This window comes from Acidiphilium sp. 20-67-58, assembly GCF_002255515.1.
Classification (GTDB): domain Bacteria; phylum Pseudomonadota; class Alphaproteobacteria; order Acetobacterales; family Acetobacteraceae; genus Acidiphilium.
In genome coordinates this window covers 1-57671 of the sequence record NZ_NCAS01000019.1, presented here as the reverse complement: position 1 = coordinate 57671, position 57671 = coordinate 1, and the positions used below count along the sequence as shown (strand labels likewise).

Genomic DNA, 57671 nt, shown 5'->3' with positions numbered 1-57671 from the left:
CGCCTACGGGCTGACCGCCACTACCGTCTACAACGCCCTTGCCGGCAACGACTTCATCAGCGCGCTCGGCAGCACCAAGGGCGCGATGACGCAGGACACGCTGACCGCATCGACCTCGCTGCACAGCGCCGCCGCGTTTCGCCGCCTGATCGTCAAGCAGTCGGGGAGCGCAATCGTGCGGCTCGGCGATGTCGCGCGGGTGCAGCTCGGCTCGGACAGCTACGAATCCGAAGTCGCCTTCGACGGCAAGCCAGGTGTCTATATCGGCATCCAGGTCGCCCCCTCCGCCAACCTGCTGTCGGTGATCCGCGGCGTCGAGACGCGCTTTCCGGAAATCGCAAAGCAGTTGCCGGCGGGGCTGGACGGCGCGATCGTCTACAACTCGGCAGCCTTCGTGAACGCGTCGATCCACGAAGTGGTCGCCGCACTCATCGAGGCCCTGCTGATCGTGGTGCTGGTGGTGTTCGCCTTTCTCGGCACCCCGCGCTCGGTGTTCATCCCCGTGATCGCGATCCCGCTCTCGCTGATCGGCACCTTCGCGGCGATGCTGATGCTCGGCTTCTCGATCAACCTGCTCACCCTGCTCGCCCTCGTCCTTGCGATCGGGCTGGTGGTGGACGACGCGATCATCGTCGTCGAGAACGTCAACCGCCATCTCGACAATGGCGAAACGAGGCTGCACGCGGCGATCAACGCGGCGGCCGAACTGGGCAGCCCGATCATCGCGATGACGGTCGTCCTCGCCGCGGTTTACGTGCCGATCGGGTTTCAGTCCGGCCTGACCGGCGCGCTGTTCACCGAATTCGCCTTCACCCTCGTCTCGGCGGTGACGGTATCGGCGATCATCGCGCTCACCCTCTCGCCCATGCTCTCCTCACGGCTGCTGCACCACATCCCGCGCGACGGCACCGACTGGGAGGCAAGGCTGGTCCATTTCATCGACCGCCTCTTCAACGCCGTGCACCGGCGCTACATGCGGATGCTGCGCGGCAGCCTGCGGACCCTGCCGGTCACGCTCACCTTCGGCGCCATCGTTCTCGCCAGCATCTACTTCCTGGCGGCGGGGGCGAAGAGCGAGCTTGCCCCGCAGGAAGACCAGGGGGTGGTGATCCTGTCCTCCACCTCGGCGCCGAATGCCACGCTGCAGCAGAAGCTGCTCTGGGACCAGGAGCTGAACCGGCTGATGATGTCCCACAAATCGGTCGGGCATACGTTCCAGTTCGAGACGCCGACCTTCGCGATCTCCGGCATGGTGCTGAAGCCCTGGACGGAGCGGACGACGAACTCGACCGTGCTGCAGAACGACGCGTTCCAGCCGCCGCCGCTGCCTGGCTCGCAAGGCCTGCCGGTGCAGTTCGTCATCAAGACCACCGATCCGTTCGGCACGCTCAACGGGGTGGCGCAAAAAGTGCTGGGTGCCGCGCTGAAAACCGGCAAGTTCATCTTCCTGCAGAGCGACCTGAAGATCGACCAGCCGCAGGCGACGGTCGTCATCAACCGCGCCAAGGCGGCAACCCTCGGGCTCGACATGAGCCAGGTCGGCGCGGCGATGGCGCAGGCGCTCGGCGGGCTCTACGTCAATTATTTCAGCCTCGATGACCGCTCCTACAAGGTCATTCCGCAGGTGGGGCAGAAGAGCCGGCTGAACGTGTCGCAACTGCTTGACTATCCGGTGGCCAACATCAACGGCGTGCCGATCCCGCTCGGCGCGATCGCGACCATCCGCAACGATGTCATTCCCGAATCGGTCAACCACTTCCAGCAGCTCAACGCGGCAACCATCCAGGGCGTTGCGGCACCCGGCGTTTCCACCGGCGAGGCGGTGAAGGTGCTGCAGCAGATCGCAGCAAAAGACCTGCCGAGCGGCTACGATGTCGATTACGGCGGGCCGATGCGCCAGTTCATCCAGCAGCAGGGCGGGTTTCTGGCCACGTTCGGCTTCGCGGTCATCGTGATCTTCCTCGCCCTTGCCGCGCTGTTCAATTCGTTCACCGACCCGCTGATCATTCTCGTGTCGGTGCCGATGGCGATCGTCGGCGCGCTGATCTTCATCTATCTCGGCTTCGGGCTCAGCCTGAACATCTATACCGAGGTCGGGCTGGTGACGCTGATGGGCCTGATCAGCAAGCACGGCATCCTCATCGTCGAGGTCGCGAACGAGGCGCAGCTCGCCGGCATGACCAAGCGCGAGGCGATCGAGCACGCGGTCGGCATCCGGCTGCGGCCGATCCTGATGACGACCGCCGCGATGGTTCTGGGCGTCCTGCCGCTGATCATCGCCAGCGGTGCTGGTGCCGCGGCACGGTTCAACATGGGCATGGTGATCGCCGCGGGCCTGTCGATCGGCACGCTGTTCACGCTGTTCGTCCTGCCGGCGGTGTATATGGTGGTCGGTCAGAAGCATGTCACCGAAAACGAGGTCAGCCCGGGCTGACCGGGCGCGACGGGAGACAGGTTTCATGACCGGCAGGGAGATGACCATCGGCGAGGCCGCGGCGCTGAGCGGCGTTTCGGCCAAGATGATCCGCCATTACGAACGGATCGGCCTGATCGGCCCACCCCTGCGCGGCGAGACCAACAATTATCGGTTCTATGACGATGCGCTGGTGAACGAGCTTGGCTTCATTCACCGGGCCCGCGATCTCGGTTTCGCCATCGCCGATATCAGGGCCCTGCTCTCGCTCTGGCGCGATCGCAACCGCCCCTCGCGCGAGGTGCGCGCCATCGCGGTGGCGCACATCACCGCACTCGAAGCCAAGGTCGCCGCATTGCAGGCGATGAGCGCACAATTGCGCCACCTGGTGAACAGTTGCGAGGGGAGCGACCGACCGGATTGCCCGATCCTCGACGAACTGGCGAGCCCTGGATACTGACACCGGATACTGAATACTGACAAAAGCCGGCGCGACCTTTGCCTCCCCTCCTGACCTCGGCTTATGATCCTCACGGCAAAGCCGGCACGATACGGCCCAAGGGGGAACGACGCTTGATCCGACACGGCGCAGCAGGGTTTGACGGCGGATGAACCGCATCGCCGGCTGGATCGGCGGGCGGCTCGCGCGGTTTCTCTCCGCCCCCGCCCATCAGCACACCATCGCCCCGGCGACCGACATTGCGCTGCTCGCTTCCTGTCTCGAACCCGGAGATGTCGTCCTGGTCGAAGGACACAGCCGGTTCAGCATCGCGATCAAATATCTGACCCAGTCCACCTGGTCGCATGTAGCACTTTATGTCGGGTTGCGCCGCCGCACCGCGGCGGACCCGCCGGAGCCCTGCTTCGTCGAAGCCGATGTGGTGGAAGGCGTGCGGATGGTCGGGCTCGAAGCCTTCAGGGACTACCATCTGAGGATCTGCCGCCCTGTCGGCCTGTCGGAAAACGAGCGGCAAAGGGTTATGGATTTCGCGCTTTCGCGCCTCGGCGCGCAATACGACCTGCGGAACGTGTTCGATCTGCTGCGCTACACGATCCCCACACCGCCGGTGCCGGTGCATCTGCGCCGCCGGCTGATCGCCTTCGGCGCCGGCGACCCGACACGGGCGATCTGCTCGACGCTGGTGGCGCAGGCATTCCACGCGGTTCTCTACCCGATCCTGCCGATGACCGGGCCGCATGGCTCGCACGCGCATGATTGCGACATGTGCGTGGCCGAAATCCTGCGCGTGCGGGATCACCAGCTGTTCGTGCCGCGGGATTTCGATGTCTCACCGTATTTCGAGGTGGTGAAACCCTCGCTGGCCGGCGGGCCCGCCGCGCTCGAAGCCGCGCGGCAGGCGCTGCGGGGGACGGACGGCGCCGGTCGGCACCTCTGGCGTTAGAGCACGTTCCGATCTCTTTGGATCGGATGTAGTTCTCAATGCCCCCGAAGCCGCCCGGAACCGAACCCGGGCAGCTTCGGGACACGGTCAGTGATTGTCGCGCGGCACGCCGAAGCGTTCGGCGACGCGCTGGTATTGCGGCGCATTCTCCAGCACCGCGCCGGTTTCGAGCTGGCCGGTGAAGCGGCGATGGATGTCCTGCCACGGCGTCTGGTTGACCAGATCCGGCAGGGTCAGCGCCGCCCGCCGCGCGGCAAGCTCGGCCTCGTCGATCAGGATATTGGCGCTGCGATCCTTGAGATCGACACGGATGACATCACCGGTCCTGAGCAGCGCGAGCCCGCCGCCGACCGCCGATTCCGGCGAGGCGTTCAGGATCGACGGGCTGCCCGACGTGCCGGACTGCCGGCCATCGCCGATACAGGGCAGCTGGTTCACGCCCTGGCGCACCAGCGCATCCGGCGGCAGCATGTTCACCACTTCGGCCGAGCCGGGATAGCCGATCGGCCCGCTGTTGCGGATCACCAGGATGCAGTTTTCATCGATATTCAACGCGGGATCGTTGATCCGGTGATGATAGTCCTCCGGTCCCTCGAAGACGATCGCGCGGCCCTCGAACGCATTCTCATCGCCGGGGCGGCGCATATAGCGGGCGCGGAATTCCTCGGAAATCACCGAGGTCTTCATGATCGCGCTGGAAAACAAATTGCCGCTCAGCACGGCGAAGCCCGCATGCTCGGCGAGCGGATCGTCGAAGCCGCGGATCACGTCGGCATCGCTGCTGCGCTTGCCTTCATTCTCCTCACCCATGCTGCGGCCGCTGACGGTCAGCGCGTCGGCGTGGAACTTGCCCTGGCGGATCAGCTCGCCGATCACCGCCGGCAGCCCGCCCGCGCGATGGTAGGATTCACCGAGATACTTGCCGGCCGGCATCATGTTGACCAGCAGCGGGATCTCGTAGCCGATCCGGTCCCAATCCCTGATGTCGAGCTCGACGCCGATATGCCGCGCGATGGCGATGACGTGCGGCGGGCAGTTGGTCGAGGCGCCGATCGCCGAGGCGCAGACGATGGCGTTCTCGAATGCCTTGCGCGTCATGATCTTGGACGGCCGCAGATCCTCATGCACCATCGCGACGATGCGCTTGCCGGTTTCATAGGCAATCTGCGCGCGCTCGCGGTAAGGGCCGGGAATGGCGGCGCAGCCGGGGAGCGACATGCCGAGCGCCTCGGCCATCGCGTTCATCGAGGATGCGGTGCCCATCGTGTTGCAATGGCCGACACTCGGCGCGGAACCGGCCACCATGTCGATGAACTTGTCATAGTCGAGCTGGCCGGCGGCAAGCCGCCGCCGGGCTTCCCACACGACGGTGCCGGAGCCGACCAGTTCGCCCTCGAAATGCCCGTCCAGCATCGGCCCGCCGGAGAGGACGATGGCGGGCAGGTCGACCGTCGCCGCCCCCATCAGCATGGCCGGCGTGGTCTTGTCGCAGCCGGTGGTGAGCACCACGCCATCGAGCGGATAGCCGTACAGCACCTCGACAAGCCCGAGATAGGCCAGATTGCGATCGAGCGCGGCGGTCGGCCGCTTGCCGGTTTCCTGGATCGGATGCACCGGAAACTCGATCGGCACGCCCCCGGCGGCACGGATCCCGTCCGCGACGCGCTTGGCGAGTTCGAGATGATGCCGGTTGCACGGCGAAAGGTCGCTGCCGGTCTGCGCGATGCCGATGATCGGCTTGCCGGATTGCAGTTCCTCGCGCGTCAGCCCGTAATTGAGATAGCGCTCGAGATAGAGCGCCGTCATGCCCGGATTGCCGGGATTGTCGAACCACTCGGTGGAACGGAGACGTTTCGGGGTGCTGCTCATCGCGGTTTCCTTCAGTTCGACCAGCCGCCGTCGATCACATGGGCGACGCCTGTGGTGAATCGGGATTCGTCGGACGCCAGATACAGGGCAAGAGAGGCGATCTCCTCCGGCGTGCCGAGCCGTCCCATTGGCTGGCGGGCGACGAATTCGGCCTCGATGGCCGCCTCATCGACACCGCGGGACGCGGCGAGGGCGGCGATGCGCCCGCGCAGCGAGGGGCTTTCCACGGTGCCGGGGCAGATGGCATTGCACCGCACGCCCCGCGTCACGTAATCCGCCGCGACCGATTTGGTCAGCCCCACCACGGCCGCCTTCGAGGCGCCATAGGCGAAGCGGTTGGGCACCCCCTTGATGGACCCGGCAGCGGACGCGACATTGACGATCGACCCGCCGCCGCCCGCCAGCATTGCCGGCAGGAACGCGCGGATCATGTGGAACATCGCCGTCACGTTCAGATCGAAGGAAAACGCCCAGTCGGTGTCAGGACAGTCGAGCACCGAGCCGTGCGCGACATAGCCGGCGGCGTTCACCAGGATGTCCACCCGGCCGAGGGAAGCGGCCAGCGCGCGGATCGCGGCATCGTCCTGCACGTCGAGCCGCGCGATCTCGGCGCCGGCGAGCCCGGCGAGAAGGGAAGGCTCGCGATCGGTCGCGATCACGCGCGCGCCCTCGCGGACCAGCACCTCGGCAATGGCGCGGCCGATGCCCTGCCCCGCGGCGGTCACCAGCGCGGTCTTTCCCGCAACCCGCCCGAAATGTGCCATCTTGTCGTTGCCTCCCTGCGTTGCTGCCTGCCTTGCCGACAGCAGTTTGATTATTACCGATAACGGACATCGCGGGCAACTGTCACGCCCCCTATCTCGACAGCCAGATGCCGGCTATTCTCCGCCAATGGATCACCGCACGGCCCTTGTCGTCATCGATGTCCAGGTGGATTTCTGCGCCGGCGGCGCGCTGGCCGTGCCGGATGGCGATGCGGTGGTGTCGGTGATCAATGCCCTCGCGCGGCATTACCAGACCGTGGTGATCACCCAGGACTGGCATCCGGCCAATCATGTCTCCTTCGCCAGCCAGCATCCGGGGCAGACCCCGTTCGGCACGATCCCCCTCGCCTACGGGCCGCAGGTGCTCTGGCCGGACCATTGCGTGATGGACACGCCCGGCGCGGCACTGCACCGCGACCTGCACATCCCGCATGCCGCGATGATCCAGCGCAAGGGGTCGAACCGACTCATCGATTCCTACTCCGCCTTCCTCGAAGCCGACCGCACGACGCGGACCGGGCTCGACGGGTGGCTTGCCGCGCGCGGCATCGAGCGGGTCGATCTCTGCGGTCTGGCGACCGATTACTGCGTTGCCTGGTCGGCACAGGATGCGCGGCAATTCGGGCTGGAAGCGCGGGTGATCGAGCCGGCCTGCCGGGGGATCGACCTTGATGGATCGCTGGCGGCGTCATGGCAGGCGATGGCGGCCGCCGGCGTGGCGCGGGTCGCTTCGGTCTGATACCAGCGGAGACATGGACGAAGACGGCGATTACCGGCGCAAGAGGCAGCAGACCACGCGCCGGCGGGGCATTCTGGCTGCCGCCGCGATCGGCCTGATCGCGCTGCTCGGCCTCGCCGCGGTCTTCGGCCCGATCCTGGTCTCGGGGAATTACCATCGCGGCGCGATCGAACGCCTGGCCAGCCGGGTCGTCGGCAGGCCGGTGTTCATCGAGGGTGGGATCACGCTCTCGCTGCTGCCCGATCCGCAACTGGTGGCTGAGGATGTCATCATCGGCGGCCCGCACGGCGCGCAGGCAACCGCGGCGGTCCTCAAGCTCGAACTTGCTCCGGGGCCGCTGCTGTTCGGCCGGCTTCGCGCCCACCGGCTGATCCTGCGTCGGCCGGACATCGACCTGCCATGGCCGCTGCCGGGCGGCGCCGGTGCGATCGCGCCGCCGCCATGGCTCGGCTCGCTGCACGCGACCATCGATGACGGCACGTTCCATGTCGGGCCGCTGCGGCTCGACCACGCCAACCTGTCGATCTTCACCGGCGGCCCGCGCGCGGTGATCGCCGCCGGCGGGACGATGCGGATCGGCGGCTTCGACGCCGCCATGACGCTCGATATCGATGATACCGGCAGCGCCGGGCCCGCACCGGTGACCGCGACGCTCAAGCTGCACAGCGCAGGCCATGCCGAGCTGAAATTCCACGGCACGCTCGGCCATGACAGTTTCCTCTCTGGCGCGATGGCGGCGACAGCCGACAAGACCGCGATCGCCAGCCTGCTGCCGGCCCTCAAGGAAAGCGCCGCACCGTTCGACATGACGGCAAGCCTTGCCGCGACCGGGCAGCAGGTCCGGCTCGACGACGTCGCCATGCAGTCGGGAGGGATGCAGGCGGGAGGGGACGCCGTGTTGTCCCTCGCGCCGGCACCGTTGCTGCGGGTGACCGCGCAGGCGACGGGGCTCGACCTCGATCTGGCCGCAATCCTGGTCTCCGGCATGCGGCGCCAGCTCCCGGTCGCCGCCGCGCTCGACGTCTCCGGCACGCTGTCAGGACTGCCGGTCAACGGCGCGCACGGAACGGTACTGGCCGATGATGCCTCGCTGCGGGCGGAGCAGGTTTCCGTCCCCCTGCCGGGGCAAGCGATTCTCGGATTTTCCGGTCCGATATCGCCAGCCTTGAGCGGGCATTTCACCATCGAGGCACAGGATCCCGCAGCCACGCTCGCAATCTTGCGGCATCAGCTGCCCTATCTGCCCGCATGGCCGAAAGGTGCGGGCCGCCTCGATGCCGCCGGCATGGCGAGCGTTACACACGGCGGCACCCTGGCGCTCGACGATATCGCCGGGCACGTGGCGATGGGAACAGCCAGAACCGGCTTCACCGGCGCCTTGCACCTCACCCCCGCACCCGCCGGGCAACCGACACGCATCGCCGCCCGGATCGGTCTCGACCGGCTTACCCTCGACCAGCCGATGATCAAGGATCTGCTCGCGGCGCTGTCCGATCCGGCGCCACGCTATGCCGGACCGCTGCAGATCGCCGTGGGGGCGCTGGAAAAACCGGCCGGGCAACCCAACGCGCCTTCGCAGGTGATTGCGACCGATCTCAGGATCGACGCCAGCCTGCGCGACAAGGCGGCAGGTGGCGGGCTGCATATCCGCCTCGCGACCATGCACATGGGAGGCGGGCTGCTGATCGGCCGCTTCCTGCGCAAGGCGGATGGCGCTATCGTCAGGAGCCGTCTGTTCCTGGTCGGGCCGAATGCAAGCCATGAGGCGACGGCGCTGGCGGCGGCGTTCGGCGTGCCGGCGGCATGGGACGATCAGCCGGCATTCCGGCACGATTTCTCGCTCACCATGGCGGCGGATGGCCCCGCCACGGCGCTGGCGACGCATGTCAGGCTACGCGTCGGCCTGGTACGCGCGTCGGCGCACCCCACGATCGATCTTGCCGCCGGCAGTGCCGCCGGGTCGCTCACGTTTCGTGCCCCGAACGCCGCACGGCTGATCCTCAGCCTCGGCGGCGCCGGCCTGCTCGGCGAACGCCAGGGGCTGGGCTGGCCGGGGCCCGGCTCGGCCAGTCTCAGGGCGGCGGGATATGTCACGCCAGGCGGGTTCGGCTTTTCCGATTTTGTCGCCTCGCTGGGTGCGCTCACCGTCTCCGGGCGGGTCGATGTCGATACAGCGCATGGGCCGAAGCGGATCTTCGGCCGGATAACCGCCGACACGCTGCCGGTTCCCGACACAGTCAGCCTGATGGGGCTGGCGCAAGCCGCCCTCGGCGGCAATGTGCGGATCGACATGCCGCGTCTGACCGCCGCAAGGGTCGAGCGTTACGGCGAGACGGTCGCCCGGCAGGCGGATTTCGGGATCACGCTCGATCAGGGGAAGCTGGCGCCGCATCTGGCGATCGATATCGGCAGCGCCGGATTCGCCGGCGGCAAACTCTCTGGCCGGGCCGTTCTCACCGGCGCCTCAGGCAGCACGCCGGCCACGCTCAGCCTGCGGGCGCGGCTTGCGGGCGGGAATTCGGAAGCGATTGCAGCCCTCGCGGCGCCGCAGGGGCTCGACCTGCCGCTTGCCGGCGGAACCCTCGATATCGCGGCCGATCTGATGGCGCAGGGGGATGGCCGCGCCGCCTGGTTGCGCACGCTCAGTGGGAGCGTGACGGCAAGCAGCCACGATATTACGGTGAGCGGACTGAACCTCGCGTCTGCCGGCCAGACCCTGGCCGCGGCGACGCGCGCGCCACACCCGATCGGGCTGATCGCGGCATCTCGCATGCTGCGGACGGCGCTGAGTTCGGGGACGTCGGCCTTCACGCTTCTCAACCTGACCGCGACAGTCGGCAACCGCACGATCCGGCTCGACCATGCTGCCCTCAGCGGGCCATTGGGCGAGATGACCGCGCGCGGCCATCTCGATCTTGCCCAGGATCAGGTCGACCTCGCAATTGCCGTGCATCCGGCAATTCCCGATGCGAGGGCCGTCCCAGCTCTGACCGTCACTGTCAGCGGCCTCGCCTCCCGCCCCAGGCGGCGCATCGACGTCGCCAACGGCATCGGCTGGATCCGCCATTCGCTGACCGCGGCAAGGCGCGGCGCTGCCGCACCGACAGCGCGGTGAAGAATGTCAGCCGGAGAACGAGCAGACGAAACAGCCTCGCCGGATAACTTGCCGGTGCGAAAAACGATCGATCGTGTTGGGATGGTGGAGAGGGTTGGATTCGAACCAACGTAGGCGTGCGCCAGCGGATTTACAGTCCGCCCCCTTTAGCCACTCGGGCACCTCTCCGCCGCCCGTAATCTTCGATCAGGCCTGTGTTGTCAACAGCGCACCGCGCACGCTGGAGCCGGTTTCGATCCAGCCGGATCGGATGTCATGCGCTGTCTTGTTGTTCGTCTAAGCGTCTTTATCGGATCAGATGTTTCCATCTGATCGGATGATGCTCTAGAGAGCCGCCATGGACAGACGCGACAATCAGCCACACCCGCGCGGCGGGCGGACGCACAAGCACAATCGCACATCCCCACCCCAAGGGCGCGGCCATGGTGACGTGGGGCGCGAACGGCGCCCGCAGGCGGCCGGCGGCGGCTTCTGGCTCTACGGGCTGCACCCCGTCGAGGCAGCCTTGGCGAATCCCGCGCGCCGGCTGCGGCGGCTGCTGGTGACGGAAGAGGGCGAGGCGACGCTCGCCGCACGGCTGCCGCAACCCTGGGCCATCCAGCCCGAACGGGTTGAGCGCGACCGGCTGGAGCACATGCTGGGCCGCGGGATCGTCCATCAGGGAATCGCCTTGCAGACCGACCCGCTGGTCGCCCCCACCCTGGCCGATGCCCTGAAACGTCCCGGACCCGTGCTCGTGCTCGACCAGATCACCGATCCGCGCAATGTCGGCGCCATCCTGCGCTCGGCACAGGCATTCGGCGCGGCAATGGTCATCGCGCAGGAGCGCAACGCACCGGAGGAAGGCGGCGCGCTCGCCAAGGCGGCATCCGGCGCGCTGGAGCGGATGCCGTTGCTGCGGACCGTGAATATCGCGCGGGCGCTGATCGCGCTCAAAGCCGCGGGGCTCTGGGTGATGGGGCTGGATGCCGCCGGGACATCATTCCTGTCCCGCGACGCGCTGGGCGGCAGGCGCGCGGCACTTGTCCTCGGCGCCGAGGGCGAAGGCTTGCGTCGCCTTACCCGCGAAACCTGCGACGAGCTGGTTTCGCTGCCGATGCCGGGCGGGATGGAAAGCCTGAACGTGTCGGCCGCTGCCGCCGTAGCGCTCTACGAGATCATCCGGTAGACGAAAGCCTCGCTTCCGGCCGCACTTTCCTCGACCGCGAGGTTCAGCATCCTGTCGTGATGCGGCGACAGGCTGCAGGCTGGATCGGTTGCCCCCGCATCGCCGGCAATGGCCAGCGCCTGACAGCGGCACCCGCCCCAGTCGATCTCGGCGCGCTCGCATCCCTTGCAGGGGGCAGGCATCCAGTCAGTGCCGCGATAGGCGTTGAAGGCTTCCGAATTCAGCCAGATTTCGGCAAGCGACTTGTCCTTCACCGAATCAAAGCGCAGGTGGCCGATCGTCTCCGCGGCGTGGCAGGGCAGGACCTTGCCGGAGGGGGTGACATTGAAGAAGCGCCTGGCCCAGCCGCTCATGCAGGATTTGGGGCGCGACGCGTAATAATCGGGGACGACGTAATCGATGTTCAGGACGCCTTCGAGCCGCTTGCGCGCTTCGTCGACGATGCGGGTCGCCTCGTCGAGCTGGCCGCGCGTCGGGATCAGTGCGGCGCGGTTCTTGAGCGCCCAGCCGTAATATTGCACATGCGCCACCTCGATTCGCTGGGCGCCGGCCTCGACCGCGAGATCCAGCATGGCGGGCAGCTGATGCAGGTTCTGGCGGTGCATCACCGCGTTGACCGTGAGCGCGAGGCCGGCATCGCGCACGAGCCTGGCCGCGGCGAGTTTCTTGACATGCGCGTTGCGAAGCCCGGCGACGTGATCGGCAATACCGCTCTCGGCACCCTGAAAGCTGATCTGGACATGATCGAGCCCGGCCTCGGCCAGCATGTGCATCTTCTGCTGGTCGAGCAAAACAGCGGAGGTGATCAGGTTGGTGTAGAGCCCTTCGCGATGCGCGTGCTGGACGAGCTGTGCCAGATCGTCACGCGCCATCGGCTCGCCGCCGGAAAAATGCCCTTGCAACGCGCCGAGCGCCGCGGCCTCGGTGATCACGCGCATCCATGTCGCCGTATCCATCTCGTCGCGCGCGCGATCCATGGCGAGCGGATTGGAGCAGTACGGGCATTTCAGCGGACAGCGATGGGTAAGCTCCATCATGATCGCCATCGGCGGCGCAACGGCCGCACGCGTGACCGAAGCGGGTGCGAGATCGTTCATGCCGCGATCATCCCCTTTTTCGCCAGATCGTTGAGCATCTCGATGCAATCGGCCAGCACCGCGTCGCGCGGCGCTTCGTAGCGCGCCGCCAGCAGGTCGGCGATGCCGCCGACGCTGGCCGTTCCGTCAACTGCCTCAAGGATCGCGACGGCGATCTCATCCGGCATGATGACCAGTTCGGGCGCGAGCAGGACATGGCAATTCCGCGCCGCATCGAACCGGAAGCGGACATGCCGCGGCAGGCGGGGCACGCTGGACTCGGTGAGGGTCACGACCACACGCCTTCATGGCCGAACGCGCCGGGCGGGATCAGCCCTGGGCTGACATAGGCATGGTGCAGGGCGTCGAGCTGCGCCCAGAGCACGTTGCATTTGAAGGTGAGCGCCGCGATCGCCTGCTGCTGCTGTTCGGGCGTGCGGGCATGGCGCTTGACATAGTCCAGCGCGAAATCCGCATCGCGCGGCGCCTGATCGAGGCGCGCGTTGAAATAGGCCAGGGTTTCCCTGGTGATGAAATCGTAGTTCGCGAGCATGCCCGAGACGCGTTCGGAAATGATCGTCGGCGAGAACATTTCCGTAAGCGAAGAGGCCACCGCCTCCAGCAAGGAGCGGTCGCGCACGAAATCGACATAGGCGCGCACGGCGAAGCGGGTCGCCGGCAAGGCGCGGCGCTCGCTCACCACCATGTCGCGATCAAGACCGAGCCCCTCGGCCAGCGCCAGCCAGCGGACTATGCCGCCTTCGCCCGGCGCATTGCCGTCATGATCGACAAGCCGCTGACGCCAGGCCCTGCGCAAGTCGGCATCGTCGGTGCGGGCCATCAGCGTCGCATCCTTGATCGGGATCGCCGCCTGATAACAGTAGCGGTTGAGTGCCCAGGCCTGCACCTGGCGCTTGTCCAGCTTGCCACCATGCAGGAGTTGATGAAATGGATGGCGGTTGTGGTATCGCGCGGCACCGACGGCGCGCAACGCCGATTCCAGGTCGTCGGGGCTCAGCAGCACGGTCATAGCACGATCTCCATTCCGTCATGCGCCACGGTCCAGCCGGCGCGCTCGGCTTCGGCCCGTTCGGGCGAATCGTCGAGGATCATCGGATTGCTGTTGTTGACATGCACGAACACCTTCCGCGCGACGTCGAGCCCGGCAAAGGCCGCGATCGATCCGTCCGGCCCGCTGACGCTGACATGCCCCATCCGCGCGCCGGTCTTGGGCAGGAGCCCCGCCTCGATCATCTCGTTGTCGTGCCAGAGCGTGCCATCGAACAGCACGAGGCCGGCGCCGCGCACCCGCGCCGCAACATCCGCCGAAACGCGGGCGCAGCCGGGGATGTAGAAGAACGACTTGCCCTCATCATCGGCGATACGCAGGCCGATCGTGTCGCCCTCGGACGAGCCGAAATCCGTCCGGCTCGCATCCTCGGCATAGAGTGCGACCTTGCCCGGCACCACGAAGGCCTCGACCGTCATGCCCAGATCCCGCCCGGCACCGTCCGCAAGCCGCGTCGGCACGCCGACCGGCAGTTCCCTGCGGGGGACAAGGTTCGCATCGAGCACGCGAAAGATCTTGCTGTCCTCGATCAGGTCAAGAATCCGCCGCCCGGCATAGAGGCCGAAGCGGTGGCCTTCGCGCAGGTTGAGCAGGCCGGCGGTGAAATCGACATCGCCGCCGGTGAGAACGGCCGCGACGATCGGGCTGTCGCGCAGGCCGGAGCGCGGCTGGAGCGCAGGCGTTGCCAGGATCTGTTCGCGCAGGTCGGGCGATGCGTTGAAGATCACGTAATCGGAATTGTTGACGCTTACAGCAAGGGCCGCCTGGGTACGCGGCCGTGCCGCCGGATCACCATGTCGGGCGCGCGCGCAATTCGCGCAGGCGCAGTTCCACTGCGGGAACCCGCCTCCGGCAGCGGCACCGAGAACAATCAGTTTCATCGATTTGAGAGTTCACCGGAACCGGCGCAAAGCATCGGTTCCGGTGCCTTGGTTCAGATTAGCCGAGATCAGCGCAGGCGTAGCAGTTGATTTCGGTGCCAACAGCGATTTCGACGAGCTTCGGCTTGGTCCACATGGATTTGTCTCCTGGATCGTTGAGGTACGAATGCGTTTTCCGCTTTTGTCTCCGCGAGATGCGGAGTGACGCGACAATACGACATGTCGATAACGACGCAAGTGGGTAATCCGCGATCCCACCCGGTTGTGACAAAACGGGACAGCACTCCGGCTACAATCCCCGCATGAGAAAAGGGCGGCCCAGGGCCGCCCTTTCCCGATCAGCCTGCAGTGCAGAACGATCAGCCGCAGGAAGCGACCGCCCGGCGGGCCATCACGCCGACGAGGTGCGCGCGATAGGCCGCACTCGCATGGATGTCGCTGTTCATGTCCTCCTCGGGCGTCTTCACGTCGCGAATCGCATCGGGTGCGAAATTCGCCGAGAGCGCCTGTTCCATCGCCGCATGACGGAACACGCCGTTATTGCCGGCGCCGGTTACCGCGAGGCGGGCGCCCCCGGCGGTCTTGGCGACGAACACGCCTACCATGGCGTAGCGCGATGCCGGATTCGGGAACTTCTCGTAGGCGGCCTTTTCCGGGATCGGAAAGGAGACCTCGACGATCAGTTCATCCGGCTCCAGCGCCGTCGTGAACATGCCCTGGAAATAGTCATCCGCCGCAATTTCGCGCCTGGTCGTGCGGATCGTGGCGCCGAGGGCGAGTGCGGCGGAGGGATAGCACGCGGAAGGATCGTTATTGGCCAGAGAGCCGCCGATCGTGCCGCGGTATCGAACCTGGCGGTCGCCGATATGGCTGGCCAGATGCGCCAGCGCCGGGATCGCGTCGGCAACGACCTTCGAGGTGGCAACCTCGCGATGCGTGGTCATCGCCTTGATGACGAGCGCGTTGCCTTCGCGGCGGATGCCGGAGAGGCCGAGCCCGCCGAGATCGACCAGCGTGCTCGGCTTGGCAAGCCGCTGCTTGAGCACGGGGATGAAGGTCATGCCACCGGCAAGCGCCTTGGCCTCGGGATCGCTCCCCAGCGCCTTGACCGCATCGTCGATTGCGGCCGGTTTCTGATAATTGAAATCGTACATTGCGTCTCTCCGTTACTCGGCAGCCATCCGCGGCGACGCCGCGTTGATGATCGACCAGATCTTCAGCGGTGTCGCCGGCATGTCGATATGGGTGACCCCATAATCGCGCAGCGCATCGACGACGGCATTGATCACCGCGGGCGGGCTGCCGATCGCGCCGACCTCGCCAACCCCCTTGGCTCCAAGCGGGTTGTGGGTGCACATCGTCGATTCGGTCCCGACATGGATGTTCACCAGGTTGTCCGCGCGCGGCATCGTGTAGTCCATCAGCGATCCGGACAGGAGCTGGCCGGTCTCGTCGTAGATCGCGTGTTCGAGCAGCGCCTGGCCGATACCTTGGGCCACACCGCCGTGAACCTGGCCATGCACGATCATCGGGTTGATGACCCGGCCGATATCGTCGACCGCGGTGAAGTTCAGCATGCTGACGACACCGGTATCGGGATCGACCTCGACCTCGCAGATATGGCACCCGCCGGGGAAGGTGAAGTTCTTCGGATCGTAGAATGCCGTCTCGTCGAGGCCGGGCTCGAGTTCGTCGTGCGGGTAGTTGTGCGGCACATAGGCCGTCAGAGCGATCTCGCCGAATGCCTTCGACTTGTCGGTGCCCGCGACGGTGAACTTGCCGTCCTTGAACTCGATGTCGTCGACCGAGGCTTCCATCAGGTGGGCGGCGATCTTCTTGCCCTTGGAGATGATCTTGTCGACCGCCTTGACGATCGCCGAGCCGCCGACGGCGAGCGAACGGCTGCCGTAGGTGCCCATGCCGAACGGGATCTTGCTGGTGTCACCATGCACGATCTCGACTTGCTCGAACGGCACGCCGAGCTGGTCGGCGACGAGCTGGGCGAAGGTCGTCTCATGGCCCTGGCCGTGGCTGTGCGTGCCGGTATAGAGCGTCACCGAGCCGGTCGGATGCACCTTGACGTTGGCGACCTCGTAGAGCCCTGCCCTCGCGCCGAGCGCGCCGGCCACCGCCGACGGCGCGATGCCGCAGGCTTCGAGATAGGTCGACATGCCGATGCCGCGCAGCTTGCCGCGCTTCGCCGACTCCGCGCGCCGCGCCTCGAATCCGTTCCAGTCGGCCAGCTCCATGCAGCGCGCGAGCGTCGCCTCATGGTTGCCGCTATCGTATTGCAGCGCCACCGGCGTCTGATACGGATAGGCGTCGGCGGGGATGAAATTGCGCCGGCGGATGGCGACACGATCCATCCCCATCGTCTTCGCCGCGACATCGACGAGGCGTTCGAGCAGGAAGGTGGTCTCCGGACGGCCGGCGCCACGATAGGCGTCGACCGGGACGGTGTTGGTGAAGAGCGCCTTCACTTCCGAATAGATCGCGGGCGTCGTGTAGACGCCGGCGAGCAGCGTCGCCGAGAGATAGGTCGGCACCGACGGCGCGAAGGTCGAGAGATAGGCGCCGAGATTGGCCATCGTCTTGACCCGCAGCCCGAGGAATGCGCCGTCCTCGGCCAGCGCCAGCTCGGCATGGCTGATATGGTCGCGGCCATGAGCGTCGGTGATGAAGGATTCGCTGCGCTCGCAGGTCCATTTCACCGGCCGGTTCACCTGCGCGGCCGCCCAGGTCACCGCCGCTTCCTCGATATAGTGGAAGATCTTGGCGCCGAACCCGCCGCCGACGTCGGGTGCGACGACGCGCAGCTTGTGCTCGGGGATCTGCAGCACGAACGCGCCCATCAGCAGCCGGATCACATGCGGGTTCTGGCTGGTGGTGTAGAGCGTGTGTTCACCGGTCGACCGGTCGAAATCGCCGATCGCCGCACGCGGCTCGATCGGGTTCGGCACCAGCCGGTTGTTCACCAGGTCGATCGTCGCGACCTTGTGGGCCTTGGCGAAGGCGGCATCCACGGCGTCCTTGTCGCCGATATGCCAGTCGAAGCAGACATTGCCCTTGGCCTCGTCATGCACGAGGGCAGCACCCTCGGCCGTCGCCGCGATCATGTTGGAGACCGCCGGCAGCGGGTCGATGTTGACCACCAGCGCCTCGGCGGCGTCCTTCGCCTGGTCGACAGTCTCGGCAATCACCATCGCGATCGCATCGCCGACATACCGGACCTTGCCCTGGGCCAGCACCGGATGCGGCGGCTCGACCATCGGCGAGCCGTCCTTGCTGTGGATCTGCCAGCCGCACGGCACGCCGCCGATGCCGGCCTTGGCGATGTCGTCACCGGTGAAAATGGCGACAACACCCGGCATCGCCCGCGCGGCGGCGGTGTCGATCGACCGGATGACGCCATGGGCCACGTCCGAGCGGCGGAACACGGCATAGGTCTGGTCGGGGCGGTTGATATCGTCGGTGTAGTGACCGCGGCCTGACAGGAACCGGCGGTCTTCCACGCGCTTCGGCGAGTCGCCAATGCCGCCCTTCACGATGTGCGGCAAGGTCGTATCGTTCATGGATGATCTCCCGAAATTTTTCTTGCACCCGGACATACGGGTGCTTCACCTTTTGCAGCCGGAACCTTATTCGGCGGCCTGCGGCAGCTCGCGCCCATGCATGAGCGGCCAAGCGGCGGCGATCGCCTTGACGATGTTGTGGTAGCCCGTGCAGCGGCAGATATTGCCTTCGAGTTCCTCGCGGATCTGCTGCTCGGTCAGGCCTTCCGGATGGCTCTCGACCAGATCGATCGCGCTCATCACCATGCCCGGGGTGCAGAAGCCACATTGCAGGCCGTGATGTTCGCGGAACATCTCCTGCATCGGGTGCAGCGTGCCGTCGGCTGCCGCCAGCCCCTCGATCGTGGTGATCTCGCTGCCATTCGCCTGCACCGCGAGCATCGTGCACGACTTCACCGACTTGCCATCGATCTTGACCACACAGGCGCCGCACTGGCTGGTGTCGCACCCGACATGTGTGCCGGTCAGGTGAAGGTTTTCGCGCAGCATCTCGACGAGCAGCGTGCGGGCTTCCACCTCGGCGGTCGCCGGCTTGCCGTTCACCGTGAGTTTAACCTGGGGCATTGATTCCTCCGTTCATGATGGCGCGGGACCCTCCGCCCGGATGATCCGCTTCCTTATACCATGATGATGGGGCTCTCCGGCGTTGGTCAAGAGAACCGGACAGCTTTCTTACCGCAAGGTGCGAATTTGACAGAATTTGTCACAGGCCAGGTTGCGCACTGCCGGAAGCCTGTTAACTCTCCGGCCGCATGCCGGCCCTGCCCTCACCCATCATGCTGATCACCAGCCGCCTCCCGGCGCGTCATCGCGATGCGGCGGGCGAATTGCTGCGGTTCGGCACGGTTGGCGTCTTTGGCCTGCTCGTGGATATCGCCGCGGTCTATGCGCTCATCCCCAGCCTCGGGCTCTACGGCGCGGGCATGGCGGCCTACGTCTTTGCGGCAAGCTGCAACTGGATGTTGCACCGGATCTGGACCTTTCGCGCACGCACCCAACGCCCCGCCCACACGCAATGGTTGCGCTTCCTGCTCGTCAACATGATCGGCTTCTCGATCAACCGCGGCGCCTATTCCCTGCTCATCGCCAGCTTCGTGTTGCCGCGGCACTACCCCGTGCTGGCCGTGTGCGCAGGTTCCGTTTCCGGCTTTCTGGTTAATTTTCTGCTTTCCCGGCGTCTGGTTTTCGGTTAATTCAATACAATCTTCAGTTGTATCCCCGAAAGCCGAGGTCGTTCCGGACCGATGTCGCAGACCGCTTTCAACTCCATCGCCAAACCTGTCCGCAACGGAGCGGCAGCAAGACAGCCGCAGGCGCCCGGCCGGCACATCCATATCGGTATGCATGCCGGCCTCTTCCTGCTGCTGGTTACCGACATCGCCGCCGCCTGCCTCGGCCCGCAACTCGGCTCCCGGTTCCTGCTTTCCGCCCCCACCATGGCGCGTGGCCTGCCAAGTCAGCTCGTCTATGCTGCGCTGACCGTCATCACGCTGGCGGGCTCGGGGCTTTACGAGCCGGGGCCGGTCCGCGCCCCGCTCGATCACGCAACCTCGATCATGCGCGCGCTTGTGGCGGCGGAAACGCTCTCATTGCTGCGGATCGCGGTGCTGCGGCCGTCGCCGACAGCACCGCCGCTCGGTACATCGTTCGGCTGGGCAATTGCCGCCTTCACCCTGACCGCGACCCTTCTGTTCGCAGGCCGGATTGCCGTGGCCCGGATCTGGCAGCGTCATGGGATCGGCGTTGCCCAGGGGGCCGCGGCCCTCGTGACCACCGCGCCGTGCGACCGCGCGGTCTGCGACCAGCTCGATCGCCTCGCCGATCATCGCCTTGGATATATTTTCTGCCTGGGGCTGGCGACCTCGTTGGGTCTGCGCGCGATTGCCGATGTCGCGACGCTGGAGGGGCTGATCCGGTCCGACCAGATCGGCGATCTCATCGTCGTCATCCGCCGCGGCGACAGCGTGCAGACGCGCGGCCGGCTGGACGCGCTGCTCGCCCGCCTCGCGGACCAGCCGGTCAGGATACGTCTCGCCTTCGACGCCGCTGCCGAAATCGGCGCCGGCGACCTCGCTGCGGGCCTCGGGCTTCGCCTCGTCACGGCGCTCGACCGGCCGATCCGCCCCCTGGCTGCATCAGCGAAACGAGGGATGGACATCATTGGCGCCGCCCTCCTGAGCGTTCTGCTGTCCCCGCTCCTCGCCGCCATCGCCATTTCACTGTGCCTGTCCGGCCCGGTTCTGTTCCGGCAGCGCCGGATCGGGCTGGATGGCGTCCCATTCACCGTTTTCAAGTTCCGCACGATGCACCCGCAGGACGCCACGGGTCGCAACATCCCCGTCGTCCAGGCGCGCGCGGGCGACCGGCGGATCACGCGGCTCGGCCGCGTTCTCCGCCGCCTCTTGCTCGATGAACTGCCGCAGCTCGTCAACGTGCTGCGCGGCGACATGTCGCTGGTCGGTCCCCGGCCCCACGCGCCGCATACAAGCGGCGGGGACTTCACCTTCGAACAGGCGATCGCGTTCTACGGCGTGCGCCACCGGGTAAAGCCGGGGCTGACCGGCCTTGCACAGGTGCGGGGCCTGCGCGGCCCGGCGGAGCGGCGCGACCTCGTGACCGCGCGCGTCGCCGCCGATCTCGATTACATCGAGCGATGGTCGGTCTGGCTCGATATCGCGATCCTGTTGCGGACGGTTCCCGCCGTGCTCATTGGGCGCAATGCCGTCTGAGCCGCACCTGCTGGCGGGAACGCCGCCGCCCGGCCGCGCCTATGATGCGGATATCGTCATTCTCAGCCATCAGCGGCCGCGCGAAACCATCGCCGCCCTCCGCTCGGCCGCGTCCCAGACCGGCATGGACAGCCATGTCATCATCCTGGACCAGGCCTCGGATGCAGCCATGCGCGCGGCCCTGACAGCCGCGGCGCAGGACTATGAAAATGTTGCGGTTTATGGCGTCGCGCGGAATTTAGGCGTGCCGGGGGGCCGCAATCTCGCCGCAACGCTCGGGCGCGGCAGGACGATCATCAGTCTCGACAATGATGCCGTCTTCGCTGACCGCGACACGGCGGCGCACGCCGCGCGGCGGATCGCCGGCGCAGATCGCCTCGGGGCGATCGGGTTTCGGATACTCGCGGCCGATGGCGCCTGTCTCGACCGGACGAGCTGGGGATATCCCGCGCGCCTCGTGCGGCAGGCGGAGCGGCGTTTCACCGCCACCACCTTCGTCGGCTGCGGCCATGCCCTGTCGCGCGCCTGTTTCGAGCAGCTCGGGGGGTATGACGCGACGCTGTTCTTCGCCTGGGAGGAATATGAATTCGCGCGCCGCGCCATCGCTGCCGGCTGGAAGATCGAGCATCACGGCGACCTCGCGGTCGTCCACGCCGTGTCGCCCGAAGCGCGCATGGGCTGGAGCGCGGGGCGGTGGCGCCATTTCGTCCGCAACCGCCTGCTGATCGCGCATGACTGGGATGGCCCGGCGGGCTTCTGGCTGCGCGCCGGCGTGTATCTGGCGCGCGGCGCCATGACGTCGCGCCTTGGCCAGACGCTCGGGGCCATTGCCGAGGCGCGTGTCCTGTCGCGCACCAGGCCCCGGCAGGGCAACACCGCCGCCGCGCGGCGCTACGTTTTCCTGCATGAGACCTGCAATCGGCTGCCGTGCACCGCCCGCTTCAGAGCACGATATACGATCAAGAAACCCCATCCGATCGGATAATGCCCTATCGGCGCCGGTGCCAGCGCGGCGGCCAATCCGGCACCCAGGGCCGCGCGCCCTGCACGTCCCGATCCGTCGCGAACCGCAAGCGGGCCCCGCTGAAGCGCAGGGCGATCGCGCCATCCCGCCACACGCTGAAACGGTCGAGCACGACGCGCCCACGGCCACGACAGGCGCCGCGCAGGGGCCGCGGCGAGACGACCACGCGCGCCTCGCCGCAGCCGCCCTTCGCCGCGGCAGGACCGTCGAGATACAGCACCCGCCCGCGATCGAACCGGCATCGACCGTCGGGGCAGAGATCGGTTGCCCTCGCCACGCGGACGCGATCATGGGCGAAAACCGGGCGCCACTGCGCCAGCGTGTAGTTGTCGGCTCGTCGGGTCACGAGAATCCGCACCACCGCGCCATCCCGCACCGCGACGAGAGACGCTGTCGGCGAGACGAGCACATCCGGCGCGCGGCCTGTCATCATGCCCGCAAGGCCGATCGCGACCAGCGGCGCCCCGGCGAAGCGCGTCCGGTCCCGCAGCAGGCCCAGCAGCGCCATGCCGAAGCCCAGCAGCGCAACCGGCCAGCCCGGACTTGGCCCGATCGCGATGAGGGCGTGCGGCAACTCGCCGACAAACCGGGCAACGGCCAGAATCGCGGCGATCCCCCACCCCATCGGCGCCAGCGCCAGCGCCTCGAGATGCAGCGGCATCAGCAGCAGCGCCACCATCCCCGCGGGCAGCACGATCAGCGCGGTCAGCGGCACAGCGACCAGATTGGCGAGGATGTAGTAGGGCTGCACCTGCTGGAACTGGTAGGCGGCGAAAGGCATCGAGGCGCCGCCTGCGAGCAGCGAGGTGAAGGCCAGCGCCGCCACATGCCTCCCGAGGCGCTGGTGCCATCCATCGCCTCCGATCGTGAGCCGGCGGCCGAACGCCTCGTAGCCGGCAATCAACGCCAGCACGGCCGAGAAGCTCATCTGGAAGCTCGGACCCGGAACCGATTGCGGCTCGATCAGCATCAGCGCGAAAGCCGCCAGCGCCAGGCCACGGAGCGACAGCGCCCGGCGCCCCGCGACGATGCCGAGCAGGACAAGGCCCGCCATTGCGAGGCTTCGCTCGATCGGAACGTGAAACCCGGTCAGCGCCGCGTAGACCAGACCGCCGGCGAAGGCGACGAGCGAGGCGACCACCTTGGCCGGGACCCGCAGGAGCAACGGCTCGGACAGTCCAGCCGCGAATCGCGCCACCGCGAACAAAGCGCCCATCACGATCCCGATATGCAGGCCGGCGACGGCAAGGATGTGCGCAAGCCCGGCGGTGATGAAATCCTGCCGCTCACGGGCGGGGATCGCCGACTCGAACCCGGTCAGCAAGGTCGCCGCCACCGGCCCGGTCGTTGGCGGCATGGCGGTCAGGACACGGGCGGCGATCGTCTCCCGCAGCCGCCTCAGCGCGCCGGCCCAGCCCGGCCGCCCCGGACGGATGATCGCGATCTTGCTCACGGCAAATCCGACCGCCCCGATGCCCGAGAAGAACTGGTCCCGCGCGAACGACCACCCGCCGGGATAGGCCGGGCGCGAGGGGGCGAACAGAAAGGCGCGCACACGGACAAGGTCTCCGGCGGCAAGGCGAAGATCGTCGCCCTTGCGCAGCTTGACCCGCACCGCGCGGGCCAGGGCGGGTCCGCCATCGAGCCGCGGCGAAGCGAGTGCCACCCGGCGGCCGGTCGGGAGAATATCGATCGAGCTGACCCGCCCGGCGACGGTGACGACGCCATGCGGCACGAGGATCGGCGGCGGCATCGCGATCGCCTGCCACTGTGCCCGCCCGAAGCCGATCGTCGCGAAGAGGAACAGCGCGGCGATACGTCGGAGGACCGGACGCTGCCAACAAAGGGCAAGGCCACCGCCGGCCAGCATGATCGCCACAGGCGCGATCCAGACCGGCGGTTCACTGCCAAGGTCGAAATAGAGAAGCACGCCAGCCAGCATCGCCACGGGCAGGAACAGCACGATGCGCCCCGCATAGGAGGCCGCCCGATAGCCACCGTCCGGCGTTGTGACCGCCGACGAGGGTGTCGTTCTGTCGATGGTCAGTCCGGCGTCCAAAGGATAATTCTCAACTGAAAGTTGAATTATCCTATTTCATCCAGGATCGTTGCGAAAGCGCAAAATCAGGCAAGTGCCGCAATGGCGAGGACAAGCGAGATGCCTGCGATGGCCAGCATGGCGTGGATCGCCAGCAGCAGGCCCGGAATGCGCCGCCCGCGCGAGGCGATGACGATGACGGAGAGGCCAAGGCAAAGCGCAAGCCCGAGCAGGAGTTCTGCGCCGGCACCAAACCCGCCAAGGCCCATGCGCTGCGCGAGCGGGTGGCGATCCAGCGTGACGACAAGAGCCGCAAGGCCGAGACTGCCGACGACGCCATGCAGCATCGCTTTCGCGCCCGCATCGCTGGCCGGGCGCTCGCCCCTGTCCCGCGTGGCGTCGAACGCCAACCACGCACCGATCGCGGCAGCCAGCAGCAGCAATCCGAGAGCATCCGTCATGCGCGGAGAGATGGCGCCGCGACAGCGCACGCGGCAAGTGCACAACACGGTGAGCGGAAGGATTTGGATGACAGCGCGCGCAGCCGGTTGGGGAACGCGAAGCGATGCCGGTCACGCGGCGTATCATCCGATCGGATGAACCGGCTGATCGGTTTCACCCGATCAGCCGGCCGGATAGCGATGGCGTCAGGATTGCTGACGACGGAGGAATGCCGGGATATCGATGCCGATTTCCTCGTTGTGGCTGAGCCGCACGGCCGCACGCGGCTCATGCTGTTGATGCGGGACATGGTGGGACGCGCCGTCCGGTGCCGCGCCATGCGACAGGTCGCGCGGGGCGTGCTGCGGCGACGGATAGGATGCCTCTTCCCGGGCCGGCCAGGCCGGCATCGCCGCCCGCGGCGGCTCGGCCGCCGGCTGGACGGGCTGGGGCGCTGCCGCGTTGCGGAAACCATTGGTCATCCGGCTGAACAGGCTCTGCTTGCGGGGCGGCTCGGCGGCGCGGGGCGCCTCGCGGTAGGCCGCCGGTGCCGAAATCGGCGCCCGTACCGGCGCTTCCTGCTGGAATTGCTGACGCGGAGCCGCCGGGGCAGCTTCAGCCTGGGGATGCAGCGCCTGCGGCTGGACCGAAGGCTGAGGTTGAGGCTGATGCTGGAACCCGGACGTCTGCGCGGCGTGGTTCACCGGTGCCTGCACATGCGCCGCGATGGTCGCATTCGCCTCCACCATGACGCTGTCGCCCGACACCGCGGCAAGGCGCGGCCGCTCGGCTTGCGATGGCGCCGGCGTGTCGATCCCGGTCGCGACAACCGAAATCCGGACCCGGCTGCCGAGGCTCTCGTCGAGCGCCATGCCGACCATGATGTTCGCATCCTCGTCGACTTCCTCGGCGATGCGGTTCGCCGCCTGGTCGAGTTCATGCAGCGAGAAGTCGGAACTGCCGGTGATGTTGATCAGCAGCCCGCGCGCGCCCTTCATGTTGGTGTCTTCGAGCAGCGGGTTCGAGATCGCCGCCTCCGCGGCGCGGATCGCGCGATCCTCGCCCTCGGCTTCGCCTGTGCCCATCATCGCCTTGCCCATCACCGACATCACCGAGCGGATGTCGGCATAGTCGAGGTTGACGAGACCCGGGACAACCATGAGGTCAGTCACGCCGCGCACGCCCATGTAGAGCACGTGGTCGGCCATCTCGAAGGCTTCCTTCCAGCCCGTGCGCTCGTTGGCCACCTTGAACAGGTTCTGGTTCGGAATCACGATCAGCGTATCGACGAATTGCTGCAGCTCGTTGATCCCGTCTTCAGCGGAGCGCAGGCGGCGGCGGCCCTCGAAGGCGAAGGGCTTGGTCACCACGCCGACCGTCAGGATGCCGCGCTCGCGCGCCATCCGCGCGATGACCGGTGCGGCACCCGTGCCGGTGCCGCCGCCCATGCCCGCGGTGATGAACACCATGTGCGCGCCGTCGAGATGCCGGGCGAGGTCTTCCGACGCTTCCTCGGCCGAGGCCTTGCCGATTTCCGGCCGTCCGCCCGCGCCGTTGCCCTGGGTGATATGCGGCCCGAGCTGGATGCGGCGTTCGGCGCGCGAGAGCATCAGCTGCTGCGCGTCGGTGTTCGCGACGACGAATTCCACGCCCGGCAGGTTGAGGGCGATCATGTTGTTGACCGCATTGGTGCCGCCGCCGCCGACGCCGATCACCGTGATACGCGGTGTGAAATCTGTCTGTGTCGTGGTCTGTCGGATCAGGTTCAGGGTCATGTCTGCGTCTCCTGGCAGGCGGGCGTGAAACGAGGGAGGGCGGCGATGCGATGGGGGTGTGTCATCACATCCGCCGCACGAGAAAATTCATGAACCGGGCCAACCGGCCTTGCGGCGCAGCGACGTTGAAATCGATGTCGTGCATCGTCTGGCCCTCGCCGGTGGCGAAGGCGAGCAGCCCGATCATGGTGGCGAAATTCGGCACGGTGGCCGCGTCGGGCAGGCCGATGACGCCGAGCGGCTTGCCGATGCGCACCTGGCGATCGAGGATCTGTGCCGCGAGTTCGCGGGCGCCGACGAGTTGCGATGCGCCACCGGTCAGCACCACGCGCGCGCCGGCCGCACGACCGAGGCCGGAGGTCTCGATCCGGTCGCGCACCAGCTCGAAAATCTCCTCGAGCCGCGGGCGGATGATGGACACCAGCGCACTGCGCGGCACCTTGGCGATCTGGTGTTCGGCCTCTCCGACCAGCGGCACGGGCAGCAGTTCGCGCGCATCGTCCGGGCTTTCCTGGCAGGTGCCGTAGAGCGTCTTCAGCCGCTCGGCATGCGCCACTTGGGTCGACAGCAGACGGGCGACATCGTTGGTGACGTGATTGCCGCCGACCGGCAGCTGCGCCGTGTGCAGCATCTGCCCCTCGGCGAAAATCGCGATCGTCGTCGTGCCGCCGCCCATGTCGATCACGGTGGCGCCGAGTTCGCGCTCGTCCTCGACCAGCGTCGCGAGGCCGGAGGCGAACGGCGCCGAGACCATTGAGGCAATCTCGAGTTCGCAGCGTTCGAGACAGGCGGTGACGCTCTTGATCGCCGTGGTGGCGGCATCGACCACATGAAGCTGTGCGGTCAGCGTGTCGCAATAAAGGCCACGCGGATCGGCGACGCCGCCGGTCTCGTCGGTGGAGAAATTCAGCGGCAGGGCATGGATCGTGCCGCGCCCCTCGGATGCCGCGCGGGCCCGCGCCTCGCGCACCACGCGGCGGATGTCGTCCTCGGTCACGGCGCGGCCGTCGATCGGCCATTGCACGTTGAACAGCCGGCTCTCCGGCTGCCCGCATGACAGGTTCACCGTGACCGATTTCAGCCGCATGTCGGCCTGGTCCTCGGCCGCGCCGACAGCGGCGCGGATGGCTTTCTCCGCCTCTTCGAGATCGACGATTCCGCCGGACTTGACCCCCCGCCCGCGCTGCCAGCCAAAGCCGAGCGCGCGCAGCCGGCCATCGCTCTCAGCGCGGCCGATGAGGCAGGAAATCTTGGTCGAGCCGATGTCGAGCACGCCGAACGGGCCAGAGCGCGCGGGCTGGCGTCGCGCATCCTGCTGGCGAGGGTCGGCCCGTGTCGCGGTGATCGTCGCGCGGCGGGACAGATCGTTCATGTCCGTGCCTCCCTCATGATTTGTGCTTACCGGCTGCGGCCGATGGCGTTGCCGCCTCGGTCGCGAAGCCTTTGGGATAGGGGCGCACCACCAGCCGATCGGCCAGCCGCAGGTCGATCCGGCGCACCGGCCGCTCCAGCAGGCGAATCTTCCGCTCTGCCTGCATCAGCGCGGAGAGCGCACGCGCGGGATGGGAATCCGGCAGTTCCACGATCGTCTTGTCCCGCAGGATGAGGTTCCAGCGCAGCCGGTCGATCCGTTCGGCGGCAACCACCCTGGAGTCGATCGCGGGGAATCGCGCGAGCAGGTCGAGCAGATCCTGCGCATGTTTCGGCGCGCCGATGCCGACCAGCAGCCGCAAGCTCGGGTCATGTGCGCGGGCCGCGCCGGCATCGCGATCCTCCAGCACGGCCCCACCGGGGCCGACCAGGGCGAATCGTCCGTCCGGCCGCTGCCAGATCGCAAGAGCGCGGCGTTCGGTCACCTCGACCCGCAACGTGTCCGGCAGCACACGCTCGACCACCGCGGTGCGCACGAGACCGAGCGCGCCGACCCGTGCCGCCACCACAGCCGGCGAGACCGCGAAGATCGGCTGGCCCCGTTCGACAGCGATGACCCGCTCGACCACGGCGCGCGAGCCTGGCGCCACGCCCTGCAATTCGATATGGGCGACGCGGAAACCGGCGTCAGCCGCAAGGCCCGCCGCCGCTGCGCGCACCGGCCGGAACACGGCGGCCACGCCGCGCAAGCCAAGCGGCACCGCGATCAGCAGGATGGCGACCACGCCAAGCACCGCCGTCGGCCGTCCGGCCCGCCGCAAGCGGCGCAGCAGCAGCGTGCGCGGGCTCGGCCGGTCCTGCACAGTGGTCTTGCGCGCCTTCACACGCGGCATGTGGCGTTCTCCACCATCCAGGCGCACAGGGCGGGGAAGTCGATTCCGCAATGGGCCGCCTGCTCGGGCAGCAGCGAGGTCGGCGTCATGCCGGGCTGGGTGTTCACCTCCAGCAGCACGAGCCGATCCGTTTCGTCATCGTAGCGGAAATCCGAACGCGTCGCCCCGCGGCAGCCGAGCGCGCGATGCGCCGCGACCGCGACATCCTTCGCCCTTGCGCTCACCACAGGCGGAACCTGCGCCGGAATTTCGTGGCGCGAGGCGCCGGCGGCATATTTCGCCGTGTAATCGTAGAACCCCTCGGCGCGGATTTCGGTGACGGCCAGGGCGCGGTCATCGAGCACGGAAACGGTGAGTTCGCGTCCGGGAACATATTCCTCGGTCATCGCCACCGTGCCGTGGCGCCAGTCGCGCGCGATGTCGGCACGGCGGTTATCGCCATCGCGCAGGATGAACACGCCGACCGAGGAGCCCTCGTTCACCGGCTTGACGACATAGGGGCGCGGCAGCGGATCGGCCGCGGCGAGCACATCGAGCGGCACGATGCGGTGCTGCGCCAGCGGCAGGCCGGCAGCGGCGAAAACCGCCTTCGCCGCCCCCTTGTCCATCGCCATCGACGACGCCCGGACGCCGGAATGGGTGTAAGGGATGCCCATGTAGTCGAGCACGCCCTGGATTGTCCCGTCCTCGCCGAACCGGCCGTGCAGCGCGTTGAACACCGCATCCGGCGCCGGCGTCAGTGCTGCGATCACCGCGCCGAGATCGGCGCCAACCTCGATCTCGAACACGTCATATCCAGCCTGGCGCAGCGCCGCCGCAACCTGCCGGCCGGAGGCGAGGCTGACCTCGCGCTCTTCCGAAATGCCGCCGAGCAGGACCGCGACGCGCTTCATGCCGCCCCCCGCCCGGGCAGGCCGATCCTGCGGATTTCCCAGATCAGTTCGACGCCGGTGCGCTCGCGCACGCGCCGGCGCACCATCTCGCCCAGGCCCTCGATGTCGGCGGCGCTCGCCTCGCCGAGATTGATGAGGAAATTGCAGTGCTTTTCCGAAACCTGCGCGCCGCCCTGCGTAAGCCCGCGGCAGCCCGCCTCGTCGATCAGCCGCCAGGCCTTGTCGCCCTCGGGGTTGCGGAAGGTCGAGCCGCCGGTCCGTGCCCGCACCGGCTGCGTCGCCTCGCGGCTCGCGCGGATCTCAGCCATCCGCGCGGCAATCGCCGTCGCCTCGCCCTGCCGCGCGTGCAGCCGTGCCCGCACGACGATTCCGCCCTCCGGCAACCGCGCGTGACGATAGGTCAGCGCGAGATCGCCAGCGGCATAGCGCGCGACCGTCCCGTCCCGCCCGATGATCTCGGCCCAGTCCAGAACATCGCGGATCTCGGTGCCATAGGCGCCAGCATTCATCGCCACGGCGCCGCCCAGCGAGCCCGGAATGCCGGAGAGGAATTCGAGTCCGGCCAGCCCCGCCGCCGCGGCGTGTTCGGCGATCGTCGCATCCAGCGCCGCCGCACCCGCCACGATGCCGTCGGGCTGGACCTCGATGTCGGCAAATCCGCGCACGAGCCGCACGACCACACCCGCGATTCCACCATCGCGCACGATCAGGTTGGAGGCGGCGCCGATCGGCAGCACCGGCACTTCCGGCGCGAGCGCGGCGAGAAAACAGCTCAGATCATCGATATCGGCGGGGCGGAACATCACCTCTGCCGGGCCGCCGACGCGGAACCACGTCACTGGGCCGAGAGGCACATCGAACCCGATGCGCCCGCGCACTTCCGGCAGCCCGGCCCGCCAGTCGGCCATGACAGGCGCGACCATCATCGCATCCCCCCGGGCATCCCCCCGGGCGTCCCCATGGGCATCCCCCCGGCACCGCGGCGGGTGGTCTCGATCAGCGACTGCAACTGGTTGGGCAGCGCCTGCGCCCAATTGGTGATCGACCCGGCGCCGAGGCACACGACGAAATCGCCGGCGCGGGCCATCGCGTTGATCATCTCGGCTAGATGATCGGGGCTGCCGAGCGAGACGACCGATTTGTGGCCGCGCGCCCGCAGACCCTCGACCAGCGCATCCCGATCAATGCCCGGAATCGGCTCCTCGCCCGCCGGGTAGACATCGGCGACGATCACCTTGCCCGCATCGTTCATGCAGGTGCAGAAATCCTCGAACAACGTGGCAAGGCGCGAATAGCGGTGCGGCTGCACCACGGCGATCACATCCCGCGCCCCGGCCTGGCGCGCCGCCCGCAGCACCGCCGCGATCTCGACCGGGTGATGGCCGTAATCGTCGATCACGGTGATGCCGGCGACCTCGCCGGTCTTGGTGAAACGCCGCTTCACGCCACGGAAACTTGCCAGGGCCGCGCGCAGGTCCACCTCCGGCACATCCATCTCGATGCCGATCGCGATCGCGGCCAGCGCGTTCTGGACGTTGTGGTTGCCAAGCATCGGCAGGCGGATCGGCGCCAGCACGCGCTCACGCCCGGCCACGCGCTCGGAGAGGCGAACCTCGAAGGTCGCGCCATTCCGGTCGGACATGATCCGCTCGGCCCGCACATCCGCCTGTGGCGACAGGCCGTAGGTGATCAGCCGGTGATCCGACAGGTCCGGGATCATCCGCTGCACGCCGGGATGATCGATGCACAGCACGGCGAACCCGTAGAACGGGATGTTCGAGACGAACTGGCGATATCCCGCCTCCATCGCCTCCGCAGAGCCCCAATGGTCGAGATGCTCGGGATCCATGTTGGTGACGACGGCGATCACCGCCGGCAGACGAAGGAAGCTGCCATCGCTCTCATCGGCCTCGACCACCATCCAGTCGCCGCCGCCAAGCCGCGCATTGGTGCCGTAGGCGTTGATGATCCCGCCATTGATCACGGTCGGGTCGAGCCCCGCCCCTTCGAGCACGGCCGCGACCAGGCTCGTCGTCGTCGTCTTGCCATGGGTACCGCCGATCGCGACCGCCCAGCGCAGCCGCATCAGCTCGCCCAGCATCTCGGCGCGGCGCACCACCGGGATCATCCGCTTGCGCGCCGCCTGCACCTCGGGATTGTCCCGCGGCACCGCGGTCGACACCACGACGACCTGCGCGCTGCCGAGATTGGCGGCGTCATGCCCGATCGCGACCGGAATGCCCGCGGCGCGCAGGCGCGCGACATTGGCGTTTTCGGAAAGATCGGATCCCTGCACCGAATAGCCGAGATTGTGCAGCACCTCGGCGATGCCGGACATGCCGATCCCGGCAATGCCGACGAAATGGATCGTCCCGATCGACAGCGGCATGGCCCTCATCGTACGCGCTCCGCAATTGCCGAAAGAACGAGATCGGCCAGGCGCATCGCCGCCCCCTCGATCCGCGCGCCGGCCGACGCCTCGGCCATCGCCGCGAGACGTGCCGGATCATCGAGCAGGGTGCCGAGCGCCCGGGCCAGCAATTCGGGTGTCGTCGTCGCCTGGTCGAGCCGCAATGCACCGCCGCGCCGGGCCAGGACATCGGCATTGTGCCGCTGGTCGGTATTGATCGCGAGCGGAATGAAGATCGCCGGCCGCCCGATCGTTGCCACCTCGGCGACGGTGGATCCGCCGGACCGCGCGATCAGCAGATGCGCCCCCGCCATCCGCGGCGCCACATCGCTGAAAAAGGGCGCCAGCTCGTGCTTGATCCCCGCGGCATCGAGCGCGCCACGCGCGTCACCGATCGCCTCGGCCGGACACTGCATGGTCAGCATGATCCGCTGGCGCAACGCCTCGGGCAGCAGGGCGAGCGCGGCCGGCACAAGGGTGGCGAACACACGCGCGCCGAGCGAGCCGCCCAGCACCAGCAGCCGGATCGTCTCCGCGGGCGGCGCATAGGGCGATGCGGCGAGCGCCGAGATGGCGGCGCGCACCGGATTGCCGGTGATCGTCGTGCGCGCCGTTGCGGGCAGCCCCGCGGTGCCCTCGAAACTCAGCGCGATGTGATCGGCGAACCGGGCGAGAAAGCGATTGGCGCCGCCGAGAACCGCGTTCTGATCATGCAGCACGATGGCAGGGCGTCGCCGCAGCGTGGCCGCCGCGAGGATCGGGGGCACCGAGGGATAGCCGCCGAAGCCGACCACGGCGGCGGCGTCGAGCTGCGCGAGAAGGCGGCGTGCCGTGCCCGTGCCGCGCGCAAGCTGCGCCATACCGGACAGCCGGCGCCCGAGGCTTCGCCCGGCCAGTCCAGCGCCGGCCAGAACATGGCGCTCGCAGCCGTCGAAGACGGGCGACCTCAGCGCTGCAGACCGCGCATCCGTCATCAGCACGATCCGCTGGCCGCGCCGCATGAGTTCATCCGCCACCGATTCGGCCGGAACCATGTGGCCGCCAGTACCGCCGGCGGCGATCACGATCGGATGCAGCATCGCGCCCCTCATACCGCCCGATCCTGCAGCCCAAGGCCGAACAGCCCGTCCGCCGCGCGCTCGGCATGCGAGCGGCGGCGCGTCAGCGCCAGCAGGAAGCCCATCTGCAAGCCCGTCGCCAGCACCGCAGAGCCGCCATAGGACAGGAACGGCAGCGTCATTCCCTTGGTCGGGATCATCGACAGCGATGACGCCATGTTGATGAACGCCTGCAGGCCGAAACTGGTCAGCAGACCGGTCGCCGCGAGGGCTGCGAACGGATCGGTCTCGCGCAGCACCCGCACGAGGCCGCGAAGCACGATCACGGCATAGAGCGCGATGATGCCGAGGCAGAGGAACATGCCGAACTCTTCCCCGGCCACCGCGAACACGAAATCGGCGCGCGCATCCGGCAGGTAATGCTTCACCTGCCCCTCGCCGGGACCACGCCCCCAGAGGCCGCCATTGGCGAAGGCCGAAAGCGCGGTGATCGCCTGGTAGGCCTTGTCCTTCGTCGGATGCAGGAACAGCATCACCCGCTTGTGGACATGCGCGATCAGTTCGAAGGCGGCGATCCCGCCGATCCCGAAACCGGCGATCCCGAGACCGACAAAGGCGGGATTCAGCCCATCGAGGAAAAGCTGGACGAAGAAGGTCGCCAGCACGAGTGCCGTGGTCCCGACATCCGGCTGGCGCAACAGGATCAGCACGACGATGGCGTTCAGGCCGATCGCCGCGAACATGCCCGGAAATCCCGGGGTGCGGCGCCGTTCGGCGAGCAGCCAGGCCGAGGCGATGATGAGCGCCGGCTTCAGGAACTCCGACGGCTGGATGGTGAAGCCCGGCAGCGCGATCCAGCGCCGGCCACCATCGACGACGACGCCATGGACCAGGGTGAAGCCGGTGAGCACCAGAAACACCACCCCGATCGCCAGCGCCGCGAGCTTCACGTGACGCAGGTCGAGCATCGAGACGCCGACCATCAGCAGGCCGGAGGCGAGCAGATAGAGGATCTGACGAACCATCACGATCGTGTTGGGATCGTCGAGCGAAAGGCTGGTCGCCGGGGTCGCCGCGAAGGCGAGCACATAGCCCACGCCGACCAGCAGCAGCAGGGCCGTGAGCATGACGCGGTCGACACTCCACCACCACCGCCCGACGATCGAATCATCCGCGCGCGAAAGGACCGGCATTACATCGCCTCCTTCGCGCCAAGGCGCATGGCCAGTTCGGCAAAGCGTCGGCCCCGCGCCGCGTAGTCGGTGAACTGGTCGAAACTCGCCGCGGCCGGCGAGAGCAGCACCGTGCCGGTCCCAAGCCGCTGCGCCGCCGCGAAGGCGGCCGGAACCGCACGTTCGAGTGTATCGGCGTGTTCGAACGATACGCCCGCGGTGCCGAGCGTCGCCGCGAAGATGGCCGCGTCGCGACCGATCAGCACCGCGTGGGCAATACGGGAAAACCACGGAGACAACGATTCGATGCCGCCCTCCTTGCCGATTCCGCCGGCAATCCAGACCAGGCGATCATGGCAGTCGAGCGCCCTGGCGGCCGACTCGGCGTTGGTCGCCTTGCTGTCATCGATGAAGGCGACGCCTGCAACCGTGGCGACGAGACGCTGGCGATGCGGCAGGCCGGGGAAGGTCCGCATCGCCGCGCCGATGGTCTCGCGCGGCACGCCGAGGGCCAGCGCGAGGGCCGCCGCCGCCGCCGCGTTCTGCACATTATGCGTGCCGGGCAGCGCCTTTGCCGCGGAGAGATCGGCAATCACGCCGGCATGATCGACCAGCATCCGACCGCGCGCGAAAATATCCGCAGGCTGAGTGCCGGAAATCCGCACGACTCGCGCCGCGCCCCCCTCGAATCGGTCGGCCATCGCCGCCGTCGGCGCATCGTCGATTCCGAACACGGCGACATCCCCCGCTGCCTGCCCGGCGAAAAGCCGAGACTTTGCAGCTTCATATCCAGCCATATTGCCATGGCGGTCGAGGTGATCAGGGGTCAGATTCAGCATTGCTCCAGCACAGAAGCGCATGTTTTCGATTCGCTCCAACATGTAGCTGGACATTTCGAGCACATAGACGCCGTCATCGCCGAGCGGCCCGAGGGCGAGCGCGGCCGGCCCCAGATTGCCCCCTGCGGCAACCTCGAACCCCGAAGCGGCGAGGATATGCGCAAGCAGCGCCGTGGTGGTGGACTTGCCGTTGGTGCCGGTGATGCCGACGAATCGCGCGGCACTTCCCGAGCAGCGAACGGCCCGGAACAGCAATTCGGCATCGGTCAGGATCGGCACGCCGCGCGCAATGGCTGCCGCCGCCTCGGGATGCGGCGCCGGCAGGGCGTGCGGAATGCCGGGCGACAGCACGAGCCCGTCAAGATGCGACGCCTCACTCGGCCGGCCGAGCGGGATGCCCTCGGCGGCGGCAGCGTCTCGCCGCGCCTCGTGATCGTCCCACGCGATGATTTCGGCCCCCATATCCCGGAGTGCGCGCGCCGCCGGAAGGCCATTGACCCCGAGCCCCATCACCGCAAAGCGCCGGCCGGCGAACACCGGCTTCCACGTTTTCACCGCTGCACTCATCGGATTTTCAGGGTCGCAAGGCCCATCAGCGCGAGGATCATCGCGACGATCCAGAACCGGATCACAACGGTCGGCTCGGCCCAGCCCTTCTTTTCGAAATGATGATGCAGCGGCGCCATCAGGAACACGCGCCGCCCGGTTCTTTTATACCAGAATACCTGCACGATCACCGAAACGGTCTCGACGACGAAGAGCCCGCCGGTGATCGCCAGCACGATCTCGTTCTTGGTTGCCACCGCCACCGAGCCGAGGGCGCCGCCGAGCGCGAGCGAGCCGGTATCGCCCATGAATACGGCGGCGGGCGGCGCGTTGAACCAGAGAAAGCCCATGCCCGCGCCGATCAGCGCCGAGCAGAACACGGCGAGTTCACCCGTTCCGGGTACGAAATTGATTTCGAGGTAATGCGCAAAGATCCGGTTGCCGACCAGATAGGCGATCAGTGCGAACACGCCGGCGGCGATGATCGTCGGCACGATGGCGAGACCATCGAGCCCATCCGTCAGGTTAACCGCGTTCGACGCGCCCATCATCACGAACATCGCAACCAGCGGGAACAGCGGGCCGAAGGGAATCATCAGATTCTTGAACATCGGCACGGCGAGCGAATCGGCGATCGAGCCGGGCATCAGCCGGGTGATCCACACCGCAGCACCGAGCCCGAGCGCGGCCTGGACCACGAGCTTGATCCGCCCTGGCACACCCTTGGTGTTGCGCTTGGTGAGCTTGAGGAAGTCATCGGCAAAGCCGAGCGCGCCATAGCCGATGGTGATCATCAGCACCGCCCAGACATAGCCGTTGCGCGGATCGGCCCAGAGCAGCGTGGAGACGGTCAGCGCGATCAGGATCAGGAAGCCGCCCATGGTGGGCGTGCCCTTCTTCTCGATCAGATGACGTTCCGGCCCGTCGGCGCGGATCGGCTGCCCCTGCTTCTGAAGCGATTTGAGCCAGCGGATCAGCCCTGGCCCCAGCAGGAAACTCACGACCAGCGCGGTCAGGCACGCGCCGCCGGCGCGGAACGTGATGTAGCGGAACAGGTTCAGGACGTGAAACGCCGAGACATGCGGCAGAAGCAACGCGTAAAGCATCAGGATTTGTCCTCGAGTGCCGCAACCACATCACGCATCCGCGACCCGTAGCTCCCCTTCACCAGAACGACATCGCCCTCGGCGAGGGCCGAGCGCACCGCCGGCGCGAGGGCAGCGGCATCCGCCGCCCAGGCGCCCCGCTGGCGCTCCGGCAGGGCATCGAACATCACGCGCATGTGCGGCCCGCAGGCGAACACGAGATCGGCGACGCCGGCCACCGGCGCGGCAAGATCGCGATGCTCGGCATCGGCAAAGTCCCCGAGTTCGAGCATGTCGCCGAGCACGGCGATGCGCCGGCCGGGCAGAAGGGCGAGAACCTCGAGCGCCGCGCGCACCGAGTGGCCCGAGGCGTTGTAACTTTCGTCGAGCAGCGTGGCACCGGCACCGTTGACCGTGATCCGGCGTCGCGCACCGCGACCGGCCATGGGCGCAAAACCGTCGAGTGCCGCCGCCGCCTGCGCCGGGTCGAGCCCGAGCGCCGCAGCGGCCGCCAGCGCCGCCACCGCGTTCATCGCCATGTGTGTCCCCGGCGCGGCAAGGCGACAACGGACTGGCCGGCGCAGGATGTTTGCCGTCAGCGCCACGCCGTCGGCATCGTTCACGGCCTCGGTCAGCCTTGCCTCCGCGAGGTCGTCCGTACCGAAGCTGACCACGCTCACGCCATCCCCCGCCCGGCGCGCAAGGCGCGAGAGGAACGGCCCGCGCGGCAGCACCGCCGCCCCGCCCGGCATCACGCCACGCAGGAGCTCGGCCTTTTCATCGGCAATCGCCTCGATGGAGCCCATCAGCCCCAGATGCGCCGAGCCGATCGCGGTGATGACACCGACATGTGGCCGCGCGATGGCAGAGAGCGGCGCGATCTCGCCCGGATGGTTCATGCCGATTTCCACCACCGCGAAATCGGCTTCGGCCGGCAGACGCGCCAGGGTCAGTGGCACGCCGATATGGTTGTTGAACGACGCCTCCGCCGCATGGGTGGAGCCGAACGCGGCAAGGATCCGGCGCAGCATCTCCTTGGTGGTGGACTTGCCGACCGACCCGGTAACCGCAACCACCCGCGCCCGGCTGCGTGACCGGCCAACCGCGCCGAGCGCGGTGAGCGCGGCCTGCACATCCTCGACAAGCAGTGCCGGCCCGGTACCGACATCCCGCGAGACGAGCACGCATGATGCGCCCCTCGCCTCGGCATCCGGCACGAAATCATGCCCGTCGCGGACATCCGCCAGGGCGACGAACAACGCGCCCGGCGCGATCGTCCGGCTGTCGATCGAGACGCCGGTGGCATCGGCCTCGCCGCGCAGCCACGTGCCGTTGGTCGCTGCGGCGAGGTCGCGCGCGGTCCACAAAGCGCTCATGCCGCGAGATCCCGGATCACCGCGGCATCGTCGAAAGGCAGCACCACATCGCCGACGATCTGCCCGCTCTCGTGGCCCTTGCCGGCAACAGCGAGCACGTCTCCCGTCCGCAATTCGCCGAGCCCCGCGGCGATCGCGGCGCGCCGGTCGCCGATCTCGCGCGCATCGGGGCACGCGGCCAGAATTTCCGCGCGGATCGAGGCGGGGGCCTCGCTCCGCGGATTGTCGTCGGTGATGATGGCAATATCGGCGAGCCGGGCGGCCACTTCGCCCATCAGCCGCCGCTTGCCGCGATCGCGATCGCCGCCGGCACCGAACACCAGCACGAGCCGCCCCGCCGCGTGCGGGCGCAGCGCGACGAGCAGCCGCTCCAGCGCATCCGGCGTATGGGCATAATCGACATAGGCGGCTGCGCCATTCGCCAGCACTGCGGCGCGCTCCAGCCGCCCGCGCACTGGCTTGAGGCCCGGCAGCAGGCCGAGTGGATCGGACACGCCGGCGGCACGCGCCAATGCTGCGGCAAGCAGGGCGTTATCCGCCTGGAACCGGCCCGGAAGCGGCAATTCGATCTCGCGCAGCACGCCGCCTTGCGCCACCGACAGCACCTGGCCGGACGGCGTCGCGGCGATGCCGCGCAGATCGAACAGATCCCCGCCCGCACCCACCGTCGCGAAATCGAGCCGCCGCGCCTGCGCGATCTCGCGCAGGGCCGCAAGCGTTGCGGGTTCGAGATCCGCCATCGCTACCGCCGGCGCGCCGGGGGGCAGCAGATCCTTGAACAGCAACAGCTTGGCCTCGCGATACGACGCCATGTCGCCATGATAATCGAGATGGTCGCGGGTCAGGTTGCTGAACCCGCCGGCGGCAAGGCGCAGCCCGTGCAGGCGGAACTGGTCGAGCCCGTGCGAGGAGGCTTCGAGCGCTACGGTGCCGATTCCGGCCGCCTGCAGCGCGGCAAGGGTTCCGGCCAGCGTGACCGGATCGGGCGTCGTCAGGCTCGCCCCCGGCGCGAAGCCCGGGGCGATCAGCCCGAGCGTGCCGAGCGAGGCGGCTTTCCTGCCACTGGCGGCGATCATCTGGCGGGTGAAATCGACCGTCGAGGTTTTCCCGTTGGTCCCCGTCACGCCGAGAATGGTCTCCGGCAACGGCCCGGCGAGCGTCGCCGCGATCTCGGCGAGGCGGCGCCGCGGTTCGGCATCCTCGATCAGCGGGCGCGGCGGCACGCCCGGCGGCCAGCGCGTGCCCGTCGGGGCCAGCACCGCGGCGGCACCGCGGGCCACGGCCTCGGCGATGAAGTCGCGCCCATCGGATCGCGCGCCCGGCAGGGCCGCGAAGATCATGCCCTCGCGGACGGCACGGCTGTCGGCGGTGATTCCGGAAAACGCCGCCTCCGGCGGCAAGGTCCAGCACGGCGCGGTGCCGTAACGTGAAAGACCGTCCATCAGTTCAGCCCCCCGCACGTGTCACCGGCAGGGCGATATTCATGATCCTGTTCCCGGGCGTGCGGGCGCCGGGCGCGGGCGCCGCCGGGGGCAGGCTCACCGTCTGCGCCGCCGGTGCCGCCAGGGGTTGCCACATCTCGGTCCGCGCGAGGGCCCGGTCATGCGCTGCGACATCGGTGTTCGCCGGCGGGATCTGGTGCGCGAGGGAATAGGCGTATTTGCTTGCACCCGGCGGGAACAGATGCCCCGGCCCCAGCGCGAGCCGACCCGGCGGTGCCATGGGATCGAGCGGAATGGACAGGGAAGCCTGCGCCTCGGCAAGCGCCTGGCCTGACAGCGGCATGATGCCGAGCATCGGCCCGATCCGCGAAATGATCTGGGCGACGGCGGGCGCGGCGACATAACCGCCGGTGGTGAACCCATGGCAGAACGGCAGCATCTGCTTCGTCGCATGCGGCTGCAGCACGACAACGTAGACCACATAGCGAGGGTCGTTCATCGGGAACGCCGCCATGAACGAGGCGTTGTTGAGATGGCGCAGATAGCGCCCGTTCGGGCCGACGACCTGCGCCGTGCCGGTCTTGCCGCCGACGAGATAGCCCGGCACCCTTGCATAGATGCCGGTGCCATCAGGTGCTGTGACGACGTTGCGCATCATCTTGCGCATGATGAGCGAGGTCCGCGGGGTCATCACCCGCACACCTGCCGGCGGGGTTCGCTGATCGAGCAGCGTCGGCGGATACCAGACCCCGCCATTGACGACCGGCACGACCGCCGAAATCAGTTGCAGCGGCGACATCGCGATGCCGTTGCCGAAGCTCACCGTCATGGTCGTCAGCAGCTTCCAGCTCGACTTCGGGTGATACATCGGCGGGGTGGCTTCCGGCAGCTGGATCGGCGGGCGACGGAAGAAGCCGAGCTTGCGCAGCCAGGCGCGCTGGATTTCCGGCCCAAGGATGGTCGCGATCCGCGAGGCGCCGATATTGGACGACACGGCGAGGATATGCGGCACCGCCATCCAGATATGCGCTGGCTCGAAATCGGTCACGGTAAACCGGCCGACATGCAGCGGATGGGTCGTGTTGAACCGATCCCAGGGCTCGATCATCCCGGAATTGATCGCCATCGCCAGCGTCTGCAGCTTGAACACGCTGCCCGGCTCGTAATCGCCGGAAACGCAGCGGTTAAACCGTGCATCGGCGGGCGCCGTGCCGAGATCGTCGGCCTTGTAGTCCGGCACGCTGGCCATCGCCAGAACCCGGCCGGTCCGCACCGACATCACGATGCCGCAGGCGCCCTTGGCATCGTAATCCGACATCGCTTCCCAGATCGCCTGACGCACGATCCCCTCGGCGCCGAGATCGATCGACAGGCGAAGCGGCTTGCCAGGGTCAGCGGTCAAACGCTTGTTGAACCAGTCCTCGATGCCCGCAATCCCGCGCTGGTCCGGCGTCACGCCGCCCAGGATGTGCGCCGCGAGATTTCCCTGCGGATAGTGCCGGCGCTCGGTGTTCTCGAAATATACGCCCGGAATCCCGAGCCGGTTGACCGCCAGTTCCTGCGAAGCCGTCAGCTTGCGGTCGAGATACACGAAATCATGCGCGCGGTCGGCAAGCCGTGCTTCGAGGAATCCCGGATCGAGCCCCGGAATCACGGCAGCGATCTCGCGCGCCGCGACGCCCGGGTCCTGGACCTGCTTGGGGTTGGCATAGAGGGCCGCGGCCGGCAGCGAAACGGCAAGGATATCGCCGTTGCGATCGGTGATCTCGGCGCGCGCGGGCGGCGGCAGGGCGATGGTGGTGGATGGCGTCTGCGCCGCGATCGCCGCCTTGTCCGGCGGCACCGGATGGACGACCGTGACAAAGACGACCCGCGCGGCGAGGAGCAGATAGATCAGGACGAACCCGCCGAACCCGGCCGCAAGCCGCCGGTGCAGCGTGCCGATCGCGGCGCGGCGCACGAGATCGGGGGATGTAACGCGCACATGCTCCATGCGCGGAGTCGCGCCGCGCTCGGGCGCGCCGGCGCGGCGGGCGGCATCGCGGCTGCTTCCGGGAACACGGGGCGAGAGGCTGTCGCGGGGCGGCGGCGAGGTTATGGCACGCCTCCGTCTGCCGGGCGCGGCGGTGGCAGGCTCGCAGCATAAGCACCGAAGACCGACGCCGCATGGGTCACCGGGGCAGCGGTGCGCACGGATCGCGCCGGAGACCGCGACGGCGTGGCCGGCAAGGGATCGCTCGCCCTGATCGGCCTGATCGCCGCCGCCACTGAATGGCCAGCCGGGCGGGGCGCGAGCACCGAGGCTCCGAGCATCTGAGGCCGGCGCGCTTGCGCGATGACAGATGACGGGGTGGCGTTGTGCTGCCGGGGGGCCGGTCGATGTGCGGCAACGACAACGGTGTGATGCGCCGGCGCATGGACCGCAGCGGCGGGCCGTGCGACCGGGTGTGGCGCGGCAATATGCGGCTTTGCCATCGCCAGCACGGTACGGGTCGGTGCGGACGCGCGCTTCGCAACAGGCGGCACCCGCGCCGGCGGCGGCGGCGGAATCGTGGCGAGGGCAACGTTTACCGGCGCCGCCACGGAGGCAACGGGCGCGGACGGAGACATGGTCTGGTTCTGGGGCTGGTTCTGGGACTGGGGCCCGCCGGTAACATCGCCGGGCAAAGGCGGCGGCAGCGGCAGATGCGGCGCCTCGGCGCCCGGCGGCGGCAGGGCATCGGCCAGTTGTTGCCACGACACCAGCTGGTCCGGCTTCATCGGCTTGAGTTGCGGCATGAACATCGCGCTAAGCCGCGTCAGCCGGTTCGGATCGGTCTCGAGGGCCCATTCAGCGCGCAGCACGCGGATGCGCTGTTCGGAACTGCGGATCTGCGCGGTGACGCCGCCGATCTGGTGATCGAGCGTGCCGGCGCGATGTTTCACGACGAACAACCAGGCACCGGAGCCCAGCATCAGCAGCCCGGTCACGAGGGTGACGGGGCGGATCATGCCGCAAGCCTTTCGATGCCGCGCAGCCGCGCCGACCGGGCGCGCGGGTTGGCGGCAGCCTCTGCCTTACCCGGCGTGACGACGCCACGGGTCAGGGCGCTGAACCGTGGCGCTGAAGCTGGCCGCGCGAGGCCGGAGGGATCGTGCCGGGAAGGCGCGGCGACATGGCCAGTCGCCGCATTCATGAAGCGCTTGACGATGCGATCCTCCAGCGAATGGAACGAGACTGCGACAAGCCGCCCGCCGGGCGCCAGCAACGACGAGGCCGCCTCAAGCCCGCGCTCGATCTCGGCGAGTTCCTGGTTCACCTCGATCCTGAGCGCCTGGAAACTGCGCGTCGCCGGATCGATCCCGGAGCGGTCGGGCCGGACCACCGAGCGGATAACCGCGGCGAGATCGGCCGTGGTTTCGAAGGGCTGCAAGGCGCGGCGCCGGACGATGGCGGCGGCGATCCGTCGCGAGGCGCGCTCCTCGCCGAAGTGAAAGAGGATGTCGGCCAGTTCGGCCTCGGCACAGGTGTTGACGATATCGGCCGCGGTTGGCCCGGCGGCGCCCATGCGCATGTCGAGCGGCCCATCGGCGCGGAAGGAAAAGCCGCGCGCCGGATCGTCGATCTGGTAGGACGACACCCCGAAATCGAACACCGCGCCGTCGAGCGCCAGCACCCCGCGGTCGCGCAGCAGATCGAGCAGGTCGCCGAACCGGCCCTCGACCAGATGCAGCCGATCGGGATAGCGGGCGGCGAGCGCCGCACCGCGCGCGATCGCCGCCGGATCGCGGTCGATCGCCCAGACCGTGCAGGACGCCGCCTCCAGCATGGCAGCGCTGTAACCACCGCCACCGAACGTACCATCGAGATAGACCCCGCCGTCACGCGGCGCCAGCATCGAAACCGCCTCCTCGCGCAGCACGGGCACATGGGAAAAACCGCCACTCATTATGGCGCCCCCGCCGGCAGGGTGAGCCCGCCGATCCGCGCGCGCTCCCGCGCCTCGGCCCGGCGGCGATCGGCCGCTTCCGGCTCCCAGATCTGGAATGTCCGGCCCAGACCCATGAACACCACGCTATCGCGCAGCCCCGCATGCTCCACGAGCGGTTCCGGCAGCAGAACCCGCCCCTCCTTGTCGGCTTCGAGCGGCCAGGCATCGGCGTAAAGCGCGGCCGCCATGTCATCATGCGTATCGCTGAACAGGTCGAGCCCCTGCAAACGCGTTGCCAGCGCCTCGAACACCGGCGTCGGCCAGGCCTCGATGCAGCGATGCTTGTGAGATGGCCGCAGGATTAAGCCGCTCGAATCGCCATCCCGACGCAGGGCGGCACGAAACGATGCCGGGACCGATACCCGGCCCTTGGCGTCCAGCCTATTCGTGTGCGTGCCGAGAAACTGGCTCATCGGCGCTGTCGCGGCCCTTTCGTCTCGCCGTTGCTATGCCTCGCTGCAAACATTCCGACATCAGGACGGTACGTCAGCCGGATTCGCTATGGGTTGTCATGGGATATCATGGGCAGTTATGGGCGTCAAAGGGATTTCTCCCCGCGCTCGTAAAATTTCCACTTAAAAAGCGCAACAAATCGGAATCGCCGGTGAAGCGACGGGCTTCGCCACCGATGATTTCGGCGCGTTTCTGTTTTGTTCTTGATTTACTCCGAAGGCCCCTGGTTTGATTAACTCGCCGTTAATAAACGTCGGATCGCAGCCCTACCGGAGTTCGACCGGTATCATCGACAGGCGATGCAGCCGCGTCAGCACGAGAAGCCCGCGCAGCGGCTCGGGCAGTTCGGCAACGCGAAGCGGGCTGGCCCGCCGCGCGAGAGAGGTGATGAGAACCCCGAGGCCGGGTTGCGTATTGCCGGACACGATGTCGAGCCGTGCGCTCGCCGGCAGATGCAGCGCGGCGCGGACGGTCATGAAGGCTTCGTGATATCCACCCAGCCGGTCGACCAGGCCGCGGCTGCGGGCCTGTGCGCCGGTCCACACCCGTCCCTGCCCCACCGCGTTGACCTGCGCCGGACTCATCCGCCGGCCGGCTGCGACCCAGCCGACGAATTTCTGGTAGTCGAGATCGAGTTGGCCTTGCAGGCTCGCCAGCTGTGCCGGTGTCCAGGGCGTTGCCGCGCTGTCGAACAGCGCGTTCGCGCCGCGCGAGGCCGCGCTGACGCTGACGCCCAGTCGCGCAAGGAGCCCGCCGAAGCTGAACTTGCCGCCGAGCACGCCGATCGAGCCCGTCAACGTTGCCGGATCGGCCACCAGCACCGCGCCATGGCTCGAAATCCAGTAGCCACCCGACGCATCGAACGCGCCCATCGAGACGATCAGCGGCTTGTGAACGCTGGCAGCGTGCGCGACCTCGGCGCCGACCATGGCCGAGCCGGTTACCGTTCCGCCGGGGGTGTCGAGCCGCAGCACGATCGCGCGGATCGACGGATCAGCCACCGCGACCGCGATTTCATGCGCGAGACGGGCCGGATCGATCCCGCTGCTCCGCCCCGGCGCGTCCGGCGCGTTGATATCACCATGCGCGACGATCAGCGCCACTTTGGGCGCACCGGCCGGCGCCGATCGCATCGCGGCGATGTACTGCGCAAGCCGCACATGCAGGCCGTGGACATGGGCAACCTGGGCCGAGAGCGGCAGGACCGTGTCGACCAGCCCGTCCTGCTTCGCCTGTCCGGCGCTGAACGGCGCCTGGTCGAGCAGGGTCTTCACCTGGTCGGGGGTTCGCTTCAGCCGTGCCGCGATCGGCGCCAGCGCAGAATCGTAGAGAGAGCCGGCAAGGCTGTTCATCATTTCGGTTGCCGCGGCCGAAGGGCCCGATCGGGTGAACAGTTCCGGATAGGTCTTGTATTTGCCGATATGGGCGAACTGCGCCTCGACTCCCGCCATCTTGAGCAGGTCCGCCGCGAACGGGCTCTCCAGGGCGAGGCCCGTGACCCCGAAATCGCCGGCATCGGACAGCTCGATGCGGTTTGCCGCCGTGGCGACGACATAGGCGCCAAGCCCTCCCGCACCGTCGAAGGACATTGCCCGGGCGACCACCTGCCGGTGGGAAACCGCCCGGAAGCGGGAGAGCGCGTCATGTAACTCCTCGGCCGTGGTCAGGCCGCAGCATCCGCCGCCGAGCAGAATGTCGATACCGCGGACCCGCGGATCGGTGGCGGCACGGTCGATCGCGGCGATGGTCTGTTCGAGTGTCGGGTGTTCGCCCGTTGCCCGCGCGAGCAACGCCGGCGGGGCGGCGACATCCGGCGGCGCATCCTCAAGATCGAGGGTCAGCACGAAATGCGCCGGCAGCGTGACCGGCTGGCGCGCCAGACGATGAAGCCCCCAGGCCCCGGCACCTGCCAGCACGATCGTCACCAGCCCGACCACGAACACCACCGCGCGCACCGCGCGCCACAGCAGCCTGACCAGGCGGCGCAGCGGCGCGGCGGACTCAGTCATGGGCGGCGCTCGACCTCATGCATCCTGATATGCCGACACCCTGGGTCAGCGGCAAGGCCCCAAAAACGCTAGGTCCGCGCCGTTCAGACGCGCTCGAAACCGGGCTGGCCGATCTGATCGGGAAACTGCGCGACCCTGCGGAACTGTCGCGCGTCGTACCCCTGGCGATAGAAGCGGTCGAGCATGGCGCGGTAGGTCGCCTCGTCCATCCGCTTCTCGCGGGCGAAGATCCAGCCCAGCGAGCGGTTCGGAAATCCGCCGAGAAACACCGAATAATCGGGCTCGACATGCATGATCACATACGGCACGCCGACCATTCCGTTCAGCAGGGTCACGCGCCAGACCGCATTGTCCGTCCCTGCCTCCACCTCGTCGACCGAGGTGAACTGGAAGCGCTTCGCGGCAAAGCTTTTCGGGTAGCCGTTGTACTGGTCGTCGATCGCCCCGTCGGGTCGGCGCGTATAGACCGCATAGGCACCGACATATCCGGCCTCGGCGAAATACGGGATATGGCCGATGATGTACCAGCGCCCCATGAACCGATCGAGATCGACGCGCGCATGGCGCAGCTTCGGCTGGGGATAGGGGCTGGTATCGAAGGTGCAGCCGGCGAGCAGCGCCGGGGCGGCCACCAGCAGCGAGCGGCGGGCGAGTGTGGTCATGCGGGTCCTCCATGCAAAGCCGTGCCGGGATTACGCTCCCTGCACGGCTCTGGATGTGGGCCCGACCCGGATTTGCGAAACCAAGATTTGCGAAACCTGGACTTGCGAAACCGGGCCCCGCTCAGTCCGCCGCCTCGGCGTAGGCCGAGAGCGGCGCGCAGGAGCAGACGAGGTTGCGGTCGCCATACACATTGTCCACCCGCTTGACCGGCGGCCAGTATTTGGCCGCGCGCAGGTAGGGCAGCGGAAAGGCGGCACGGTCGCGGCCATAGCTGTGGGTCCATGTCGCCGCCATCACCTCCGCCGCGGTATGCGGCGCGTTCTTCAGCGGGTTGTCCGCCCGGTCGAGCGTGCCAGCCGCGACATCGGCGATCTCGGCGCGGATCGCGATCATCGCGTCGCAGAACCGGTCGAGTTCCGCCTTGGTCTCGCTTTCGGTCGGCTCGATCATCAGCGTGCCCGGCACCGGCCAGGACATGGTGGGCGCGTGGAACCCGTAATCCTGCAGCCGCTTGGCAATATCCTCGACCAGGATGCCGGCCTCGGCCTGGAAGTGCCGGCAGTCGATGATGCATTCATGCGCGACCATGCCGTTCGCGTCGGTGTAGAGGATCGGATAATGCGGCGCGAGCCGGTGGGCGATGTAGTTGGCGTTGAGGATCGCCACCGCCGTTGCCTCGCGCAGACCGTCCGGCCCCATCATGCGGATATAGGCATAGGGGATCGGCAGGATCGAGGCCGAGCCGAAGGGAGCCGCGCTCACCGGACCATAGCCGGTCGAGGGTCCGGCATCCGGGCGCAGCGGATGGTTCGGCAGATGCGGCGCGAGATGTGCTGCCACGGCGATCGGCCCGACGCCGGGCCCGCCGCCGCCATGCGGAATGCAGAACGTCTTGTGCAGGTTGAGATGGCAGACATCGGCGCCGATCGCCGCCGGCGAGGTCAGCCCTACCTGCGCGTTCATGTTCGCCCCATCCATATAGACCTGGCCGCCGGCCGCGTGCACGCGGGCGCAGATGTCCCGCACGCTGGCCTCGAACACGCCATGGGTCGAGGGGTAGGTGATCATCAGCGCCGCGAGCGTCCCCGCATGGGCGGCGATCTTTGCCTCCAGGTCGGCGAGGTCGATATTCCCCGCCCGGTCGCAGCCGACCACCACCACGCGGTAGCCGGCCATCGTCGCCGAGGCCGGGTTGGTGCCGTGCGCCGAGGAGGGGATCAGGCAGATGTCGCGATGTCCATCGCCGCGCGCGGCATGGAAGGCACGGATGGACAGCAGCCCGGCATATTCCCCCTGCGCGCCGGAATTCGGCTGCAGCGAGACCGCGGCGAATCCGGTAATCCGGGCGAGATCCTCCGACAGACGGGCGATCAGCGCCCGGTAGCCCCGGGTCTGCTCCATCGGCGCGAAGGGGTGGATATCGGCGAAGCCACGCCAGGTGATCGGGATCATCTCCGCCGTCGCGTTCAGCTTCATCGTGCAGGAGCCGAGCGGGATCATGCTGCGGTTGAGCGCGACATCCTTGTCCTCGAGCTGCTTGAGATAGCGCAGCATCGCGTGCTCGGAGCGGTGCGCGTGGAAGACCGGCTCGCTCATGAAGATGCTCTGCCGTGCGAGGCCGGCGAGCGGCGAGGATGAGGCGCGCGCGGCACCGCCGATCACCCCGGCGAGGGTGGCGATCTCCGCCGCCGTCACGGTTTCGTCGAGCGCGATGGCGACGCAGCCCTCATCGACGCGCCGCAGGTTGAACCCCGCATCCAGCGCCCGCTGCATCAGCGCGGCGGCACCAGCACCCGCCTCGATCGCGATCGTGTCGAAGAACGCGTCGTGGCGGAGCGAAAGCCCGGCCGCCCGCGCCGCGCCGGCGAGCAGCCTGGCCGCGAGATGCACCCGCCGGGCGATCCGCGCCAGCCCTTCCGGTCCGTGCCATACGCCGTAGAATCCGGCGATCACCGCCAGCAGCACCTGCGCGGTGCAGATATTCGAGGTCGCCTTCTCGCGCCTGATATGCTGCTCGCGCGTCTGCAGTGCGAGGCGCAGGGCGGCTTCCCCCGCCGCATCGACCGAAACGCCGACCAGCCGGCCCGCCATGTGCCGCTTCAGCGAATCGCGCGTCGCGAAATAGGCCGCGTGTGGCCCGCCAAAGCCCATCGGAACGCCGAAACGCTGCGCCGAGCCGACGACGATATCCGCCCCCATCTCGCCCGGCGGCCGCAGCAGGGTGAGCGCCAGCGGGTCGGCCGCGACGATGGCGAGCGCCCCGGCGCGATGCGCCGCGGCGATCTCGTCCGACAGGTCGCGCACAGCGCCCGTCGTGCCCGGGTATTGCAGCACCACGGCGAAGGGCTTGGCCCGCTCGATCGCCGCTTCATCGCCCGGTGCGACATCTGCCAGTTTCCAGCCGAGCGGGGCCGCGCGGGTCGCGATCACCGCCCGGCTCTGCGGATGCAGGTCTGCGGCGACGGCGATCACGGTCGATCCGCCCTTGTGGACCGCGTGCGCGAGCGAGACGCCCTCCGCCGCCGCCGTGCCCTCGTCCAGCAGCGAGGCATTGGCGAGGTCGAGCCCGGCGAGTTCCGCCATCATCGTCTGGAAATTCAGCAGCGCTTCCAGCCGGCCCTGGGCGATCTCGGCCTGGTACGGCGTGTAGGCGGTGTACCAGCCGGGATTTTCCAGCACGTTCCGCAGGATGACCGGCGGCGTGACGGTGCCGTGATAGCCGAGCCCGATCAGGCTGCGCTTCACTTCGTTATCCGCAGCATAACGGCGCAGGTCGTCGAGAATCTCGCCCTCGGTCAGCGCCGCCGGCAAATCGAGCGGTGCCGCGCTGCGGATCGTCTCCGGCACGGTGCGGGCGATCAGCGCGTCGAGATCAGCCGCCCCCAGCGCGCGCAGCATCGCCGCGCGTTCAGCTGGTCCGGGGCCGATATGGCGCAGGGCAAACCGCTCCTCGGCGAGCAGGGCGGCGAAATCGTCGATGGTCTGGGGCGCGGTATCCGGCATGGCGGCAGCTCCGGTCAGAGCGTTGCGAGGAAAGCCTGGTAATCGTCGGCGGTCAGCAGGGCGTCGAAGGCGGCGCGGTCATCCAGGGTCATGCGGAAGAACCAGGCGCCGGATTCGGCCTGCGCGTTGACCATGCCGGGCTCGTCGGCCAGCGCGCCATTCGCCTCGGTCATCGTGCCTGAGAGCGGCGCATAGACATCCGACGCGGCCTTGACGCTTTCCACCACCGCGCAGGCCTCGCCGGCATCCACATGCCGGCCCGCCTCGGGCAGTTCGACGAACACGACATCGCCGAGCGCCGACTGCGCGTGATCGGTGATCCCCACGGTCGCGACGTCGCCGTCGAGCCGCACCCATTCATGGTCCTTGGAAAATCGGGTCTCGGTCATCTGGTCCTCTTTCAGCGATGATAACGATGCGGAACGAAAGGCAGTGGCGCCACGATCATCCCGATATCGCGGCCGCGCAGCCCGGCAGTGAGGGTCGAACCATCCGCGGCGCAGTCGGCGCGGACATAGCCGAGTGCGATCGGCCCGTTGACGCTCGGACCGAACGTGCCGGAGGTGACGCGCCCGGCCGGCTGCCCGGCGGCATCGCGGAGTTCGGCGCCGGCGCGCACCGGCGCCCGGCCCTCGGCGCGCAGCCCGACAAGGCGTTCGCCGGGGCCTGCATCGTGCACCGCGCGCACGGCGTCGCCGCCAAGGAAATCCCAGCCCATCTTGCGCGTCTTGCCGATCGCGAAGCCGAGCCCTGCGGAAATCGGGTCACGCGTTTCGTCGATGTCATTGCCATACAGCGGCAGCCCGGCTTCGAGCCGCAGCGAATCCCGCGCGCCGAGGCCGGCCGGCTTCACCCGCGGATCGGCCAGAAGGGCGCGCGCCAGCGTCTCGGCCTCTGCCGCAGGAAGGCCGATCTCGAACCCGTCCTCGCCAGTATAGCCCGAACGGGTGATGGTGACCGCGATGCCGGAGACGGATGTCTCGCGCGCATCCATGAAGCGCATCGCCGCGGCGTCCGGCGCAAGGGCGGCGAGGACGGCGCCAGCCTCCGGCCCTTGCAGGGCGATCAGCGCGCGGTCGAAATGCGGGGTCAGCGATACGGTTGCGGGGAGGTGAGCGCGAATGTGAGCAACGTCAACGATCTTGCGCCCGGCATTGAGAACGAGCAGCAGACGGTCGCCCAGATTGGCGACCATGAGATCGTCGACGATTCCGCCCTGCGCGTTCATCAGCAGCGTGTAGCGCTGGCGGCCTGGCTTGAGCCCCCTGATGTCGCCGGTGACCACGCGCTCCAGCGCGGCCGCCGCATCGGGGCCTTCGAGCACCGCCTGGCCCATGTGCGAGACATCGAACAGCGATGCCTGCGCCCGGCAATGCAGGTGTTCGGCGATGATGCCGTCGTACTGCACCGGCATGTCATAGCCAGCGAAATCGACCATTCGCGCGCCCAGACTGCGATGCAACGCATCGAGCGGCACGGTTTGCAACGCTTGATCAGCCACGATGAGATCTCCCGCGACACCAGCGGACGGGTGCAGAACCGTCCAGTCTGACCCCCCTCTGTCGCGGAACCTGAGAGATTCGGCGCGGGAACAACCGTGCCTTACGCCTTCGGTGCGGCGCATCGCGCCGGCTTTCCAGAGATCCTTGCTCCGTTGCGGTCCTTTTGCCTGAGCGTTTCCGGGGGCCGGTTGCGCCTTCGGCGGCGGCGGACACCGGCTTTCACCAGCAACGCCGCTCTCTCCCGCAGGGAGGAATGAATGCGCTTGTGTAAACTCAGTTCGGCAAGGAGCGCAAGCGCTGGTTTGCGTCTTGTTTGCGGCTCGCCGGTCTTTACGGAGAAATCAGATACGAAAGTGGTATGAAAAAACCAGCGTCGTCAGACAGTCCAGCGTCGTCAGACCGTGATGTCGAGACGCGAGCCTCGCATCGATCCCGCCGGTGCGGCAGGCTGGCGGGACGCCGTGGAGGCTTCGCTCGCAGCCGGTGATGCAGGCGTCACGCGGAGCGGCGGAATTTCCAGCGAGGACGGGCCGATCGGCGCCGCAAACGCTGACAAGGAGGCTACACTGATCATACAAAGTGCAATAACCAACATGAGTTAAGAATAGGTTAACCGTACGTTTGGCGCCACCGATCTTAAGCTGCATTTCCGCCGGATTTTGTTTAATTTTTGAAATTTTTTATCTTATCTGCAACTGTCGGTAGGTGTTCCGCGAGGTCCTCCGCAATGAGGCCCGATCCCGCCGCCGAGGCCGCTTCACCGTGCAGCCAGACGGCGGCGCAGCAGGATTCGAACGGTGCCATGCCCTGTGTCAGCAATCCGGCGATGATGCCGGCAAGGGTGTCTCCCGATCCGGCCGTCGCCAGCCAGGGCGGTGCATTGTCGTTGATCGCGGCGCGTCCGTCCGGCGCCGCAATCACCGTGTCAGGCCCTTTCAGGACGACCACTGCGCCGATCCGCGATGCGGCGATCCGGGCGCGGGTGAGGCGGTCATCGCCGAGATCGGGAAACAGGCGGGCGAACTCGCCTTCATGCGGGGTTATCGCGGCAACCCCAAGCAGATTTTCCGCCGCGCCGGCTGCGGATGTCAGCGCGTCGGCATCGGCCACGACGGTCCGCCCCGCATCGAGAAGGGAGCGCAAGGCGGCACCCGCAGCCTCCACACCGAGGCCCGGGCCGCAAAGCCAGACCTGCCGCCGCTGATCCGCGAGCAGATCGTCGAGCGGAGCCGGGCTGACGATCACGCCGGGCGGCGCCCCGGACAGTCCCGCGCCGTTCAGCGTCACCAACCCCGCGCCCACGCGGCGAGAGGCGGCAGCGGCCAGGAGCGCCGCCCCGGCCATCGGTCCTGCAAGGATCGTCAGGTGGCCTCGTCGATATTTGTGAGCCGTCGGTGCGGGTTGCGGGAGCTGCCAGAGCGAAGGCGTGTTGCGCCAGGTTTTCGTCTCGACGCACGCGAATGCCGCCGCGGGCATGCCGATCGCGACGCAGAGCGTCTCGCCACAGAGTTCCCGCCCTGGATAGAGCAGATGGCCGGGCTTGCGCGCCTCGAATGTCACCGTGAGCTGGGCCTGGGCGGGCCTCCCACGCACAAGGCCGGTCGCACCATCGACGCCGCTGGGAGTATCGATGGCAACGATGCGGCGCGCCGCAGCAAGAAGCTCGGCAATGGCCGGATCGATATCCCTCGTCAGCCCGGCGCCGAACACGGCATCGATGACGATGTCGGCGACAACGACCCGCCCGCGATCGGGCGGCACGACAGGACCGCGCCAGAGCGCCGCCATGGCCGCCGCATCGCTGCCCGGCCGTGGCGGAGCGACAGGTGCGACGTCCACAGGCCACCCCCGAAGCGCCAGATGGCGCGCGGCGACATATCCATCGCCGCCATTGTTTCCCGGCCCGGCCAGAACCAGCACCCGGCCCGGGCGGAAGCGCCGCCTGACAACGCGCGCCACCGCCGCCCCGGCATTTTCCATGAGCGCGATGCCACTCATGCCGCACGACGGGGCAGCGGCGTCGATGCGCGCCATCTCCAAAGGGGAATACAACGGGTCCATGACCCCTATGTGAGACAGAATGCACGGTCTTTGCTAGAGCATCATCCAATCAGATGGAATCATCTGATCGGACAAGGATATTCAGTTTATCAATATGATAGAGCGCCAGATCCGAAAGGATCGGAGAGCGCTCTCGGGAAGGCAGGAGGCTTTGATGGCGCGGGTGATCGCGGTGGCGCAACAAAAGGGTGGTGCGGGCAAGACGATGCTTGCGGCCCAGCTCGGCGTTGCCCTCGGCATGGGCGGACGGGTTGGCCTGCTTGACATTGACCCGCAGGGAACGCTCGGCGCCTGGGGCCGGCTGCGGGCAGCCAACCCGAAGGCGAGTGCTGATCTCACGGTCGAGTCGGTTTCCGGGTGGCGGCTGGGAAACGTGCTCGAGACCTTGCACGGCAGTTGCGATCTCGTGTTGATCGACACGCCGCCGGTTCTCGATTCCAACGCGCGGCGTGCCATCCGCGGCGCGGACCTCGTGCTGATCCCGCTAAACCCCACGCCGCCCGATCTTTGGGCGGCCGAGGGCACACTGACCCTGGCAACCGAGGAACGGCGGCCGGTCGCGTTGATGTTCAACCGGGCGCCTTCAGCATCGAAACTGCGACGGCGTCTCGAGGTGGAAATCGCCGCGAGGCGGTTGCAACTGCTCGATACGGCGCTCGGAAACCGGGCCGCTTATGCAAATAGTTTCGCAGACGGTCTCGGCATTGCCGAAACCGGCCCCGCAACGCTCGCAGGCCAGGAGGTGATGGCCGTCGCGGAACGATTGCGCACGCTGCTGGCGTGAGCGATCCGGCCTTGACGGTAATTTCCGGGCTGGCGGCGATGCATCTCGGCGGGTTTGCCGCATGGAACGGGCTGCTGCTTGCCCTTCTTGTGGCGGGATGCCGCGATGCCGTCCTCTGCCGGCGGCAATTTTCCGTAATGATACCCGCTATGGTGTTGACCCTCACATCCGGCTGGGGACTCGCATTTGCCGAACTCGGACCGCCCCGTAACTGGAGCTGGACGGTCAACGCGATGCAGTCTCTCGGAATCGTGATGGCGGTCGTAACGCTCGTTCTTCGCTTCGGATTGCTGCCATTGCTCGAGGAAGCGATCACGGCGAACGATGCGGAAGCGACGACGACGGGCTGGAGCCGGATCAACCGGCTGATCGCCGCCAATCTGATCCTCGCCAGCATCATCCTGGTGATTTCCGTAACAGGACAGTGAAAATTCAACGATTTGACGAGCCGTTGAGCGCTTAGAGCATCATCCGATCAGATGGAATCATCTGATCGGATAAAGATGCTCGGTTTATCAATATGATAGAGCACTACATCCGATCCAAAAGGATCGGAAAGTGCTCTAGATATCGGCCATGTCCGGCAGCGGCGGTCCGCGCGATGGCAATGGCGCACGCCTCAAGCGCTTCGCAAGCTTCGCCGGCGTCTCGCACAATGTAACACATTTTTTCTTTCAATGGCCCCTATGCGAGACGAAAGGGTCTTGCCCGCGTCATGATTCTCGGTCATCTAATGACTGTGGCGTTACGAAATTTTCGGAAACCGCAAACGAACTTGTGTCGTGAGCAGTAACGATGAGTCGGGCGCCAGCCGCCAAGTTTAGGGAGCCTCTTTAGATAGCATCGAAATGATGCCGGCCGGTCAAAGACCGGCCTTTTTTTTGCCTATCTCGATATGGCAAGGTGGGGGGCTTCTGTTGCCCGGCGCCCCCCGTGCCGCGCTTATCGCTTATGCAGCGATAGCGAGCGCCTCGAAGTTATCGTTGGCACTTGTGATACGGCCCGATGACGGCGGAACCATGCCGAGCGAAAGATGGGTCTTTACCACGCGTGTCGAGCCTGTTTCGCCCCCATGAAACCGCCGGCAGTTCGATTTGCAAAATACGAACCAGCCCGGCGGGAAAATGGTGGAGGCGCCGGGTACTGCCCCCGGGTCCACTACGATTATTCCACGCATCGTTTATCGCCATAGTCGGTTGCCCGACGAGACTTATATAGGCGAAGTGTGCCGGCTGTGAAAGATGCCATTCTTGCCGATGGCGCCGGACGGGCATAGGACGATCGCTCAACCAGGGACTGCCGCCATGTCGCTCAGCGATTCCGACCGTATCGAGATCGAGGCCGCGCGCGCCGAAACCGCGGCGACCCGTCGCGCCACCGTGCCTGCCCTAGAGGCCATGCTTTTCAACGCGATTCCGGTGCTCGATCACGGCTTCGTCCGCGTCGTCGACTATATGGGCGACGATGCCGCTGTGGTTCAGGCGGCCCGGGTCTCTTATGGCCGTGGCACCCGCAAGGTCAGCGAGGACGAGGGGCTGATCCGCTACCTCATGCGCCACCGGCATTCCACACCCTTCGAAATGTGCGAGATCAAGCTGCATGTGAAGCTGCCGATCTTCATCGCACGCCAGTGGATCCGCCATCGGACGGCGAATGTGAATGAGTACTCTGCCCGCTATTCGGTGATGGACCGCGAATTCTACATCCCCGCCCCTGCGCAACTCGCAGCCCAGTCAGCCAACAACCGCCAGGGGCGGGGCGACCTGCTCGAGGGCGACGAGGCCGCCGAGGTATTGGCCATGCTGCGCGCCGATGCCGAGCGGAATTATACTCATTACGAGCACATGTTGAACGAAGGCGGCGCCGACACGTCCCGCCGCGGCCTGGCGCGCGAGCTGGCACGGATGAACCTGACGCTCAACACCTATACCCAGTGGTATTGGAAAACCGACCTTCACAACCTGTTCCACTTCCTGTCCCTGCGTGCCGATCCTCACGCCCAGTACGAAATCCGGGCGTATGCCGAGGCCATGCTCGGCATCGTCCGCGCCTGGGTGCCGGCCAGTTGTCGGGCTTTCGAGGAGTACCGCATGGGGGCCGCAACCTTTTCGGCGACGATGCTCGCCACGCTGCGCAGGATGCTGGCCGGCGAACAGGTCGATCAGGCTCAATCCGGCCTGTCGAAACGTGAATGGGAAGAGATGATGGCCGCTCTCGCCCCACCTGGGCCACGCTGACCGGCAGCAATCTTTTTTTGACGAAATATTTCGCTTGCTGGCACTTATATCCTTGACGAGACGCGCAACTTTCCGCGCAATGATATGTAATCCGGGTGCGGACAAGGTACCGGCCCGAGGGACTGCGAGGAGCACAGTATGAATCGCGACCACCCGTTCATCGCCCAATGCGACAAGGCCCTGGCCGATATCCGCGCCGCAGGGCGCTATCGTCGCTTCGTGGCGCTGGAGAAGCTGGCTGACCGCTTTCCGTATTACAAGGTGACAATGGAAGGCCGCACCCAGGATATCCTGGTCTGGTCCTCGAATGACTATCTGGCCATGGGCACCGATCCCGAGGTGATCGAGGCCTCGATCGAGGCTGCGCGCACGATGGGCGCCGGTGCCGGCGGGACGCGCAACATCGCCGGTTCCTCGCCGATCCACGTCGCACTGGAGGCGGAGCTTGCCTCGTTGCATGGCAAGGATTCCGCCTTGCTCTTCACCTCGGGCTACGTCTCGAACCAGGCGACGCTGACCGCGATCCTGAACTCGATGCCAGGCTGGCATGTGTTTTCCGATGCGCAGAACCACAATTCGATGATCGTCGGCATCAAGGGTGGCAAGGAGGCGACGGTGCATGTCTTCGCCCATAACGACCTCGCCGATCTCGAAGCCAAGCTGGCGGCAGCACCAGCCGATGCGCCGAAGATGGTTGCCTTCGAAAGCGTCTATTCGATGGACGGTGACATCGCCCCGATCGGCGCGATCTGCGACCTTGCTGACAAATACAACGCCATCACCTATCTCGACGAGGTTCACGCCGTGGGCATGTATGGCCCGCACGGCGCCGGCGTCTCCGAGCGGGACGGCGTTGCCCATCGCCTCACCATCATCGAGGGCACGCTGGCCAAGGCCTATGGCTGCCATGGCGGCTACATCGCAGGCGATGCGAGCGTGATCGATTACATCCGCTCGGTCGCGGCCGGCTTCATCTTCACCACCGCCCTGCCCCCGCCCACCGTTGCCGCGGCACTCGCCTCGATTCGTCGGCTGAAGGTCGACCAGGCTCGCCGCGATACGTTGTTCGAGCGGGCAAACCTGCTGAAATCGAAATTCGATCAGGCCGGACTGCCACGGCTGCCGACGGAAAGTCACATTGTGCCGCTTATGATCGGCAACGCAGCACGGGCGACCGAAGTCTCGATGCGACTGATCCGCGAATTCGGCATGTATGCGACACCGATCAACTATCCGACGGTACCTGCCGGAACGGAGAGGCTGCGATTTACCCCTGGTCCCAAACACACCGAGGCGATGATGGACAAACTGGTGCAGGCACTGCGCCATATCCTGTCGGGAGAGCAGGGAACGGCAGCGGCCTGATTCGATCTTGCAGGGTGAGCCAAGCCTCGTTATAGGCTCCGGGATATGCCGACATAGCTCAGCGGTAGAGCAACTGATTCGTAATCAGTAGGTCCCCAGTTCAATCCTGGGTGTCGGCACCATTTTAAATCAATGACTTACCGCCCATTTTCGGGTGTCATTGATCCCCCTTCCCTGAAAATATGCCTCGCGGATGCTTCGCAAACCACCGGACAGGATGACGCGGAGTGACGTAATCACGGTTGCGTGATCGTCTCCGCCGCTCTCGATTCGTCCGCCTCGCCGGGCGGGGATTAGGGGATTAGGCAAGCAATACGCATACACGCACGCGCGTAGGGGTGGCGGCATGTTGCGGCGGTGACTGGCTCACTTGTGGACTGTCGCACGTGGTGCAGCACCGGAAGCCTCGCCCCGCTACCTACGAACGCCACCATGCCCAGCAGGCGAGGCATAATCCCGTTT

The 57671-nt window shown here is 67.4% G+C and carries 47 protein-coding genes, 2 tRNA genes, 1 other RNA gene and 1 riboswitch (1 of these 51 running past the window's edge); of the genes, 14 read left to right on the top strand and 36 right to left on the bottom strand.

The features are described from left to right. The 3 genes from B7Z76_RS09395 to B7Z76_RS09385 form a co-directional block, all read left to right on the top strand. Positions 1 to 2434: the 3' portion of an efflux RND transporter permease subunit gene (locus tag B7Z76_RS09395; protein ID WP_291343550.1), read on the top strand. It extends 584 nt beyond the left edge of the window; 2434 of the gene's 3018 nt are visible here — the last part of the coding sequence; its start codon lies off the left edge, out of view; it ends in the stop codon at positions 2432 to 2434. A 25-nt stretch (positions 2435 to 2459) separates the two neighbouring features. Further along, positions 2460 to 2873: a Cu(I)-responsive transcriptional regulator gene (gene cueR / locus B7Z76_RS09390; protein WP_291343548.1), complete on the top strand. Its 414-nt coding sequence runs from the start codon at positions 2460 to 2462 to the stop codon at positions 2871 to 2873. Positions 2874 to 3021: 148 nt separating this feature from the next. Then, positions 3022 to 3816, top strand: coding sequence for a YiiX/YebB-like N1pC/P60 family cysteine hydrolase (locus tag B7Z76_RS09385; RefSeq protein ID WP_174502851.1), 795 nt, complete (start codon positions 3022 to 3024; stop codon positions 3814 to 3816). A gap of 87 nt (positions 3817 to 3903) precedes the next feature. Here B7Z76_RS09385 and B7Z76_RS09380 read toward each other — a convergent pair whose 3' ends face one another. Beyond that, on the bottom strand, positions 3904 to 5685 hold the full coding sequence (locus B7Z76_RS09380; RefSeq protein ID WP_291343545.1) for an IlvD/Edd family dehydratase: 1782 nt from the start codon (positions 5683 to 5685) through the stop codon (positions 3904 to 3906). 11 nt (positions 5686 to 5696) lie between these two features. Beyond that, on the bottom strand, positions 5697 to 6449 hold the full coding sequence (locus B7Z76_RS09375) for an SDR family oxidoreductase (protein WP_174502853.1): 753 nt from the start codon (positions 6447 to 6449) through the stop codon (positions 5697 to 5699). A gap of 127 nt (positions 6450 to 6576) precedes the next feature. On the opposite strand from B7Z76_RS09375, the gene pncA reads away from it, so the two are divergent. Both pncA and B7Z76_RS09365 read left to right on the top strand, forming a co-directional pair. Continuing rightward, positions 6577 to 7188: a bifunctional nicotinamidase/pyrazinamidase gene (gene pncA / locus B7Z76_RS09370; protein ID WP_174502854.1), complete on the top strand. Its 612-nt coding sequence runs from the start codon at positions 6577 to 6579 to the stop codon at positions 7186 to 7188. Positions 7189 to 7201: 13 nt separating this feature from the next. Beyond that, complete coding sequence (locus tag B7Z76_RS09365; RefSeq protein ID WP_174502855.1) at positions 7202 to 10303, top strand: AsmA-like C-terminal region-containing protein; 3102 nt, start codon at positions 7202 to 7204, stop codon at positions 10301 to 10303. 82 nt (positions 10304 to 10385) lie between these two features. On the opposite strand, the gene B7Z76_RS09360 is transcribed toward B7Z76_RS09365, so the two are convergent. Further along, a tRNA-Tyr gene (locus tag B7Z76_RS09360) sits at positions 10386 to 10471 on the bottom strand. A 169-nt stretch (positions 10472 to 10640) separates the two neighbouring features. Here B7Z76_RS09360 and rlmB point away from each other — a divergent pair. Beyond that, positions 10641 to 11471: a 23S rRNA (guanosine(2251)-2'-O)-methyltransferase RlmB gene (rlmB, locus tag B7Z76_RS09355; protein WP_174502856.1), complete on the top strand. Its 831-nt coding sequence runs from the start codon at positions 10641 to 10643 to the stop codon at positions 11469 to 11471. On the opposite strand, the gene pqqE is transcribed toward rlmB, so the two are convergent. The 8 genes from pqqE to B7Z76_RS09315 all read right to left on the bottom strand — a co-directional run bounded on the left by pqqE (position 11453) and on the right by B7Z76_RS09315 (position 18633). Continuing rightward, on the bottom strand, positions 11453 to 12568 hold the full coding sequence (gene pqqE, locus B7Z76_RS09350; RefSeq protein WP_174502857.1) for a pyrroloquinoline quinone biosynthesis protein PqqE: 1116 nt from the start codon (positions 12566 to 12568) through the stop codon (positions 11453 to 11455). The two genes, rlmB and pqqE, sit on opposite strands and share 19 nt — an antisense overlap. Next, positions 12565 to 12840, bottom strand: a complete 276-nt coding sequence (gene pqqD, locus B7Z76_RS09345; protein ID WP_174502858.1) for a pyrroloquinoline quinone biosynthesis peptide chaperone PqqD — start codon at positions 12838 to 12840, stop codon at positions 12565 to 12567. Before pqqD ends, pqqE begins: the two co-directional genes overlap by 4 nt. Further along, positions 12837 to 13577 carry a pyrroloquinoline-quinone synthase PqqC gene (gene pqqC, locus B7Z76_RS09340; RefSeq protein ID WP_174502859.1) on the bottom strand — a complete coding sequence of 247 codons (741 nt, stop codon included), beginning with the start codon at positions 13575 to 13577 and terminating at the stop codon, positions 12837 to 12839. Before pqqC ends, pqqD begins: the two co-directional genes overlap by 4 nt. Next, positions 13574 to 14497: a pyrroloquinoline quinone biosynthesis protein PqqB gene (gene pqqB / locus B7Z76_RS09335; protein WP_174502860.1), complete on the bottom strand. Its 924-nt coding sequence runs from the start codon at positions 14495 to 14497 to the stop codon at positions 13574 to 13576. The genes pqqC and pqqB overlap by 4 nt, the downstream gene beginning before the upstream one ends. Positions 14498 to 14555: 58 nt before the next feature. Beyond that, on the bottom strand, positions 14556 to 14633 hold the full coding sequence (gene pqqA, locus B7Z76_RS09330; protein WP_174504788.1) for a pyrroloquinoline quinone precursor peptide PqqA: 78 nt from the start codon (positions 14631 to 14633) through the stop codon (positions 14556 to 14558). 223 nt (positions 14634 to 14856) lie between these two features. Next, a complete protein-coding gene (locus tag B7Z76_RS09325; RefSeq protein ID WP_174502861.1) occupies positions 14857 to 15651 on the bottom strand; it encodes a xanthine dehydrogenase family protein subunit M in 795 nt (264 codons plus the stop codon). A 12-nt stretch (positions 15652 to 15663) separates the two neighbouring features. Further along, the gene (locus B7Z76_RS09320; protein WP_174502862.1) at positions 15664 to 18069 is read right to left on the bottom strand and encodes a xanthine dehydrogenase family protein molybdopterin-binding subunit; all 2406 of its coding nucleotides are present in this window, start codon (positions 18067 to 18069) and stop codon (positions 15664 to 15666) included. A gap of 66 nt (positions 18070 to 18135) precedes the next feature. Then, entirely contained in the window at positions 18136 to 18633 is a 498-nt protein-coding gene (locus tag B7Z76_RS09315; RefSeq protein WP_174502863.1) for a (2Fe-2S)-binding protein, read from the bottom strand. A 212-nt stretch (positions 18634 to 18845) separates the two neighbouring features. On the opposite strand from B7Z76_RS09315, the gene B7Z76_RS09310 reads away from it, so the two are divergent. Genes B7Z76_RS09310 through B7Z76_RS09300 form a run of 3 tightly spaced genes read left to right on the top strand, consistent with a single transcriptional unit; the run spans position 18846 to position 21783 of the window. After that, positions 18846 to 19262: a GtrA family protein gene (locus tag B7Z76_RS09310; RefSeq protein ID WP_291343538.1), complete on the top strand. Its 417-nt coding sequence runs from the start codon at positions 18846 to 18848 to the stop codon at positions 19260 to 19262. A gap of 51 nt (positions 19263 to 19313) precedes the next feature. Beyond that, entirely contained in the window at positions 19314 to 20798 is a 1485-nt protein-coding gene (locus tag B7Z76_RS09305) for an exopolysaccharide biosynthesis polyprenyl glycosylphosphotransferase (RefSeq protein ID WP_291343536.1), read from the top strand. Beyond that, positions 20788 to 21783 (top strand): glycosyltransferase family 2 protein, encoded by a 996-nt coding sequence (locus tag B7Z76_RS09300; RefSeq protein WP_174502866.1) that lies wholly within the window; start codon positions 20788 to 20790, stop codon positions 21781 to 21783. The genes B7Z76_RS09305 and B7Z76_RS09300 overlap by 11 nt, the downstream gene beginning before the upstream one ends. 4 nt (positions 21784 to 21787) lie before the next feature. Here the strand turns inward: B7Z76_RS09300 and B7Z76_RS09295 are convergent, their stop codons facing one another. From B7Z76_RS09295 to B7Z76_RS09180, 24 genes are all read right to left on the bottom strand, one after another. Continuing rightward, complete coding sequence (locus tag B7Z76_RS09295; RefSeq protein WP_236656271.1) at positions 21788 to 23881, bottom strand: ComEC/Rec2 family competence protein; 2094 nt, start codon at positions 23879 to 23881, stop codon at positions 21788 to 21790. A 65-nt stretch (positions 23882 to 23946) separates the two neighbouring features. Next, positions 23947 to 24321: a hypothetical protein gene (locus B7Z76_RS09290; RefSeq protein WP_174502867.1), complete on the bottom strand. Its 375-nt coding sequence runs from the start codon at positions 24319 to 24321 to the stop codon at positions 23947 to 23949. Positions 24322 to 24507: 186 nt separating this feature from the next. Further along, positions 24508 to 26076 (bottom strand): cell division protein FtsZ, encoded by a 1569-nt coding sequence (ftsZ, locus tag B7Z76_RS09285; protein WP_291343533.1) that lies wholly within the window; start codon positions 26074 to 26076, stop codon positions 24508 to 24510. 64 nt (positions 26077 to 26140) lie between these two features. Further along, positions 26141 to 27448, bottom strand: a complete 1308-nt coding sequence (ftsA, locus tag B7Z76_RS09280) for a cell division protein FtsA (RefSeq protein WP_174502869.1) — start codon at positions 27446 to 27448, stop codon at positions 26141 to 26143. 13 nt (positions 27449 to 27461) lie between these two features. Next, positions 27462 to 28340: a cell division protein FtsQ/DivIB gene (locus tag B7Z76_RS09275; RefSeq protein ID WP_174502870.1), complete on the bottom strand. Its 879-nt coding sequence runs from the start codon at positions 28338 to 28340 to the stop codon at positions 27462 to 27464. After that, complete coding sequence (locus B7Z76_RS09270) at positions 28328 to 29233, bottom strand: D-alanine--D-alanine ligase (protein ID WP_291343529.1); 906 nt, start codon at positions 29231 to 29233, stop codon at positions 28328 to 28330. Before B7Z76_RS09270 ends, B7Z76_RS09275 begins: the two co-directional genes overlap by 13 nt. After that, positions 29230 to 30159 carry a UDP-N-acetylmuramate dehydrogenase gene (murB, locus tag B7Z76_RS09265; RefSeq protein WP_291343528.1) on the bottom strand — a complete coding sequence of 310 codons (930 nt, stop codon included), beginning with the start codon at positions 30157 to 30159 and terminating at the stop codon, positions 29230 to 29232. Before murB ends, B7Z76_RS09270 begins: the two co-directional genes overlap by 4 nt. Continuing rightward, positions 30156 to 31631, bottom strand: coding sequence for a UDP-N-acetylmuramate--L-alanine ligase (gene murC / locus B7Z76_RS09260; protein ID WP_174502873.1), 1476 nt, complete (start codon positions 31629 to 31631; stop codon positions 30156 to 30158). The genes murB and murC overlap by 4 nt, the downstream gene beginning before the upstream one ends. Then, positions 31628 to 32722: an undecaprenyldiphospho-muramoylpentapeptide beta-N-acetylglucosaminyltransferase gene (murG, locus tag B7Z76_RS09255; RefSeq protein ID WP_236656273.1), complete on the bottom strand. Its 1095-nt coding sequence runs from the start codon at positions 32720 to 32722 to the stop codon at positions 31628 to 31630. Before murG ends, murC begins: the two co-directional genes overlap by 4 nt. 8 nt (positions 32723 to 32730) lie before the next feature. Beyond that, entirely contained in the window at positions 32731 to 33894 is a 1164-nt protein-coding gene (locus tag B7Z76_RS09250; protein ID WP_174502875.1) for an FtsW/RodA/SpoVE family cell cycle protein, read from the bottom strand. Further along, positions 33894 to 35279, bottom strand: a complete 1386-nt coding sequence (gene murD / locus B7Z76_RS09245) for a UDP-N-acetylmuramoyl-L-alanine--D-glutamate ligase (protein WP_174502876.1) — start codon at positions 35277 to 35279, stop codon at positions 33894 to 33896. The genes B7Z76_RS09250 and murD overlap by 1 nt, the downstream gene beginning before the upstream one ends. Next, positions 35276 to 36364, bottom strand: a complete 1089-nt coding sequence (gene mraY, locus B7Z76_RS09240; protein WP_174502877.1) for a phospho-N-acetylmuramoyl-pentapeptide-transferase — start codon at positions 36362 to 36364, stop codon at positions 35276 to 35278. The genes murD and mraY overlap by 4 nt, the downstream gene beginning before the upstream one ends. After that, positions 36364 to 37719, bottom strand: a complete 1356-nt coding sequence (murF, locus tag B7Z76_RS09235) for a UDP-N-acetylmuramoyl-tripeptide--D-alanyl-D-alanine ligase (RefSeq protein ID WP_174502878.1) — start codon at positions 37717 to 37719, stop codon at positions 36364 to 36366. Before murF ends, mraY begins: the two co-directional genes overlap by 1 nt. Then, on the bottom strand, positions 37716 to 39161 hold the full coding sequence (locus tag B7Z76_RS09230) for a UDP-N-acetylmuramoyl-L-alanyl-D-glutamate--2,6-diaminopimelate ligase (protein WP_291343524.1): 1446 nt from the start codon (positions 39159 to 39161) through the stop codon (positions 37716 to 37718). The genes murF and B7Z76_RS09230 overlap by 4 nt, the downstream gene beginning before the upstream one ends. 4 nt (positions 39162 to 39165) lie before the next feature. Further along, a complete protein-coding gene (locus B7Z76_RS09225; RefSeq protein ID WP_291343522.1) occupies positions 39166 to 41154 on the bottom strand; it encodes a penicillin-binding protein 2 in 1989 nt (662 codons plus the stop codon). A gap of 101 nt (positions 41155 to 41255) precedes the next feature. Beyond that, complete coding sequence (locus B7Z76_RS09220) at positions 41256 to 42152, bottom strand: hypothetical protein (RefSeq protein WP_291343520.1); 897 nt, start codon at positions 42150 to 42152, stop codon at positions 41256 to 41258. Continuing rightward, positions 42149 to 43090, bottom strand: coding sequence for a 16S rRNA (cytosine(1402)-N(4))-methyltransferase RsmH (gene rsmH, locus B7Z76_RS09215; RefSeq protein WP_291343518.1), 942 nt, complete (start codon positions 43088 to 43090; stop codon positions 42149 to 42151). The genes B7Z76_RS09220 and rsmH overlap by 4 nt, the downstream gene beginning before the upstream one ends. Continuing rightward, entirely contained in the window at positions 43090 to 43545 is a 456-nt protein-coding gene (gene mraZ, locus B7Z76_RS09210; protein WP_291343516.1) for a division/cell wall cluster transcriptional repressor MraZ, read from the bottom strand. Before mraZ ends, rsmH begins: the two co-directional genes overlap by 1 nt. A gap of 306 nt (positions 43546 to 43851) precedes the next feature. Further along, complete coding sequence (locus tag B7Z76_RS09205; RefSeq protein ID WP_291343515.1) at positions 43852 to 45594, bottom strand: S49 family peptidase; 1743 nt, start codon at positions 45592 to 45594, stop codon at positions 43852 to 43854. An 83-nt stretch (positions 45595 to 45677) separates the two neighbouring features. Beyond that, positions 45678 to 46256 carry a lipocalin family protein gene (locus tag B7Z76_RS09200; RefSeq protein ID WP_291343513.1) on the bottom strand — a complete coding sequence of 193 codons (579 nt, stop codon included), beginning with the start codon at positions 46254 to 46256 and terminating at the stop codon, positions 45678 to 45680. Between the two features lie 121 nt (positions 46257 to 46377). Further along, positions 46378 to 49260, bottom strand: coding sequence for an aminomethyl-transferring glycine dehydrogenase (gcvP, locus tag B7Z76_RS09195; RefSeq protein ID WP_291343511.1), 2883 nt, complete (start codon positions 49258 to 49260; stop codon positions 46378 to 46380). A gap of 14 nt (positions 49261 to 49274) precedes the next feature. Beyond that, positions 49275 to 49649: a glycine cleavage system protein GcvH gene (gene gcvH, locus B7Z76_RS09190; RefSeq protein WP_291343509.1), complete on the bottom strand. Its 375-nt coding sequence runs from the start codon at positions 49647 to 49649 to the stop codon at positions 49275 to 49277. A gap of 11 nt (positions 49650 to 49660) precedes the next feature. Next, positions 49661 to 50761 carry a glycine cleavage system aminomethyltransferase GcvT gene (gene gcvT, locus B7Z76_RS09185; protein ID WP_291343508.1) on the bottom strand — a complete coding sequence of 367 codons (1101 nt, stop codon included), beginning with the start codon at positions 50759 to 50761 and terminating at the stop codon, positions 49661 to 49663. A gap of 146 nt (positions 50762 to 50907) precedes the next feature. Next, positions 50908 to 51016: riboswitch (glycine riboswitch) on the bottom strand. Between the two features lie 409 nt (positions 51017 to 51425). Then, positions 51426 to 52823, bottom strand: a complete 1398-nt coding sequence (locus B7Z76_RS09180) for an NAD(P)H-hydrate dehydratase (protein WP_291343506.1) — start codon at positions 52821 to 52823, stop codon at positions 51426 to 51428. A gap of 154 nt (positions 52824 to 52977) precedes the next feature. On the opposite strand from B7Z76_RS09180, the gene B7Z76_RS09175 reads away from it, so the two are divergent. Beyond that, positions 52978 to 53607 carry a ParA family protein gene (locus tag B7Z76_RS09175; protein ID WP_291343504.1) on the top strand — a complete coding sequence of 210 codons (630 nt, stop codon included), beginning with the start codon at positions 52978 to 52980 and terminating at the stop codon, positions 53605 to 53607. Further along, entirely contained in the window at positions 53604 to 54035 is a 432-nt protein-coding gene (locus B7Z76_RS09170; protein ID WP_291343502.1) for a CopD family protein, read from the top strand. The genes B7Z76_RS09175 and B7Z76_RS09170 overlap by 4 nt, the downstream gene beginning before the upstream one ends. A gap of 474 nt (positions 54036 to 54509) precedes the next feature. Here B7Z76_RS09170 and ssrA read toward each other — a convergent pair. Continuing rightward, positions 54510 to 54851, bottom strand: a transfer-messenger RNA (tmRNA) gene (ssrA, locus tag B7Z76_RS09165). A gap of 60 nt (positions 54852 to 54911) precedes the next feature. Between ssrA and thyX the strand changes: the two genes are divergently transcribed. From thyX to B7Z76_RS09150, 3 genes are all read left to right on the top strand, one after another. Beyond that, positions 54912 to 55844: an FAD-dependent thymidylate synthase gene (gene thyX, locus B7Z76_RS09160; protein WP_291343500.1), complete on the top strand. Its 933-nt coding sequence runs from the start codon at positions 54912 to 54914 to the stop codon at positions 55842 to 55844. A gap of 138 nt (positions 55845 to 55982) precedes the next feature. Then, positions 55983 to 57209 carry a 5-aminolevulinate synthase gene (gene hemA, locus B7Z76_RS09155; RefSeq protein WP_174502892.1) on the top strand — a complete coding sequence of 409 codons (1227 nt, stop codon included), beginning with the start codon at positions 55983 to 55985 and terminating at the stop codon, positions 57207 to 57209. Between the two features lie 47 nt (positions 57210 to 57256). Beyond that, positions 57257 to 57331, top strand: a tRNA-Thr gene (locus B7Z76_RS09150). Positions 57332 to 57671: the final 340 nt, after the last annotated feature.

Bases quoted from the DNA above. Each gene is read 5' to 3' on its own strand.
- cueR (WP_291343548.1), top strand. From the start codon at position 2,460: ATGACCGGCAGGGAGATGACCATCGGCGAGGCCGCGGCGCTGAGCGGC.
- B7Z76_RS09385 (WP_174502851.1), top strand. From the start codon at position 3,022: ATGAACCGCATCGCCGGCTGGATCGGCGGGCGGCTCGCGCGGTTTCTC.
- B7Z76_RS09380 (WP_291343545.1), bottom strand. From the start codon at position 5,685: ATGAGCAGCACCCCGAAACGTCTCCGTTCCACCGAGTGGTTCGACAAT.
- B7Z76_RS09375 (WP_174502853.1), bottom strand. From the start codon at position 6,449: ATGGCACATTTCGGGCGGGTTGCGGGAAAGACCGCGCTGGTGACCGCC.
- pncA (WP_174502854.1), top strand. From the start codon at position 6,577: ATGGATCACCGCACGGCCCTTGTCGTCATCGATGTCCAGGTGGATTTC.
- B7Z76_RS09365 (WP_174502855.1), top strand. From the start codon at position 7,202: ATGGACGAAGACGGCGATTACCGGCGCAAGAGGCAGCAGACCACGCGC.
- rlmB (WP_174502856.1), top strand. From the start codon at position 10,641: ATGGACAGACGCGACAATCAGCCACACCCGCGCGGCGGGCGGACGCAC.
- pqqE (WP_174502857.1), bottom strand. From the start codon at position 12,568: ATGAACGATCTCGCACCCGCTTCGGTCACGCGTGCGGCCGTTGCGCCG.
- pqqC (WP_174502859.1), bottom strand. From the start codon at position 13,577: ATGACCGTGCTGCTGAGCCCCGACGACCTGGAATCGGCGTTGCGCGCC.
- pqqB (WP_174502860.1), bottom strand. From the start codon at position 14,497: ATGAAACTGATTGTTCTCGGTGCCGCTGCCGGAGGCGGGTTCCCGCAG.
- pqqA (WP_174504788.1), bottom strand. From the start codon at position 14,633: ATGTGGACCAAGCCGAAGCTCGTCGAAATCGCTGTTGGCACCGAAATC.
- B7Z76_RS09325 (WP_174502861.1), bottom strand. From the start codon at position 15,651: ATGTACGATTTCAATTATCAGAAACCGGCCGCAATCGACGATGCGGTC.
- B7Z76_RS09320 (WP_174502862.1), bottom strand. From the start codon at position 18,069: ATGAACGATACGACCTTGCCGCACATCGTGAAGGGCGGCATTGGCGAC.
- B7Z76_RS09315 (WP_174502863.1), bottom strand. From the start codon at position 18,633: ATGCCCCAGGTTAAACTCACGGTGAACGGCAAGCCGGCGACCGCCGAG.
- B7Z76_RS09310 (WP_291343538.1), top strand. From the start codon at position 18,846: ATGCTGATCACCAGCCGCCTCCCGGCGCGTCATCGCGATGCGGCGGGC.
- B7Z76_RS09305 (WP_291343536.1), top strand. From the start codon at position 19,314: ATGTCGCAGACCGCTTTCAACTCCATCGCCAAACCTGTCCGCAACGGA.
- B7Z76_RS09300 (WP_174502866.1), top strand. From the start codon at position 20,788: ATGCCGTCTGAGCCGCACCTGCTGGCGGGAACGCCGCCGCCCGGCCGC.
- B7Z76_RS09290 (WP_174502867.1), bottom strand. From the start codon at position 24,321: ATGACGGATGCTCTCGGATTGCTGCTGCTGGCTGCCGCGATCGGTGCG.
- ftsZ (WP_291343533.1), bottom strand. From the start codon at position 26,076: ATGACCCTGAACCTGATCCGACAGACCACGACACAGACAGATTTCACA.
- ftsA (WP_174502869.1), bottom strand. From the start codon at position 27,448: ATGAACGATCTGTCCCGCCGCGCGACGATCACCGCGACACGGGCCGAC.
- B7Z76_RS09275 (WP_174502870.1), bottom strand. From the start codon at position 28,340: ATGCCGCGTGTGAAGGCGCGCAAGACCACTGTGCAGGACCGGCCGAGC.
- B7Z76_RS09270 (WP_291343529.1), bottom strand. From the start codon at position 29,233: ATGAAGCGCGTCGCGGTCCTGCTCGGCGGCATTTCGGAAGAGCGCGAG.
- murB (WP_291343528.1), bottom strand. From the start codon at position 30,159: ATGATGGTCGCGCCTGTCATGGCCGACTGGCGGGCCGGGCTGCCGGAA.
- murC (WP_174502873.1), bottom strand. From the start codon at position 31,631: ATGAGGGCCATGCCGCTGTCGATCGGGACGATCCATTTCGTCGGCATT.
- murG (WP_236656273.1), bottom strand. From the start codon at position 32,722: ATGCTGCATCCGATCGTGATCGCCGCCGGCGGTACTGGCGGCCACATG.
- B7Z76_RS09250 (WP_174502875.1), bottom strand. From the start codon at position 33,894: ATGCCGGTCCTTTCGCGCGCGGATGATTCGATCGTCGGGCGGTGGTGG.
- murD (WP_174502876.1), bottom strand. From the start codon at position 35,279: ATGAGTGCAGCGGTGAAAACGTGGAAGCCGGTGTTCGCCGGCCGGCGC.
- mraY (WP_174502877.1), bottom strand. From the start codon at position 36,364: ATGCTTTACGCGTTGCTTCTGCCGCATGTCTCGGCGTTTCACGTCCTG.
- murF (WP_174502878.1), bottom strand. From the start codon at position 37,719: ATGAGCGCTTTGTGGACCGCGCGCGACCTCGCCGCAGCGACCAACGGC.
- B7Z76_RS09230 (WP_291343524.1), bottom strand. From the start codon at position 39,161: ATGGACGGTCTTTCACGTTACGGCACCGCGCCGTGCTGGACCTTGCCG.
- B7Z76_RS09225 (WP_291343522.1), bottom strand. From the start codon at position 41,154: ATGGAGCATGTGCGCGTTACATCCCCCGATCTCGTGCGCCGCGCCGCG.
- B7Z76_RS09220 (WP_291343520.1), bottom strand. From the start codon at position 42,152: ATGATCCGCCCCGTCACCCTCGTGACCGGGCTGCTGATGCTGGGCTCC.
- rsmH (WP_291343518.1), bottom strand. From the start codon at position 43,090: ATGAGTGGCGGTTTTTCCCATGTGCCCGTGCTGCGCGAGGAGGCGGTT.
- mraZ (WP_291343516.1), bottom strand. From the start codon at position 43,545: ATGAGCCAGTTTCTCGGCACGCACACGAATAGGCTGGACGCCAAGGGC.
- B7Z76_RS09205 (WP_291343515.1), bottom strand. From the start codon at position 45,594: ATGACTGAGTCCGCCGCGCCGCTGCGCCGCCTGGTCAGGCTGCTGTGG.
- B7Z76_RS09200 (WP_291343513.1), bottom strand. From the start codon at position 46,256: ATGACCACACTCGCCCGCCGCTCGCTGCTGGTGGCCGCCCCGGCGCTG.
- gcvP (WP_291343511.1), bottom strand. From the start codon at position 49,260: ATGCCGGATACCGCGCCCCAGACCATCGACGATTTCGCCGCCCTGCTC.
- gcvH (WP_291343509.1), bottom strand. From the start codon at position 49,649: ATGACCGAGACCCGATTTTCCAAGGACCATGAATGGGTGCGGCTCGAC.
- B7Z76_RS09180 (WP_291343506.1), bottom strand. From the start codon at position 52,823: ATGGACCCGTTGTATTCCCCTTTGGAGATGGCGCGCATCGACGCCGCT.
- B7Z76_RS09175 (WP_291343504.1), top strand. From the start codon at position 52,978: ATGGCGCGGGTGATCGCGGTGGCGCAACAAAAGGGTGGTGCGGGCAAG.
- thyX (WP_291343500.1), top strand. From the start codon at position 54,912: ATGTCGCTCAGCGATTCCGACCGTATCGAGATCGAGGCCGCGCGCGCC.
- hemA (WP_174502892.1), top strand. From the start codon at position 55,983: ATGAATCGCGACCACCCGTTCATCGCCCAATGCGACAAGGCCCTGGCC.